Origin of the sequence: Streptomyces sp. NRRL F-6492 (assembly GCF_001280125.1) — a bacterium.
Classification (GTDB): Bacteria; Actinomycetota; Actinomycetes; order Streptomycetales; family Streptomycetaceae; genus Streptomyces.
Genome location: NZ_LGEG01000213.1, coordinates 1 through 57,671, shown reverse-complemented (window position 1 = coordinate 57,671; position 57,671 = coordinate 1). Strand labels below are relative to the sequence as shown.

The window sequence follows — 57,671 nt, the reverse complement described above, 5'->3', positions numbered from 1 at the left end:
CCCAGCGTGTCGTCGATCCACTTGTTGACGCCGGCCACGTAGTCGCGGATGTCCTCGTGCGCCTGCGCGCCCCTGGGGCCCGAGGCGCGCACGCGCTCCAGCTGGGCGGCGAGGTCGGCCTCGGTGTACGGGGCGACCGCCCACAGGCTCTGCTCCAGGGCGCGGTTGCCCGCGGCGCCGCCCGCGAACGACGACAGCTCACCGCGTCCCACGTGCCGCAGGACGTCCATCAGCCACAGCTTGTCCTCGCCGGCCGCGTACCCGGCGCCGAACTCGGTCCCCGCCCGGGTCGTCCCCTTGATGTGCGGGGTGCCGGTCGTCTTGTCACGGGTGATCGTGACGTCCGCGCGCGGTGACGTGACGCTCTCCACCTGCCCGGCCGGCACGCCCAGGGAGGCGTCGTTGAAGTAGGCGGCGAGCTGGTCGGCCGTCAGGCCGGAGTACTCGTGGAGCAGGTTGTCGTACGGCTCGATCTGGTCGGCGGAGTGCTTGGGGCGGGTGCCCACGGTCTGGTGCAGCAGGATCCCCGCCAGCGTGGCGTGGCCGTTCTGCCCGGCAGGGAGGATGTCCTGGCACTGCCCGAGGCAGGGGTCCCCGGCGACGGGGAGGGGATCGACCCCGGCGGCCGCCCGTGCCGGGGCGGCGACGGCCGGCGGGGCGAGGAGGGCGGCCGCCGCGAGCAGCGTGACGAGGGCCGTGCGGAGTCTCGGCCGGCGGCGCGGCGAGGAGGGGGCGGGGGCAGGGGGAGGGATCACCGTGGCCTCTTCAGCGAAGGGATACAGGAACGCATCGTGGGGGGCGCGCGGGAACAGTAGTGCCCCGCGCGTCCCACCAGGAGTCCCCGGACGGGGTTGGCCGTACGACTGCAACACGCCCGTCACATGAGGATCACGTGACCCCTGTCTCCTTGCCACGCAAGGGAAGTGACGTGGTGTCAGACCCGGAAGACCGACCCGACGAACTCCGCGAGGAGCCGCTCCTTCAGCGGCCCCGGCATCGCGTCGAGCAGGGCGAGCACCGGCGCCGTGCGGGAGGGCAGGCCCCCGTCGCCGTCGAGCCCCGCGAAGGCCAGCACGGCGGCTATCTCGTCCGGTCCGAGCGCCGCCGGATCGAGCCGCGCGGCGAAGCCGACGAGCGCCGGGTCGGCCGTCACGGGAGGCAGCGCGCGGGCGGAGCCGAGCGCCGTCCCCAGGTCCTCGACCAGGGCGTCCACCTGGCCGACGGTGGCCGGGGTCAGCGTGAGGTGGAGGTTGGGCGGCAGGCCGTCGAAGGAGAGCTGGGGCTGGAGGTACCAGCCGAGGATCCGCAGCTCGTCGGCCAGGTGCAGCAGCAGGCTCAGGTCCGGCTGGTCCGCGCCGTCCAGGACGGTGAAGGAGACGAGCCCGGCGGCCGGGTCGCCGAGGACCCGCACCCCCGGCACCGCCCGCAGACCGGCCAGGAGCCGGTCCGAGGCCTCGGCGACCCGCCCGGCCAGAGCCGTGTAGCCGTCCTCGCCGACGTACCGCAGGACGGCCCACGCCTGGGCCAGCAGACCGCCGGACTTGGTGCCCTGGACCGTGGGGTTGACCACCGGGTACCCGGGCCAGCCGGCGTGCGCGAAGTACTGGTGGCGCCGCAGCCCGGCGTCCCGGTACAGGACGACGGAGGCGCCCTTGTCGGCGTACCCGTACTTGTGCAGGTCGACGGAGAGCGAGGTCACCCCGGGCACCGACAGGTCGAAGGGCTCGACCTTCCGCCCGGCGCGCCGCAGGTGGGGGAGGAGCCAGCCGCCGATGCAGGCGTCGACGTGGCAGAGCACGCCCCGCCCGGCGGCGGCCGCCGCGATCTCCGCCACCGGGTCGATCACGCCGTGCGCGTACGAGGGGGCCGAGGCCACCACCAGCGCGGTGCGGTCCGTGACCGCCCCGGCGATCGCGCCGGCGTCGGCGCGGAAGGTGACCGGGTCGACGGGGACGACGACCGGCTCCAGGCCCAGGTAGTGCGCGGCCTTGTGGAACGCGGCGTGCGCGGTGGAGGGGAGCACGAGCTCGGGGGCCGTCACCCCGCGCTCCGCGCGCGCGTGGTCGCGGGCCGTCTTGACCGCGAGCAGGATGCTCTCCGTGCCGCCGCTGGTGAAGGTGCCCTGGGCGCCGGGCGCGCCGAGCAGCGCGGCGACGGCCCCCACCACGTCGTTCTCCAGGCGCGCCACGCTCGGGAAGACGGTCGGGTCGAGGCCGTTGACGGTGGCGAAGGCCGTGTACGCGGCGGCCGCCAGCTCGTCGAGGCCCTCGATCCCGGCGTCGTACACGTAGGCGAAGGTCCGTCCGCCCCGGGTGGGCGCGTCGGCCTCCCGGAGCCCGCGCAGCTCGGCGAGGACCTCGGCGGCGGAACGGGCGGGGACGACGGGGTCAGTCGGCACGACGGGCCTTCACTTCCTGCTGCGGGGCAGCCTGTTCGGGTACGGCGGGTACGGCTTCGGAGGGGGCCTCGCGGTAGCGGTGCAGCAGCCACAGGCTCGCGGCGGACAGGGCGGCGGGCAGCAGGCCCGTGCCGAGGGAGATGCCGGTGAGCGCCGCCTCCGGCTGGGCCACCCGGTGCTCCGCGTCGGACGAGCGGAACCCGGTCACGGCCAGGACGAGCGCGAACGCCCCCGCGCCCAGGGCGAAGGCCAGCGTCTCGGCGGCCGTCCACAGACCGGTGAAGGTCGCCGCACGCTGTCGGCCCGTGCGGACCGCGTCGGCGGCCAGGGTGTCCGCGAGCATGGTCAGCGGAAGGAGCTGGAGCCCCGCGTAGGCGACGCCGATGACGGCCACCGCGCCGTACCCGACGGCCGGCCCGGCCACCGGGGTGAGGGCGAGCAGCAGCGCGCCGCCGGTAAAGAGCAGCGACGCGCCCCACTGGGCCGTCCTCGCGCCGGAGCGGCGCGCGAGCCGGGTCCACAGCGGCGTGACGAGGACGAGCGGGCCGATCAGACCGGCGAAGAGCGGGGTGACGGCGGTCGGCGAGCCCAGGGTGTACGTGGCGAAGTACTGGACCCCGGCGAGCATCACGCCGACCGCGAGGGCCTGGAGCGTCCACATGCCCGCCAGGAAGAGGAACGGGCGGTTCGAGCGGGCGGCGGCCAGCTGCGCCCGCAGCGACGGCTCGGCCTCGCCGCGGGCCGCCACCGGCGCCCACCGGGTGGTGAACCACGCCCCGAACATGCCCACGGCGAGCAGGACGGCGACGGCGACCCCCATCAGCCGGTAGCCCGCCGGGCCGTCCCCGCCGGCGTGGGCGATCGCGGGGGCCAGCGCGCCGGAGAGCAGGATCGCGACGCCGAGGAACCCGACGCGCCAGCCGAGGACCCGGCCGCGCTCGGCGGGGTCCTCCGTCATCTCGGCGGGCATCGTCACGTACGGCACCTGGAAGACGGCGTACGCGGTGGCGGCGAGCAGGAACAGGACGGCCACGTACCCGGCGGCGGCCGCTCCCCGCAGCGCCGGCGCGGCGAAGACCAGCGCGAAGAGCGGCGGGAGCGTGCACGCCCCGAGGAGCAGGAACGGTCGGCGCGGTCCGCCGCGCAGCCGGCTGCGGTCGGAGAGGGCGCCGACGAACGGGTTGACGAGGACGTCCCACGCCTTGGGCAGGAACACCGCGAGACCGGCGACGGCGGCGGGCACGGCCAGGACGTCGGTCAGGTAGTACAGGAGGATCAGTCCGGGCACGGTGGCGAAGGTGCCGGTGCACAGGGAGCCGAGCCCGTACCCGACGCGCACCCGGCGCGGCAGGGGCGGGACCGGCCCGGGAGTGGCGCTGACGTCTGCTGGCATGGCGCAGATCATGAACGACCGTTCGAGCGGGCGGCAAGAGCCGGGTGTGACGTGGATGTGAACTCCGGGGCCGCGGATCCGGGGGTGAGCCGCGTCTCACCGGCCCCGGACGGCCTTGCTATGCAACTCGTTGCATAGCAAGATCGGGTGCATGGCGCTCGACCACGCGATCCTCGTGTCCCTGCTGGAGAAGCCCGGATCCGGCTACGAGCTGGCCCGGCGCTTCGAGCGGTCCATCGGGTACTTCTGGACCGCCACCCACCAGCAGATCTACCGCGTGCTCAAGCGCATGGAGAGCGACGGCTGGATCGACGTCCGGGACGTGCCGCAGCAGGGGCGCCCGGACAAGAAGGAGTACTCCGTCGCGGGGCCGGGCCGGGACGCGCTCTCCGCGTGGCTGGGCGAGCCGATCGAACCCGAGAGCGTGCGGCACGACCTCGCGGTGAAGATCCGGGGCGCCGCCTTCGACGACCCGGCCGCGCTGACCGGCGAGGTCGAGCGGCACCGGAAGGCGCACACGGACCGCCTCGCCCACTACCTCGCGGGCGAGACGCGCGACTTCGGGGAGCCGGGACGGACGGTCGACGGCCCGCTCGACGCGGAGCGCGAACTCCAGCACGTCGTGCTGCGGGGCGGCATCGCGTACGAGCGGATGATGATCGCCTGGCTCGACGACGTCCTCGCCACCCTCGCCCGCTTCGGGGCCGAACGCTGAACCCGGGGGCCGCCCCGCCCCCCGCACCTCCCACCACCACCCTCACCCGAGCCGGAAAGGCGGACGTCATGGCCGACCCGCTGCTGTTCAACCCGCACACCTACGACCCGGAGCACTTCGACCCGGAGACCCGCCGCCTCCTGCGCGCCACCGTCGACTGGTTCGAGGCGCGCGGCAAGCGCCGGCTCATCGAGGACTACCGGACCCGCGCCTGGCTCGGCGACTTCCTCGCCTTCGCCGCCGAGGAGGGCCTCTTCGCCACCTTCCTCACCCCGTCCTCCGCCGCGGGCGAGGACGAGGGCGACAAGCGCTGGGACACCGCCCGCATCGCCGCCCTCAACGAGATCCTCGGCTTCTACGGCCTCGACTACTGGTACGCCTGGCAGGTCACCATCCTCGGCCTGGGCCCGGTCTGGCAGAGCGACAACGCCGCCGCCCGCGCCCGCGCGGCCGAACTCCTCGCGCAGGGGGAGGTGTTCGCCTTCGGCCTCTCGGAGAGGACCCACGGCGCCGACATCTACTCCACGGACATGCTGCTCACGCCGGACGGAGAGGGAGGCTTCCGCGCCACCGGCTCCAAGTACTACATCGGCAACGGCAACGCCGCCGGGCTCGTCTCCGTCTTCGGCCGCCGCACCGACGTCGAGGGCCCCGACGGCTACGTCTTCTTCGCCGCCGACAGCCGCCACCCGGCGTACCACCTCGTGAAGAACGTCGTCGACTCCTCGAAGTACGTCAGCGAGTTCCGCCTGGAGGACTACCCGGTCGCCGCCGAGGACGTCCTGCACACCGGCCGCGCCGCCTTCGACGCCGCCCTCAACACGGTCAACGTCGGCAAGTTCAACCTGTGCACCGCCTCCATCGGCATCTGCGAGCACGCGATGTACGAGGCCGTCACCCACGCGCAGAACCGGATCCTGTACGGCCGCCCCGTCACCGCCTTCCCGCACGTGCGGCGCGAGCTGACCGACGCGTACGTCCGGCTCGTCGGCATGAAGCTGTTCAGCGACCGGGCCGTCGACTACTTCCGCACCGCCGGTCCCGAGGACCGCCGCTACCTCCTCTTCAACCCGATGACGAAGATGAAGGTGACCACGGAGGGCGAGAAGGTCATCGACCTGATGTGGGACGTCATCGCCGCCAAGGGCTTCGAGAAGGACACCTACTTCGCCGAGGCGGCCGTGGAGATCCGGGGCCTGCCGAAGCTGGAGGGCACCGTCCACGTCAACCTGGCGCTGATCCTCAAGTTCCTGCGCAACCACCTCCTCGACCCGGTCGCCCACGAGCCCGTCCCGACCCGTCTCGACGCGGCCGACGACGCCTTCCTCTTCCGCCAGGGCCCGGCCCGCGGCCTCGGCTCGGTCCGCTTCCACGACTGGCGCGCCGCCTACGACGCGTACGCCCACGTGTCCAACGTCGCCCGCTTCCGCGAACAGGCCGACGCACTCTGCGAGTTCGTCCTCAAGGCCGCCCCCGACGAGCAGCAGGGCCGCGACCTCGACCTGCTGCTCGCCGTCGGCCAGCTCTTCGCGCTCGTCGTCCACGGGCAGCTGGTCCTGGAGCAGGCCGCCCTGACCGGCCTCGACGAGGACGTCCTCGACGAGCTGTTCGCCGTCCTCGTCCGCGACTTCTCCGCGCACGCGGTCGAGCTGCACGGCAAGGACTCCGCGACCGAGCAGCAGCAGCTCTGGGCGCTCGGCGCGGTCCGGCGCCCCGTCGTCGACGAGGCGCGCTCGGGCCGCGTCTGGCAGCGCGTCGAGGCGCTGTCCGGCGCGTACGAGATGACGCCCTGACCCCGGCGGCCCCGCCCGCCGCGCGGAAGCCCGCACGACCGCCCTCCCCGGGTGGCCGTGCGGGCTTCCGCCGTTCGCGGGGTACGACCCAGGGGGTGTCCGGAAGGTCCCGCACGGCGCCCACGGAACCCGGCACGCACTCTCGCCCCACCGGGCGGAAGCCCGAGTACGTCCCCTACGAGCGCTTCCGCCCGGCGTGCCGACAGCACGCACCGGACATCCCCTAGTCGAACGGGTCGAGCGTCACGTACGCCTGCTGCGGGCTGCCGTCGTGCACCAGCGACTCGTGCGCGCCGACGTCGTCGAAGGCGAAGCCGTACGCCTTGCCGTCCACCATCCGCTCGTGGATCGCGCGGGAGTAGTGGTTGGTCACCGCGTCCTTGTAGAAGCCGGCCGAGGAGGCGTCCGGCTGGTTGGGGTTGGTGAGCAGGGTGGAGCGGTTGTAACCGGCGCAGAGCGTGCGGGAGATCGGGCCGCGCACCTGGTCGTTCGGGGCGTCCAGGTGCTTGTAGCAGCCGAAGACGCTGTCCGAGTCGGGCTTCTGGAACGAGGTGACGACCTGGCCCGACCCGTTGGTGAAGTTCATGACGTTGCCCGAGACCCGCCCGTAGTACTTCACGGAGGGCTGGTTCGCGAAGGGCGTCACGGTCAGGGTCGACGTGGAGTACTTGCTCCAGACGCGGTTGACGTAGTCGTTCATCGCCCCCGCCGGCAGTCCGCCCGCCTCGATGCCGTGGCCCGGCGCGAGCGCGCGCAGCACCGTGCCGTCGGAGCGGGTCTGGATCAGGCCGCCCCAGCCGCCGGGCTGGGCGCGCAGCGCGTCGAAGAAGCCCCGGTAGCCGCCGGGCTTGAGGCGTCCGGTGTTCGCGACGGAGCCGTTGGGGCGCTTGACGCCGACGGAGTACGGCGCCGAGACCATGTCGACCTGGGTGCTGTTGAGCCAGATGCCCGCGTCGTTGAGGGTGTACTCGGACCAGTTGAAGAGGATGTTCCGGTTGGGGTCGCTCGGGTTCTGGACGGCGGGCTGCACGAGCCCGCCCGTCGCCAGCTTGAAGTTCAGCTTCTGGCCGTAGCTGAAGTAGACGCGGCCCGAGAACTTCGGCAGCCGGATCGTCATCGACCGCCCGTTGGCCGGACCGGCGATGGACGCGTCGGGCGCGGGGACGGGGACGGAGCCCCCGGCCGGCCAGGGGTGGAAGGTTCCGTTCGCGTCCGCCCATCCCTGCCGGCCCGTCGAGAGCTCGGTGCCGAGGTTGTAGACGTACACCTGCTCTCCGCGACCGGAGTTGTTCGTGAAGGTGAGCGGGATGGTCGCGGGGACGGCGGCCTCGACGGGGTCGGAGGAGACGGCGACGGTGACGCCGGTGCCTGTCAGGGCGGCGGCGACCAGGAGGGGGACGAGTCGGACGCGTGTGCGCCTGTGACGTGCGGACACGGGGGGCTCCTCGGAGGTGGGGGGACTCCGTGTGGGGGGAATCCAGGGGGGATCACGCTCGTGGAAGTGCGCTTGAGAGCGCTCTCAAGGATGGGAGGGTGGAGTGAACCTGTCAATGGCCGCGGCGGATCCGACGGTGCTCGGCGGGGCGCCCTCCTCCGGTGCCCCGATGATCGGGCGACAGAATTTGATCGGTTTATTGCATTTCAGGTACGGCCGCCGGTCGCTTTATGTGACCGGAATGACCGGTGGAGGTCCTCCTTTCGCCGCGGGCACACGGCGAACCCGAACTGACTATGCTCACCGGTGTGTTGCGCTGCGCTCACAGCGAGTCATGAACGCCGTGAGCGCGCGGACGGAGCAAGGCCGCGAAGGAAAGCGCCCGACGGCGCGATTTCCGGAGCGACCCCCGGGTTTCCGCCCGTCGGGTTTTCATCGGAGCACGCGTACACATGCCCGAATGAAGTCCGAATTCGTCCCCTTCGGCGCACCGCATCCCCACGGTCCGCTCATTCCAGACTTCTTAGGGACCCTCCTGATGGTTCGTGCAGGTTCGATTTCCAGAGCCCGGCCGACTCCGGTCGTCCGGGAATGGCTCCTCCCCCCGGGAGTTCTGGCGGGAGCCTCGGTGGCGGCGCTCCTCCTTTCCCCTGCACAGATACGGACACCGGTCGCCTGGTGCGGTCTCGCCGCGGTCCTCCTGACGTCCCTCGCCTCGGCCGGGACCGCGCGCCGGCTGCGCGCGGCGGAGGCCGCCCGCCACAAACGGGCGAGCGCCGAGGCCGCGAAGTACTACGAGCAGCGCGAGGCCGCCCTGCTCGGCCGGCTCGCCGACCAGCGGGCCACCACCGTCTGGCTCGCCGAGGAGCTCCTGCCCGCGGCCGTCGCCCGGCTGAAGAGGGGCGACCCCGCCTCGGAGATCCTGCGCGCCGTCGACTTCGGGAAGCACCTCGACAAGGAGTTCACCGAAGCGCTCAAGGGGGCCCTGCGGACCCTCCTGGAGGCGGTGGAGGCCGAGGAGCACACCCGGGACGCCTCCCAGCGGGCGCTCGTGGCGGTCGCGCGCCGCGTCCAGGCGATCGTGCACCAGCTCGCCAAGGACCTGCACGCCATGCAGATCCTCCACGGCAACGACATCGTGGTCTCCCGGGGCCTCCAGGACGTCGACCACCGCAACGCCCTGATCGGCCGCCTCGCGGCCAGCATCGCCGTCCTGGGCGACGCCCGCCCCGGACGCCAGTGGTCGAAGTCGATCCCGCTCTACGACATCCTGCGCGGCGCCATGTCGCGCATCGTGGACTACCCCCGCGTCAAGCTGCAGGCGGTGGCGGAGGTGGCCGTGGTCGGCCCCGGCTCCGAGCCGCTGATGCACCTGCTCGCCGAACTGCTCGACAACGCCACGTCGTTCTCGCCCCCGCACGCCCCGGTGGAGGTCACCGCGAACGAGGTGCCCTCCGGCGTCGCGATCGAGATCGAGGACCGGGGCGTCGGCCTCACCGAGGAGGTCCGCCAGCGCGTCGAGCGCGTCATGGCGCAGTCGCAGCGGACCATCCAGCTGGCGAGCCTGGGCGAGGTGACGCAGCTCGGCCTGCCCGTCGTCAGCCGCCTCGCCCGCGAGCACGGCTGCGAGGTCCACCTGCGCACCTCCGCCTACGGAGGCGTACGGGCCGTGGTGCTCGTCCCCAGGCGGCTGATCACCACCATGCCCCAGCCCCCCGCGCGGCACAACGACTTCGCCCGGAGGCGCGCGGCCGGACCGGGCCGGACCATGGGCGGCCAGGTCCGCCCCGCGGGCGGCCCGACCAGGACCGCGCCGGTGCCCGCCCCGACGCCCCCGCCCGCGCCCGCGCCGATGCCCGCGCCGACGCCCGCGCCCGCCCTGGAGAACGGCGAGGTCAGGAAGGCCCCCAACGGCCTCCCGCAGCGGCGGCGCGAGTCGCCCGTCCCGATCCCGGTCGTGGTGACGGGCCCCACGCCCCCCGCCACGCCGGCCTCCTCCCGACCCTCCCCCCAGCCGGGCCTGATGTGGGAGGCGTTCAACGGCGAGAAGAGAGCGGCCGCCGACCCTTCCCCCTTCCCCAGCGAGCCTTCAGATGAGGTCGAGTAACATGCAGCCACTGCCCAATATGGACTGGATGCTCACGGAGCTCGTCAGCAGCGTTCCCTTCGTGCGCCACGTGGTCGTCCTCTCGGCGGACGGCCTGAGCATCGGCCAGGCGAACACGGCGCCCGACACCGCCGACGCCATCGCCGCCGCCTGCTCCGGCATCCAGAGCCTGGCCCGGGCCATCGCGCAGATGTTCCCGCACGGCGACGGCTCGACGCGGATGGTCGGCATCGAGGCCGACGGCGGGTACTTCTCCCTGATGGCGGCCGGCCCCGGCGCCTACCTCGCGGTCCTCGCCGACCAGGAGGTGGACGCCGGACTGCTCGGCGACCGCATGCGGACGCTGGTGGCGCGGATCGGCCAGCACATGACCAGCCCGCCCCGGCAGGACGTCAGGCAGGCGATGTGACATCGGAGAACCCGGACCCCTGGAATGAAGGCAACCCCGTTCCGCTCTACGTCATCACCGGCGGCTCCGGTTCCTCGGCCAAGGGCTTCAACCTGGTCACCCTCATCGTGGCGAGGGACACGCCCGACCCCTCGATGCAACCCGAGCAGGCGTCCATCCTCACCATGTGCGCCTACCCGCTCTCGGTGGCCGAGGTCTCGGCGTACCTCAGCCTTCCGTTCAGCGTCGTCACCGTGCTGCTCTCCAAGCTCGTCGAGAACGAGCGGGTCGAGGCCATCGCGCCCGTGCCGGTGGCGGCCTATCCCGAACGCGGCCTACTGGAGGCGGTGATCCATGGACTACGCAAGCTCTGACACCCTCGTTCCCGGCCCGCGCGGCACCGACGTGCTGCTGCCGCACAGCGCCAGGGGCGTCAAGGTCGTGATCGTCGGCGGCTTCGGCGTCGGCAAGACGACCATGGTCGGGGCGGTGAGCGAGATCCCGCCCCTGACCACCGAGGAGACCATGACGCAGGCGGGCGTCGGGATCGACCACAATCCCGGCGCCGAGGGCAAGAACACCACGACCGTCGCGCTGGACTTCGGACGGATCAGCATCAACCAGGAGCTGGTCCTCTACCTGTTCGGCACCCCCGGGCAGGAGCGCTTCTGGTTCCTGTGGAACGGCATCTTCGAAGGGGCGCTCGGCGCCGTGGTCCTCGTCGACACGCGCAGGATCGAGGTGTGCTTCGAGGTCATCACCCGCCTGGAGGACCGCCGCGTCCCCTTCGTCGTCGCCGTCAACACCTTCCCGGAAGCCCCGCAGTACCCCGTGGAGGAGCTGCGCGCCGCCCTGGCCCTCGGCGAATCCGTGCCCCTCGTCGCCTGCGACGCACGGGACCGGGCGTCCTGCCGCGACGCCCTGCTCTCGCTGATGGACTACCTGCACACCCTCGTCGCCGCCCAGGAGACCGCATGACCTTCCCACCCGCCGAACAGGCCACCGCGCAGGCGGGCCGGATCCCGCCCCCCGGCTGCCCGGCCCACGCCGCCACCGGAACCGACGGAACGACCCGGCTCTACGGCGAGGCGGCGGCGACGGACCCCATGGGCCTGTACGAGGAACTGCGGGCCGCCCACGGCCCGGTGGCGCCCGTCCTGCTCGACGGGGACGTGCGCGCCTGGCTCGTCCTGGGGTACCTGGAGAACCGCGACGTGGCCAGCCGCCCGACCCAGTTCTCCCGCGACCCCCGCGTCTGGCACGGCTGGCGCAGCGGGGAGATCGACCCCGCCACCTCGCCGCTCATGCCGATGATCGGCTGGCGCCCCGACTGCGTCTGCGCGGACGGCGAGGAGCACCAGCGGCTGCGCGGCGCGGTCACGGCCGGCCTCAGCCAGTTCGACCACCGGGGGGTGCGCCGCCACATCACCCGCTTCGCCCACCAGGTGATCGACGGGTTCTGCGAGAAGGGGGAGGCGGAGCTGGTCGGGCAGTTCACCGAGCACCTGCCCATGCTCACCCTCATCCACCTCCTCGGCATGTCGGACGAGGAGGCGCCCGCACTCGTGCACGCCGCCCGGGACCTCTTCAAGGCCACCGAGACGTCGCTCGCCAGCAACGCCTTCGTCCTGGAGAGCCTCGAACGGCTCGTCACCGCCAAGCGCGCCCACCCGGGGCACGACATCGCCTCCGCGCTGATGGCCCACCCCGCCGGCCTCACGGACGAGGAGGTCCAGCACCACCTGCGCCTCATCCTGCTCGCCGGGTACGAGACGACCGCCAACCTCATGTCCAACGTCCTGCGGATGGTCCTCACCGACCCCCGGTTCCGCGGTTCGCTGGCCGGCGGCCAGATGACCCTGCCCGAGGCGGTGGAGCAGGTCCTCTGGGACGAGCCGCCGCTGATGGTCTGCCCGGGGCGCTGGGCCAACAGCGACACCACCCTCGGCGGACGGGAGATCAAGGCGGGGGACATGCTCCTCCTCGGCCTGGCCGCCGGGAACGTCGACCAGGCCATCCGCCCGGACCCCTCGGCCCCCGTGCACCACAACCGGGCGCACCTGTCCTTCAGCGCCGGTACGCACGAGTGCCCCGGCCAGGACATCGGCCGCATCATCGCCGACGCCGGCATCGACATCCTGCTCACCCGGCTGCCCGACGTCGTCCTGTCGGTCCCGGAGGAGAGCCTCACCTGGCGCTCCAGCACCTGGGCCCGGCACCTGACGGCGCTGCCCGTGAGCTTCTCCCCGCGCCTTCCCCGGGCCCACGACGACCCGGCTCCGCTCCCGCCCCCGCCCGTCCAGAGCGACGGGGTGCCGCCGGTGCCGCCGGTGCCGGCGGTGCCGGCGAGCGTGCCCGGGGCGACGCACCGGCCCGGGGCCCGCGCCTCGTGGTGGACGCGCGTGAAGCGCCTGCTGCGCAAGGGGTAGGCCCGCCCGCCCCGGTGACGGCGGCGGGGGGCGTACCCCCGCCGCCGTCACTCCGGGAACGAAACGTCCGAGGAGGTGTAGCGGGGCGCGCCGGTGTACCAGGCGTGGATCCCGGAGAGGAACCCGCAGGCCCCCCGGAGCCACGCCTCCAGCCCGGCCCGCTCGTCCGGGTCGAGCCCGGCGCGCCGCACGAGCAGCGGCACCTCGCTCTGCCTGAGGTGCTCGAAGTCCCGCAGCCGGGCGTTCACCAGGTTCAGGGCGGCGGGCACGGCGTCGTGGAGGGCGATGCCGAGGGACGTCCCGACGACCACGACCAGGTTGTTGACGTCGTTCTCCTCGTGGACCTCCCGCTCGTAGGAGGCGATGTCGTTCGCGAGCCCCATGAAGTCCATGAAGGCGTCGAGGAGCGCGCGGACGGTCCGGCTGTGCCGGATCTGCTCGGGTACGCGCGCGCCGGTCGCCAGCTCGACGGAGTAGGGGGCGGTGTGGGCGGCGAAGCTCTCCCGCCGGAACGGGGCGTAGTCGATCAGGTGGGGGACGCGGCCGCTGCGGCTGTTGGCCAGCTCCTCGACCCCCGCGTCCACGTACCTCGCCAGGGCCCGGTTGAAGTCGTGCCGCCAGTGCGCCAGCCCCGGCGGGAAGAGGTGCTGCTGCAGATCGGCGATGCCCCGCTCGACGGCGTTCACCGGCTCCGGCAGCCGGGCGTCGGGCTCGGGCCGCAGGAAGGCGTGCAGCCGGGTGGTGAAGAGCCGGGCGCCGGGCAGGTCACCGGTCTGCTTGAACGCGGAGGCGAAGTGGTCGTCCCAGGCCAGCGCCCATATGTTGAACCGGTGGTTGAGCCGGAGGGCGGGCAGCGAGGCGTCGGGGAGGGTCCAGGCGGTCAACTGGTCGACGGTCATGGCGTGGAACTTGGCCCGGGACCATATGGGCCGCTGGCCGGGCAGCTCTCCGTACCCCTCCAGCATGCCCATCTCGCGCGCCCAGGTCTCGCTCTCCTCGTGCAGGTTCGACAGGTACGGGTTCACCCGCAGCGGGTGGGGCATCCAGAGTCGCGGGAGTTCGACGGTGCGCACGGTCACGGGGACCGACCTCCTTCTCTCCTCGGCCCGCCACGGCGTGCGGACCACCATGCGGGCGGCCTGCCTGAAGGAAGCGGTGCGCCGCGCGCGCCCGTGCGTGAAGACGACCGCCCCGGCGGCGGGGCGGGACAGTGCCCGCCCCGCAACTCTCCAAACCTGCCCGCCGCGAACGGCCGGCAATCACCCAACAGTTGCTGACCATCCATCAGAACAGGTTCCCTCCCGGAACGGAACGGTCCTTCCCGTGCACATTCCATGAACCGCGAGCGGAAACGATCGCTCCACCGCCCCTCACGTGGCATCCACGGAGGCGACCGCTCTCCTCCCGCCCGCACCGGACGCCACCTCTCACCGGGCCGTCGAGGCCGGGGAACGCGCACCCGCGAAGCCCCCGGCGACCGCCGGCGCCCAGCGCTTTTCGGCTACGCGCCGTGGCGCGTGCGGAGGGCTACTGGATGCTCCAGCGGTGCGGGTGGCCGGGGTCCCCGGGGCAGGCGAACACGTTGAGCTCGCCCCAGCGGCCCACGGTCACCCGGGTGGGAGTGGCGTCACCGTGCGGGGGACGGTCCTCGTCCTCCAGCGGCCTCCAGCTGCCGCTGCCGCCGTCCCACTCCGAGCTGTCGACGGTCAGCAGCAGGCGCATCGGCGTCGCGCAGGCCGCGCAGTCCACGGGATACGGGTCGGTCGCGTGCCAGGAGGCGAAGCCGCCCGCGCGCCAGCCGGGCGGGACGGACAGGTCGTACTGGTAGCCGGGCGGGGCCTCCGCGCCGTCGTCCTCCGCCTCCTCTTCGCGGGCTTCGTCCCAGGCGTCGATCCGGGCGCACAGGTCCTCGGGCAGAAGGCCCGCGAACGGATACGTGACCACCTGCTCCGGGTGCAGTACGCAGGGCTCGGGCACGAAGCCCTCGGACCCGACGACCAGGGGCTGCGGCGGCGCGGTCAGGACCTCGCCGACCTCCCACGACCGCCGCCAGCGCAGGTGCAGCCCCAGGCCGTGGCGGCTCGGGCCGTGCGCGTCGAAGGGGCACCAGAAGACCTGGAGCAGATCGCAGTCGCGCGGCCCCGCCGGCAGGTCGGGGACGTCCCGCCGGTACAACTGCGCCAGGCCGATCAGCGGCAGCGGATCGGTCTCGGACGCCCCGGGGATCCGGTGCCTCCGGCCCAGCTCGTCCAGGAGTTCGCGTTCCTCGTCCGTCGGGCCGGAAGCCGGGTCGCGGGCCCACGCGGCGTCCAGGACCCGCCGGTGGCGGCGGATGTCGGCCGGGCGCCGCCCGCGCCCGCGGCCGTGCGCCTCGTCGCACACCGGCCACGGCTCGTCCGCGGGCCACAGCAGGGGACCGCCCACCGAGCTGACCGAGGGGTCCGGGGTGCCCGGCCGCGGGTGGAGCCGGGTCGTCGTCCCCCGGAAGGCGGCCAGTTCCGGGAAGAGCGCCTCGACGTCGAGGGGACGCGGGGGTGTGGTCCTCGTCATGGACGTGACTCTAGGCGCTCGACGGTCACGGCCGCCGAGCGCCTCCGGCGGGGCCGGCCGCGACCGGGGGCCCGGTTCGCGCCGGTCACTCCACCGTCCCCCACCACGCCCCCGTCCGCCCCGCCCCCGGCGCCGGAGGGTCGGGCAGGCGGGTGTCCAGGGCCAGGCGGGAGACGATGCGGTAGCGGTCGCCCCGGTAGAGGGAGCGGACGTACTCGACGGGGCGGCCGGTCGTGTCCGAGGTGGTCCGGTCGAAGAGCAGGGCGGGGGAGAGGACCGGGACGTCGAGGAGGGCGGCCTCCTCCTCGCTCAGGACGGTCGGCTCGATGGACTGGACCGCGTGGGCCGTGCGGATGCCGCGCCGCTCGCGCAGATGGGCGTAGAACCCGCCCTCCATGTCGGCGGCCGTGAGGCCGGGGACCAGGTCGGCGGGGACGTACAGGTGCTCCAGGGCGATCGGGGCGCCGTCGACGTGCCGGAGGCGGGTCACGTGCACCAGCTCCGCCGCCGGGGAGACCGCGAGCCTCCGGCCGATCCGGGCCCCGGCCCGTACCGTGCGCAGGTCGAGCACCGTGCTCGTCCAGTCGCCCCGGCTCCGGGGCGCGCCCGCCGTCCGGTCCTCGGCGACCAGCTCCTGGGTGACCTTGTCGGGCGCGACGAACATCCCCCGGCCGTGCTCCCGCACCAGCAGGCCCGTCGCCACCAGCTCGTCGACGGCCGCGCGGAGCGTGGGCCGCGAGACGCCCAGGGCGGCGCAGAGGGTGCGCTCCGAGGGGATGGCGTCGCCGGGGCGGCGGCCGTCGATCACGGTCAGCAGGTGCTCCCGTACCCGTTCCCGCTTGAGCTCCACGCCCGCCCCTCCCCGCCGTGCCGTCCGTCGCGGGTCAGTATGCATCCCCCTCGGTGGAGGAGGTCACGACGCCGTCGCGGGTGAAGTCGAGGCGGGAGACGATGCGGTAGCGGTCGCCCCGGTAGACCGAGTGGACGTACTCGACGGGCCGACCGGCCGTGTCGAGGGTGAGGCGCTCGATCAGGAGCGCGGGGGAGAGGACGGGGACGTCCAGGAGCGCGGCCTCGTCCTCGCTGACGACGGTCGGCTCGATCGACTGGGTCGCCTCCTTGACCCGGACCCGGTGGTGCTCCCGCAGGTGGTCGTAGAGGTCGCCCGCCTCCAGCTCCTCCGGGGTGAGCGCGGCGCCGACGAGGTCCGCCGGGATGTGCAGGTGCTCGATGGCCATGGGCGAGCCGTCGACGAGCCGGAGCCGGGCGACGTAGAGCAGCTCGGCGGCGGGGGAGAGGCGGAGGCGGCGGCCGATGCGGGCGCCGGCCCGGATCGTGGCGGACTCCAGGACGGTGCTGGACCAGGTGCCCGACGCCCGGGGGACCGCGAAGGCCGCCTCGTCCGGGGCGAGTTGCTGCACGATCTTGGCGGGGGCGACGAACATGCCGCGGCCGTGCTCCCGTACGAGCGCGCCCGTGGCGACGAGCTCGTCGACGGCCGCGCGCAGGGTGGGCCGTGAGACGCCGAGGGCGGCGCAGAGGGTGCGCTCCGACGGGATGGGATCGCCCGGTCCGCCCGCCTCGATCAGGCCGAGGAGGTGCTCCCGCACCCGCTCCCGCTTCAGCACTCCGCTGGAGGAGCCGTCCTTCATGCCGCTCTCCCTGACACGCCGTTCTCCCTGACCGCTCGACCGACCCCGGCTGATCCGCTGACTCCGGCTGATCCACTGATCCTGACTGGTCAACTGGTAAGACCGATGGTAACCCGACGAGTTGACCTGTCGTCGAGTGAACGGCACATGTTTTCCGGGGGATTGACGGCCAGAACGGTCCGTGCCACCTTCTGCTCACACACCTGACCACTTGACCAATTGGTCAACCACGCAGCGAGGTGCCCGTGAAGATCCGTCCCCTCAGCAGAACCACCGCCCTCGCGGTGGCCGTCGCGCTCGCCGCCACGGCCTGTAGCGGCTCGGACGACCCGAAGGCCGTCGGAGGGCCGGAGAAGGTCACCGTCTGGATCATGAAGGACAGCGTCACCGATGCCTTCCTCGACCGCTTCCGCGCCGGCTTCGAGGCGGAGCACGAGGACATCGACCTCGACATCCAGATCCAGGAGTGGGACGGCATCGGCGAGAAGGTCACGGCCGCCCTCGCCAGCAAGGACGCCCCCGACGTCATCGAGGTCGGCAACACCCAGGTCGCCCAGTACGCCGCCAGCGGCGGTGTGCGCGACCTCAGCGACAAGGTCGCCGAACTGGGCGGCGCCGACTGGCTGCCCGGACTCGCCGAGCCCGGGAAGATCGACGGCAAGCAGTACGGCGTCCCCTGGTACGGGGCCAGCCGCGTCGTGATCTACCACAAGGACCTCTTCGCCGCGGCCGGCGTCACCCCGCCGAAGACCCAGGACGAATGGCTCGCCGCCACCGCGAAGCTCAACAAGGGCGGGACCCAGGGCATCTACCTCCCCGGCCAGAACTGGTACACCCTCTCCGGCTTCGTCTGGGAGGCCGGCGGCGACCTCGCCGTCCGGGACGGCGACAAGTGGAAGGGCGCGCTCGACACCCCGCAGGCCCTCGCCGGCATGGACTTCTACCGGAAGCTCCAGGCCCTCGGCAAGGGACCCAAGGACGCCGACGAGTCCAAGCCCCCGCAGGCCGAGGTCTTCGCCAAGGGCGACGTCGCCCAGATCGTCGCCGTCCCCGGCGGCGCGAAGATCGTCGAGGAGATCAACCCCGCCCTCAAGGGCAAGCTGGCCTTCTTCCCCATCCCCGGCCGCACGGCCGGCAAGCCCGGCGCGGTCTTCACCGGCGGCTCCGACTTCATCGTCCCCGAGGCCTCCACCCACCCCGACGCCGCCTACCGGGTGGTCAAGGCGCTGGCGGGCGAGAAGTGGCAGACGGACATGGCCAGGACGATGAGCTACGTCCCCAACCGCACCTCCCTCGCCCGGGTCGTCCAGGACGACGAGGGCACGGCCGTCATGGCCGCCGGCTCCGCACAGGGCCGGGCGACCCCCAACTCCCCGCAGTGGGCGGCCGTCGAGGCCACCAACCCGATCAAGCAGTACATGACCGCCGTCCTCACCGGCACCGACCCCGCCGCCGCGGCGCGCACCGCGTCCGAGAGCATCACGAGGACCCTCGGCCCGTGAGACGCCCCCGCGGGCCGGCCCTGTGGCCCTACCTCCTCGTCGCCCCGACCGTCCTCGGCGGAGCGCTCCTCCTCGGCTACCCCCTCGTCCGCAACCTGCTGATCTCCTTCCAGGAGTACGGCATGGGGGAACTCATCCGCGGCGGCGCCGGGTTCACGGGGCTCGACAACTACCGGACCGTCCTGGCCGACCCCGTGTTCTGGGAGGTCGTTCGGCGCACCCTCTGGTGGACCCTGGTCAACGTCGTCCTGATCATGGTGATCGGCACCCTGGTCGCCCTGATGATGCAGCGGCTCGGCCGGCTCATGCGGATCCTGGTGACCAGCGGCCTCGTCCTCGCCTGGGCCAGCCCGGTCATCGCCACCACGACCGTCTTCCAGTGGCTCTTCGCCTCCCGCCTGGGCGTGGTCAACTGGGTGCTCGTCCGGCTCGGGTTCGAGTCCTTCGAGGGCTACTCGTGGCTGGCCGACGGCCCCGCCGCCTTCACCGTCCTGGTCCTGCTCGTGGTCTGGCAGTCGGTCCCCTTCGTCGCCATCACCCTGCACTCGGCGCTCCTGACCGTCCCCGCCGAGCTGTACGAGTCGGCCCGGCTCGACGGGGCCGGCGCCGGACGGATCTTCCGCTCGGTCACCCTGCCCATCCTGCGGCCGGTCTTCGGCCTGGTCCTCTGCCTCGAAGTCATCTGGGTCTTCCGCTGCTTCGCCCAGATCTGGGCCGTCACCAAGGGTGGCCCCGGCGAGGCGACGACCACCCTGCCGGTCTACGCCTACCGGGTGGCGCAGTCCCTGCACCGCTACGACCTCGGGGCGGCCGTCTCCACCCTCACCGTCCTCATCCTCGTGACCGTCCTGATCGCCTACTTCCGCCAGCTGCTCCGACAGGAGGCCGACCGGTGACCCCCGCACGCCCCGCTCCGGGGGGACACCGGCCGGCGGCCCCGCGCGCCCTGCGGCGGCTCCCCCTGAACACCGCCGCCGTGATCGTCTTCCTCCTGGCCGTCTTCCCGGTGTACTGGATGGTCCTCACCGCCTTCCGGCCCACCCGCGACATCCAGTCCGAGACCCCCGGCTTCCTGCCCGTCTCCGTCACCCTGGAGCACTTCGAACACGCCGTCGCGGCGGACGGCTTCTGGATCTTCTGGCGCAACAGCCTCCTCGTGACCGCCGGTTGCGTCCTGCTCGCCCTGGTCGTGGCCCTCGCCGCCGCCTTCGCCGTCGCCCGGATGCGCTGGCGCGGCCGACGCGCCTTCCTCCTCATGGTGTTCATCGCCCAGATGGCCCCCTGGGAGGCGCTGCTGATCCCGATGTACGTCATCGCCCGGGACGCCGGCCTGCTCGACCGGCTCGTGACCCTCAGCCTGATCTACTTCATGATCACCCTGCCCTTCACCGTCGTCACCCTCCGCTCCTTCCTGGCCGCCGTCCCGGCCGAGCTGGAGGAGGCCGCGCAGGTCGACGGCTGCACCCGGGCCGCCGCCTTCCGCCGGGTGACCCTCCCGCTGCTCGCCCCCGGCCTCCTCGCGACCTCGCTCTTCGGATTCATCACCGCCTGGAACGAGTTCGCCTTCGCCAACATGCTCATCATCAAGAACCAGGACGACCGCACCCTGCCCGTGTGGCTCTCCTCCTTCTCCAACGTCTTCGGCACCGACTGGGGCGCCACCATGGCCGCCTCCACGCTCTTCGCCCTGCCCGTCCTCGTCCTCTTCCTGGTCCTGCAGGGCCGGGTCGCCGCCGGAATGACCGGCGGAGCCGTGAAGGGATAACGCACCGCGATGCCCCCGCCCCGTCTCGTCCCCGAACCCACCCACCTCTCGCCGCTGCCCGGCCGCTTCACCTTCGACGCCGCGACCGCGCTCAGGGTCACCCCCGGCGCCGAGGGCGCCGCCCGGCTGCTGCGCACCCTGCTCGGCCCGGCCACCGGCCTGCCGCTGCCCGCCCGCCCGGACGGCGCCGTCGTCCTGGCCCTCGACCCCGCCCTCACCGGCCTCGGCGAGGAGGGCTACGGCCTCACCGTCGGCGCCGAGGGCGTCCTGCTCCGGGCCGCCCGCCCCCAGGGCCTCCTCGCCGGCGTCCAGACGCTCCGCCAGCTCCTGCCCGTCGAAGCGCTCGCCGGAGAACCCGTCGGCGGCGTCGCGTGGACCGTGCCCTGCGTGCAGATCACCGACACCCCCCGCTTCCCCTGGCGCGGCTCCATGCTCGACGTCGCCCGCCGCTTCCGCCCCGTCTCCTACCTGCGCCGGTACGTCGACCTCCTCGCCCTCCACAAGCTCAACGTCCTCCACCTCCACCTCACCGACGACCAGGGCTGGCGCATGCCGGTCGCCGCCCTGCCCCGCCTCACCGAGATCGGCGGAGCGCCCCACGGCGGCGCCTACACCCGCGCCGAACTCACCGGTCTGGTCGCGTACGCGGCGGAGCGCGGCATCACCGTCGTGCCCGAGATCGAGATGCCCGGCCACGTCCGCGCCGCCCTCGCCGCCCACCCCGAGCTCGGCAACACCCCGGGCCGCAGCTACGACGTGTGGGACCGGTGGGGCGTGTGCGACACCATCCTCGGCGTCCACGACACGGCCCTGGACTTCTGCCGCACGGTCCTGGACGAGGTGATGGACGTCTTCCCCTCCCCGTACGTCCACATCGGCGGCGAGGAGTGCCCCACCACCGAGTGGCACACCTCCCCGGACGCGCTCCGGCGGGTCGCCGAGGAGGGCCTCCCCGGACCCGACGCCCTGCACGGCTGGTTCATGGAGCAGGTCGGGAGCCACCTCCTGCGGGCCGGCCGCCGGCCGCTCAGCTGGACCGAGAACGGCGCCGACCTGCCCCCGTACTTCACCGTCATGCCCTGGCGCGACTCCGACCACGGCCGCACCGCCGTCCGCCGCGGCCACCAGGTCGTCATGGCGCCCCACCGCACCACCTACCTCGACTACCCCCAGTCCGCCAGCCCCGCCGAGCCGCCCGGCCAGGCCGGCGAGGTCGTCGACCTGCGGACCGTCCACGGCAACGACCCGGCCCCGGCCGACTGGAGCCCCGAGGAGGCCGCCCGGGTCCTCGGCTCCCAGGTCCAGCTGTGGACCGAGTACGTCCCCACCGCCGCGCACGCCGAGTACCTCACCTTCCCCCGGCTCTGCGCCCTCGCGGAGGTCGTCTGGACCGGCCGCCACGACTGGACCGGCTTCCAGGAGCGCCTGCGCCACCACAGGACCCGGCTCGACGCCCTCGGGGTGCCGCGCCGTCTCTCCACCGCAACCCCCGTCCCCCACCTCTGAGGAGAGGAACCCCATGAGCGACCAGACCAGGACGCGCACCACGCGCCTCCGTGCCGCGCTCGCCGTCGCCGCGGTGACCGGGCTCGGCGCCACCGCCCTCACCGTCCTCCCGGCGGCCGCCGCCGGCGAGGCCGTCACCGTCCAGTACCGCCAGAGCGCCACCGGCAGCGACCAGGTCGAGCCCTGGCTCAAGGTGGTCAACACCGGGACGACCGGCGTGCCGCTGAGCCAGGTCAAGGTGCGCTACTACTTCAAGGCCGACGCGGGAGCCTCGTACACCTACGCCTGCTCCTGGGCCGTGAAGGGCTGCGCGAACATCACCGGCACCTTCGGCACCCTGGCCCACCCCACCGCGACCGCCGACCGCTACCTGGAGGTCGGCTTCACCGCGGGCGCCGGCACCCTCGCCCCCGGCGCGGACACCGGCGACATGCAGCTGCGCTTCCACCGCTCCAACTGGCAGCCGCTGAACCAGGGCGACGACTACTCCTTCGGCCCGGCGCAGACCGCCTACGCCAACTGGGCCAAGGTCACCGCCACCGTCGGCGGCGTCCCGGTCTGGGGCACCGCCCCGGCCGGCAACGACCCCACCCCGACGCCCACGCCGACCGACCCGACCACCCCGCCGCCCACCGGGGCCGCCCTCTTCGACGACTTCGACTACACCGGGCACACCGACCCGGCGATCAACTCGCACGGCTGGAGCGTCCGCTCCAACTCCGGCGGCCCCGGCGTGCCCGGCGCCACCTGGGCCCCCGAGAACGTCACCTTCGCCAAGGAGGGCACGAACTCGATCATGAACCTGCGGTCCTCCACCGCCGGGACCGGCGAGTCCACCCGGCACACCGAGGTCCTGACGAAGGCGACGAAGTTCAAGAACGGCACCTACGCGGCCCGGGTCCGCTTCTCCGACGCCCCGGTGTCGGGCCCCGACGGCGACCGGGTCGTCCAGACCTTCTTCACCATCAACGACCTCAAGGCCCCGATGGCCGACGACTACGCCGAGTACGACTTCGAGTACCTGCCCAACGGCGGCTGGGGCGAGCCCGGCAACATCCTCTACACCACCTCGTGGGAGACCTACCGGCCCGACCCCTGGGAGGCCGTCAACCAGCACTCCGAGGTCCGGGCGAGCTACGCGGGCTGGCACGACCTCGTCCTGACCATCGACGCCAACACCATCGTCTACTACGTCGACGGCCAGGAGTTCGGCCGGCACGACGCCCGCTACCTGCCCGAGCGCCCGATGTCGATCAACTTCAACCAGTGGCTGATCGACCTGGCGGGCCAGACCTCCACGACGCCGCGCTCCTACGACCAGAAGGTCGACTACGTCCTGCACGTCAAGGACCAGGTCCTGACCCCGGCCCAGGTGGCCGCCAAGGTCGCCGCCTACCGCTCGGCGGGCACCGCCTTCGTGGACACCGTCCCCGCGTCGTAACCGGTACGCCCCCGTCCCCGCCCCGCCGCACGCGCGTGCGGCGGGGCGAGGACGTCCTCACCCGTACGGCCCCTTCCGTCTCGCCCGCCCCACCACCCCGCGGGAGGGTCGACACCGGGGCCGCGCCCGCGCGACCGCCCGCGCCGCGTCCGTCCACCGAGACCGGAGGTCAGTCCGTGCCGGCAACGAAGAACTCCAAGGTCCACCTGGTCGGCGGCGGCATCGCCTCGCTCGCCGCGGCCGCCTTCCTCGTCCGGGACGCGGGCGTGCCCGGCGAGAACGTGCGCGTCCTGGAGCAGCTGCCGGTCGCGGGCGGCTCGCTGGACGGCGCCCCCGCCCCGACGCGCGACGGCGGACACGTCACCCGGGGCGTCCGGATGTTCGACGACGAGCACTCCGTGTGCCTGTGGAACCTCCTGGAGACGATCCCGACCCTGGACGACCCGGCGGTCTCCGTCCGGCAGGAGACGCGCGCCTTCTCCGTCGAGCACCCCACGTACGCCAGGGCCCGGCTCATCAACGGCGACCGCACGATCGCCGACGCCTCGCGGCTCGGCCTCGACGCCCGCGACCGCGCCGACATGACCCGGCTGCTCGCCCTGCCCGAGCGGCTGATCGGGGCCCGGAGCATCGACGACTTCTTCCAGCCGCACTTCTTCACCACCCACTTCTGGTGCCTGTGGCGCACGACCTTCGCCTTCCAGGCCTGGCACTCGGCCGTCGAGCTCAAGCGGTACCTCCTCGCCTTCGTCCAGGAGTTCGACCGCCTCCCCACCCTGTCCGGGGTCCGGCGCAGCAGGTACAACCCGTACGACTCCGTCGTCCGCCCCCTCCAGGAGTGGCTCACCGCCCGGGGCGTGCGCACCGACTTCGGGGTCACCGTCGCCGACGCCGACTTCTCCGGGCCCGCCGCCCGCCGCCTCTCCCGCCTGCACCTGCGGCGCGGCGGCGCGGAGGCCGGGACGATCGAACTGGGCGAGGACGACTACGCCTTCCTCACCCTCGGCTCGACCACCGCCGACACCACCTACGGCGACGGCACCACCGTCCCCGAACTGGTCCGCGACAAGCGGGACGGCTCCTGGCGCCTGTGGGAGTCGATCGCCAAGAACGCCCCCGACTTCGGACGCCCCACCGCCTTCTGCGGGAACATCGACGAGACCAGGGGCGAGTCCTTCACCCTCACCACGACCGGCCGGACCCTCCTGGACCGCATCCAGGAGTACACCGGCAACGCCCCCGGCGAGGGCGCCCTGATGACCTGGAAGGACTCCCGCTGGCTCCTCTCGGTCGTGGTGCCGGCCCAGCCCCACTTCCGCGACCAGGCGGAGGACACGTACACGCTGTGGGGGTACGCGCTGTCCGGCGACGTCCCCGGCGACCACGTGCCGAAGAGGATGGACGACTGCACCGGCGCCGAGGTCCTCGACGAACTCCTCGGCCACCTCGGCTTCGACGACATCGCCGACGAGGTCCGGGAGACCACCCGGGTCACCACCGTCCGGATGCCCTACGCCGACGCCCAGTTCCAGCGCCGCGCCCCCTCCGACCGCCCCCTCGTCGTCCCGGACGGCGCACGGAACTTCGCCTTCCTCGGCCAGTTCGTCGAGATCCCCGAGGACGTCGTCTCCACCGCCGAGTACGCGGTCCGCTCCGCCATGCTCGCCGTCCACCACCACTTCGACGTAGACAGGGAGATCCCCCCGATGTACCACGGCCTCTCCGACCCGAAGGTCGCCTGGTCCGCGCTGCGAACCGTCCTGGCCTGACGTGCGCCCCGGACCGACACGGAGGAGGGACGCGTGAACGCGGACCCCGGACGGCCCGCCCGTCCCGGCACCCCGGACCAGTGGGACGAGGCGGTCCTGGACGCCATCTTCACCCAGTCCGACATCGGTCTCCACGTCCTCGACACGGAGCTGCGCGTCGTCCGCGTCAACACGGTCGCCGTCGGCGTCCGCGGCCTCCCGGCCGAGCGGATCGTCGGCCTGCCCGCCAGGGAGGCGTACGCCCCCCTCGGGGTGGACGTCGACGAGGAGATCCTGCGGGAGGTCCTCACCACCGGCCGCCCGAGGCTCGACCACCTCGTCAGGGGACACCCGTTCACCGACCCGCGCAGCGAGTACGTCTTCTCCCTCTCCACCCACCGTCTCCTGGACGACCGGGGAGGGGTCCTGGGCGTGGTCGTCACCAGCACGGACGTCACCGCACGCGAACGGGCACAGGCCCGCCTCCGGTTGCTGCACGACGCCCACGAACGGATCGGCTCCAGCCTGGACGTGGAGCGCACGGCCCGGGAACTGGTCGACGTCGCGGTGCCGCGGTTCGCCGACTCGGTGGTCGTCGCCCTCACCGACGCCGTACTGCGGGGGAGGGAGCCCGGCCTCCGGTCCCACGACCCGGCCCCCCTGCTGCGCTGCACCGCGACCGGCGGGCCGGAGACCGGCCCCCGCGTCCCGACGGCCGGCGCCCTCCTGCTCCCCGGGATCTTCGGAGAGGTGCTGCCGACCGAACCCCGCCTGTCTCCCCCCGAGGAGGGCGCCCCCGGCGGCACCCGGCTCGTGGCCCCGCTCCTCGTCCGGGGACAGGTCTTCGGGGCCGTCGTCTTCCAGCGCGCGGAAGGGGCCGCGCCGTACGAGGAGGACGACCTCGAACTGGCCGAGGGCATCGCCACCCGCACGGCCACCTGTCTGGAGAACGCCCTGCGGTTCACCCGCGAGCACATCGTCATGACGGCGCTCCAGAGCTGGCCGCTGCGCCAGGAGGAGGCCACCCAGAAGGCCGTCGACGTCGCCCGGCGCAACCAGCCCGACGGCAGCGGCGTCGGCTCCTGGTACGACGTCATCCCCCTGTCGGGTGCCCGGGTGGCGCTCGTCGTCGGCCAGGTCGACCGCGCCGGGCTCAGCGCCGTCGCCACCATGAGCCGGCTGCGGACCGCCGTCTACAGCCTGACCACCCTCGACCTCGACCCGCACGAACTGCTCGCCCGCCTCCACGCCACGACCCTCCGGCTCGCCGGGGAGCAGGAGAGCGGACCCGGCGGAGACGGCGCGACGGCGAGCTGCACGGTCGCCGTCCACGACCCGGTCGGCGGACGGCTCGACATCGCCCGCGCCGGCACCTCGCTGTTCGCCGTCGTCCGCCCCGACGGATCGGTCGAGACCCGGCCGGTCGACGACGGCCCGCTCCTCGGCGCGGAGGGTCCGCCCTTCGCCTGCGCCTCGCTGGTCCTCCCCGAGGGCAGCACCCTCTGCATGGCGCCGGGCCGGGGCGACACGCGGACCGAGGACCTGGTGAACGCCCTCGCGCACCCGGGGCGTTCCCCGGAGGCGATGGCGGACGACGTCGCCCGGCTCCTCGCCCCCGACCGCGTCCTGCTCCTCGTCCGCACCCGGTACCTGACGCCGAACGAACTGGCCGAGTGGAGCGTCCCCTTCGACTTCTCCGCCGTCGGCATCGCGCGCGGGCACGTCGAGGAACAGCTCCGCGACTGGAACCACCCCGCCGACCCGTTCACGGCGACGCTCGTCGTCAGCGAACTCGTCACCAACGCCATCCGCTACGGCGCCGCCCCGATCACCCTGCGGCTCCTCACCGACTCCACCACGCTGATCTGCGAGATCAGCGACGCCGGCCAGGCCGCCCCCCACCTGCGCCACGCCAAGGCCGTCGACGAGGGCGGCCGCGGACTGCTCATCTGCGCCACCCTCGCGGAGAACTGGGGCACCCGCTACACGGCCGAGGGCAAGACGGTGTGGGCCGAGATCGAGGCGGACGGCTGAGGAGGACCGGGCGACCCGACGGCACCGGGACGGACACGGAACGTCTCGTACCGGATCGGCTCGGGCAGGAAGGGGTGAAGGACACCGTTCCACCGCCCGCCTGGGACGACGAGCCCGCGATACGGGCCCTGCGCGACCGGCTCGTCCTCGACGGCCTCCTGGGCGACGGAGGGTGCCCCGCCGGTGTGCTCCGCCGGTCGCCGACCGTCCGGCGCGGACTGGCCGCCCGCAACCGCCACGACACCGTCGTGCGGCCATGGAGGGCTGTGACCGGGCGGCGCTCCCCGGACCTCTCCGGGAAGTCCGTTACGGGACAGGTCAGTTGCCGCCCGACGGCAGGTTCTCCTTGATCTTGGCGATGGCGAAGCCCCAGCCCTGGGAGACGGTCGGCTTGCCGGGGACGGCGACCTCCTCGGGATTGGTCAGGACATCGAGGAGGACCGGACCCGGGGTGTCGAAGGCCCGGCGCACGGCGTCGTCCAGGTCCGCCGGGTCGGTGACCCGGATGCCGGTCAGACCCACGGCCTCGGCAACGGCGGCGAAGTCGGGGTTGTCGAGGACGGTGCCGAACTCGGGCAGGCCCGCCTGCTCCTGTTCGAGCTTGACCATGCCGAGGCGGCGGTTGTCGAAGACGACGAGCTTGACCGGGAGCCGCTCGGAGCGGAGCGTCATGAGGTCGCCCAGGAGCATGCTCAGACCGCCGTCGCCGCAGAACGCCACGACCTGGCGGTCCCGGTCCCAGAGCTGGGCGCCGAGGGCCTGGGGCATGGCGTTGGCCATGGAGCCCAGGTTGTAGGAGCCGAGCAGCCGGCGGGTGCCCCGCATGCGCACGAAGCGCGAGAGCCAGACGGTGGCCATGCCGGTGTCGGAGGTGAAGACCGCGTCCTCGGCCGCGTGCCGGTCCACGGCCGCGGCGAGCGCCTCGGGCCGGATCTCGTGGTCCCGGTTGTCGAACATCGCCCGCACCCGCCCCACCAGCCGCTCGTCGTGGCCCGGGTGGGCGAGGGAGGCCTGCTCCTCCTCCCACTTCAGGAACCGCTCGCGGGCGTCGTCGAGGTGCGCGCGGTCCTCGACCGGCGCGAGCAGCGGCAGCAGGCCCCGCAGCGTGGCCCCGACGTCCCCGGCGAGCCCGACGTCCACCGGCACCCGGCGCCCCAGGCGCTCCTCCCGCAGGTCGATCTGCACGACCCGGCAGTCCTCCGGGTACCAGTCGCGGTACGGGAAGTCGGTGCCGAGCATGAGCAGGGTGTCGCAGGCGTCCAGGGCGTGGGCGGCGGCCGGGTTGCCGATCAGGCCCGTCTGGCCGACCTCGTAGGGGTTGTCCGCCTCGAAGCCCTCCTTGGCCTTGAGGGTGAGCACCATCGGGGCCGAGAGGTGTTCGGCGAGGCGCAGCACCTCCTCGCGGGCGCCCTGCGCGCCGCGTCCGACCAGCAGGGTGACCCGGGAGCCCTCGTCGATCAGCCCGGCGGCCTCGGCCAGGGCCGGGTCGTCGGGGCGGGTCACGGCCGGGCGGGGGAGCGCGAACCGTACGGGGCGGTCGTCCTCGACCTTCCGGTCCCCGAGGTCTCCCGGCACCGTGAGGACCGCCACGCCGCCGCGGGTCACGGCCGCCCGGACCGCGGACTCCAGGAGCCTCGGCATCTGCTCGGGGGAGGTGACGGTGGCCCGGTAGACGGCCACGTCACGGAACAGCAGGTCGTTGTCCACCTCCTGGAAGTAGTCGCCGCCGACCTCGGACAGCGGGACCTGGCCGCAGATCGCGAGGACCGGGGCACCGCTCTTGGCGGCGTCGTACAGCCCGTTGAGGAGGTGGACCGAGCCCGGTCCCACGGTGCCCATGCAGACGCCGAGCCGGCCCGACAGCTGGGCCCGCGCCCCGGCGGCGAAGGCGGCGGCCTCCTCGTGCCGGCAGCCGACCCAGTCGACGCCGTCCGTGGTGCGGATGGCGTCGGTGAGCGGGTTGAGGGCGTCACCGACCACGCCGAAGACGTGGCCGACACCGAGGTCGGCGAGGGCGTCGACGATCACCTTGGCGACGGTACGTGTCACGGGATGTCCTTTCGCGGGGGCAGGGGGTTCACCGTCCCGCCTGCCCGCGAGGACGCGACCGATGCGGGGGCCGTCCGGGAACGGTCCGTCCGCACCGTCGCGCGCCGGGGGCCGTCGGCGTCGCCGCCCGGCCCGGGTGGAGGACCCCGACCGACCCCGCCCCCCAAGCCCGGTGCCCTTCGACCCGTTTGGGGGGGCGAAGGCCCGGTAACGCGGAAGGGGAGAGAGCCGCGGCCCCGCCCTCCGCACCGCACCCGTGGCCGGCCCGCGGGGAGAAGAGCAGCAGGAGCAGCGGCGACGGGTCGCGCCGCCGCTGCTCCGACCCACCGGGAGGAGCAGCAATGAGCACGTACGTCTACGGAATCGCCCCCGCCGACCGGGAACTCCCCGACGCCATCGAGGGCATCGGGGACCCGCCGCTGCCCGTGCGCGCCGTGCGCGGCGGCGACCTGGTGGCCCTGTGCAGCGACGCCCCGCCGGAGCCGAAGGCGGAGCGCCGCGACCTCCTCGCGCACCAGCACGTCGTGATCGAGGCCGCCAAGGACGGCCCGGTCCTGCCCCTGCGGTTCGGCGGGATCTCCCCCGACGACGCGACGGTCGCCGCGATCCTGGAGCAGCACCACGACCTCTACGTGGAGCGGCTGGAGGCGCTGGCGGGCAAGGACGAGTTCAACCTCAAGGTGCACCACGACGAGGAGGCGGTGCTCCACGCGGTGCTCGCCGACGACCCGGAGCTGGTGGCCCGGCACGCCGCCGACCGCACACCGGACGAGGGGAGCCACGGGGAGCGGACCCCCTTCGGCGAGCTGGTCGCCCGGGCCGTCGCCGACCGCGAGAGGGCCGACGTCGCCCTCGTCGAGCGGACCCTCTCCCCCTACGCGGCGGCGACGGTGCACGGCCCGCGGGAGGCCGGCCGCCTCGCCAACCTGTCCTTCCTCGTGGAACGCGAGCGGCGGGACGAGTTCCTGGAGGCCGTACGCGCCCTCCACCGGGAACACGAGCACCTGCGGGAACAGGTGACCGGGCCGCTGCCCCCGTACAGCTTCGTCCAGGCGGGCTGATCCCGTGGGACCGCTCACCGGGACCCGACCGGGAGGACCCGCTCCCGGACCGTCCGGAGGAGAGGCGGGAGCCGTGGACGGCGAACCGCTGCTGTACGTGTACGCCGTCGTCCGGTCCGCCGACCTGGACGGGCCGCCCGTCGACCCCCCGCCCGACGTGACCCTGGGCGGGGGGCTCACGACCGTCGAGCACCGGGGCCTCACCGCCGTCGTCGAACCGGTCCCGGCGGCCGACTTCGCCGAGGCGCCGCTGCGCGAACGGCTGGAGGACCTGGACTGGCTCGCGGCCATGGCCAGGGCCCACCACGGCGTGGTGGCCGCGGCGGGCCGGCGGACCACCACCGTCCCCCTGGGGCTCGCGACCGTCCGCCGCGGCGTGCCGGGCGTGCGCCGCCTCCTCGAAGAGGGGGAGAGCGGCCTGTCGGAGGCCCTCGGCCGGCTGACGGGCGCCCACGAGTGGGGGATCGGGCTGTACGTGGACGAGACGCCCGGGAGGCCGGGGAGCGCCGGCGGCCCTCCCCCCGACGGCAGGGCCGACACGGCCTCCCGTATCGCCCGGGAGCTGCACGAGACGCTCGCTCGCGCGGCGGCGGAAGCGGTCCTGCGCCCGCCCCGGGGGACGCACCTGTCCCGGACGCCCGGCCGGAACGTGCTCAACGCCGTGTACCTCGTCCCCGACGGGGGGCAGCGGGACTTCCTCGACGCGGTCCCCGGACCCGACGAGGCCCCGGAGGGAATGCGCGTGGAGGTCTCCGGGCCCTGGCTGCCCTATTCCTTCGCCCGGACCGCACCCGACGGCAATCCGGAATGGTGAACGTCCGCCGGGAAAGGCCCTCGGACTCACGAACTCCCGCGAAGAAGGGTTTGTTCCGGCCAGGTCCGGCTACACGAAGCACATGAGCGCATCGGAGAACAACAACGAGAGCCGGTCCCGGTGGAGCGGTCCGCACACCGCTTCCGACGGCACCGGGAACGGCGGCGGGACGGGCCGCGGCCCGGCCGCGGCCGGGAAGGCGGCGAAGGGCTCCGGGGAGACCGGAGACGCGGTGGGCGGAACGCTGGCCATGCTGCCCGCGCCCCTCGCGGAGAAGACCCTCGCGGCCGTCCACGCCGTCCGGGGCACCGGCGGTCTCGTCTGGACCGCCGTGCGCACCCGCAAGGCGCTCGCGAGCGGCACCGCCGCCGTCGGCGCGGCCGCGCTCACCGGCGCGTACGCCCTGGGACGCCGGACGGGAACGCGCTCGCGCGGCCCGCTCACCCGGCTCACCGGCGGCCGCATCTGATGCGCGCCGAGGGACGACCCCGGGCCCCCCGGCCGTCCCTCCCCTCGACTTTTTGACAGCTTGTGCAACGCCCCGGATTCGATTTCCCGACCACCGGAAATGAAGATCCGAATTCCCCGGGAACGTGACGGGAAGTTCCACGGAACGGGAAATCGGGTGCGGGGTACATGATAATTCGGAGGTTGTAGAAATGGTTCCCCTTCTTCTGGTCCTGCTGCTCGCGCTGATCCTCTTCGGCGCCGGTTTCGCCGTGAAGGCCCTCTGGTGGGTGGCCGTGATCGTGCTCGTCCTGTGGCTGCTGGGCTTCGTGGCCCGCCCGAAGGGCGGCTCGGGCCGCTGGTACCGCTGGTAGTCCACGCCCACCGGCACCGACCGCGCCCGCCACCGACACCGGTGGCGGGCGCGGTCGCGTCACGTCCCCTCCGTACCCGGCCGGCGGGCTCCTCCGGCCGACCCCCGGACACGACAGAACCCGGCACGTCCCTCCAGAGGGAACGTGCCGGGTTCTGGCGTACGGAATCAGGCCATCAGGACCGAGTCGTCCTCGGGGCGCGCGCCGGGCAGGCGGTGACGCGCGGCGATCAGCGCCGTGTCCACGTCACGCGTGCCGGTGGAGACGCACAGCGTGTACGCGATGTCGTCCATCCGCCGGCGCACCTCGGGGCTTCCGTTCTCCGCGTGCAGCACCCTCAGCGTCTCGTACTGCTCGATCAGGTTGCTCAACACCGCGGGATGGGCCATCAACACAGTGGGTCTCCCCTCGCCGTCAGGGCGCGGACCGCCCGGTTCGATGCGCCGCTTACCCCGGCCCCCGCGTTGTATGCGGCGCACGGTGGCGAGTACAGGACACCCCGTGACCCGTACGCCCCTTCCGCGACGGTCCGTTCCGGCCGCTCGATCCCCCACCGCCCTCCTCGTGACGATCACGGGGGAGTAGGGTCGTCGTTTATTGTCGTATGACAACGGTCGAGGTCGGAGTCGTACCGGGAGAGCGGCGGCCCGCCCTGCGGCCGTGGCCGTGCTCAGGACCGCTGTGGTGCCTGGCGAGCGAACGAGGATGAGGCATGTCTGAGACGACGATCGAAGGCTCCTCGGCCGTACGGCGGCCGGGACCGGCCGCCGTGGGAGAGGCGGAGCTGCGCCAGCTCCTGGCCGGCCTCACCGCCGTGCGCGACGGAGACTTCGGCACCCGTCTGCCCGACGAGGCGGGCGGACTCATGGGCGAGATCTCCAGCGTCTTCAACGGCATGGTCGACCAGCTCTCCCTCTTCACCTCCGAGGTGACGCGCGTCGCCCGCGAGGTCGGCACGGAGGGCACCCTGGGAGGCCAGGCCGAGGTCCCCGGCGTCTCCGGCACCTGGGCCGACCTCACCGACTCCGTCAACGCGATGGCGGGCAACCTCACCACCCAGGTCCGTGACATCGCTCACGTCGCCACCGCCGTCGCCAAGGGCGACCTCTCCCAGAAGATCGACGTCGACGCCCGCGGCGAGATCCTGGAGCTCAAGAACACCATCAACACGATGGTCGACCAGCTCTCCTCCTTCGCCGACGAGGTCACCCGCATGGCCCGCGACGTCGGCACCGAGGGCATCCTCGGTGGCCAGGCGGACGTGAAGGGCGTCTCCGGCACCTGGCGCGACCTCACCGACTCCGTCAACTCCATGGCGTCCAACCTCACCGGTCAGGTGCGCTCCATCGCGCACGTCGCCACCGCCGTGGCCAGGGGCGACCTGTCGAAGAAGGTCGACGTCGACGCCCGCGGCGAGATCCGGGAGCTGAAGAACACCATCAACACGATGGTCGACCAGCTCTCGGCGTTCGCCGACGAGGTGACGCGCGTCGCCCGGGAGGTCGGCACCGAGGGCAACCTGGGCGGCCAGGCCACCGTGCGGGGCGCTTCGGGCACCTGGAAGGACCTCACCGACAACGTCAACGTGATGGCGTCCAACCTCACCGGCCAGGTGCGCTCCATCGCCCAGGTCGCCACCGCCGTGGCCCGCGGAGACCTCTCCCGCCGGATCACCGTGGAGGCCAAGGGCGAGGTCGCCGCGCTCGCCGACACCATCAACACCATGGTGGACACCCTGTCGGCGTTCGCCGACGAGGTGACGCGCGTCGCCCGCGAGGTCGGCACCGAGGGCCGCCTCGGCGGCCAGGCCCGGGTGCCGAACGTGGCCGGCACCTGGAAGGACCTCACCGACAACGTCAACTCGATGGCGAACAACCTCACCGGTCAGGTCCGCAACATCGCCCAGGTCACCACCGCCGTCGCCAACGGCGACCTGTCGAAGAAGATCGACGTCGACGCCCAGGGCGAGATCCTGGAGCTGAAGACCACCATCAACACCATGGTCGACCAGCTGTCCTCCTTCGCCGCCGAGGTCACCCGCGTCGCCCGCGAGGTCGGCAGCGAGGGCCGCCTCGGCGGCCAGGCCGAGGTCGAGGGCGTCTCCGGCACCTGGAAGCGCCTGACCGAGAACGTCAACGAGCTGGCCGGGAACCTCACCCGCCAGGTCCGCGCCATCGCCGAGGTGGCGAGCGCGGTCGCCGAGGGCGACCTGACCCGCTCCATCACCGTCGACGCCTCCGGCGAGGTGGCCGAGCTCAAGGACAACATCAACGCGATGGTCGGCTCGCTGCGCGAGACCACCCGCGCCAACCAGGAACAGGACTGGCTCAAGTCCAGCCTCGCCCGCATCTCCGAGCTGATGCAGGGCCACCGCGACCTCGCCGTCGTCGCCGAACTCGTCATGGACGAGCTCACCCCGCTCGTGGCCGCCCAGTACGGCGCGTTCTACCTCGCCGAGGACGGCACGCAGGGCGTCGAGCTCAAGCTCGTCGGCTCCTACGGGCGCCCCGCCGACAGCCGCGAGCGCTTCCGCCTCGGCGAGTCCCTCGTCGGACAGGCCGCCCGCAGCCGCCGCACCATCGCCGCCGAGAACGTGCCCGGCGACTACGTGTACATCTCCTCCGGCCTCGGCCAGGCCTCGGGAGGCAGCCTGATCGTGCTGCCGATCGTCGTCGAGGACCAGGTCCTCGGCGTCATCGAACTGGTCTCCTTCACCCCCTTCACCTCCGTGCACCGGGACTTCCTGGAGCAGCTCATGGAGACGGTGGGCGTCAACCTCAGCACGATCGTCGCCAACGCCCGCACCGACGAACTCCTGGAGGAGTCCCAGCGGCTCGCCGACGAACTGCGGGCCCGCTCCGAGGAGCTCCAGGTCCAGCAGGAGGAGCTCCAGCGCTCCAACGCCGAACTGGAGGAGAAGGCGGCCCTGCTCGCCTCGCAGAACCGCGACATCGAGGCCAAGAACCTCCAGATCGAGCAGGCCCGGCAGGAGCTGGAGGACCGCGCCCAGCAGCTCTCGCTCGCCTCCAAGTACAAGTCCGAGTTCCTGGCCAACATGAGCCACGAGCTGCGCACCCCGCTCAACAGCCTGCTCATCCTCGCCCAGCTCCTCGCCCAGAACCCGACCCGCAACCTCACGGCCAAGCAGGTCGAGTACGCCGGCATCATCCACTCCGCCGGATCCGACCTGCTCCAGCTGATCAACGACATCCTCGACCTGTCCAAGGTGGAGGCCGGGAAGATGGACCTCAACCCGGAGCGGGTGGCGCTGCGCCGCCTCCTCGACTACGTCGAGGCGACGTTCCGGCCGCTCACCACGCAGAAGAGCCTCACCTTCACCGTCGCCACCGCCGCGGGCGTGCCCGTGGACCTCGTCACCGACGACTCCCGGCTGCGGCAGGTGCTGCGCAACCTGCTCTCCAACGCCGTCAAGTTCACCGAGCGCGGCAGCGTCGAGCTGTGCATCGAGCCGGCCGCGGACGACGAACTGCCCGGCACGGTCCACCGCGGCGGCCCCGTCGTCGCCTTCCGGGTCAAGGACACCGGCATCGGCATCGCCGCCCAGCACCTGGACGCCATCTTCGGCGCCTTCCAGCAGGCGGACGGCACGACCAACCGGAAGTACGGCGGCACCGGCCTCGGCCTGTCCATCAGCCGCGAGATCGCCTACCTGCTCGGCGGCGCCCTCACGGTCGCCAGCCGGCCCGGCGAGGGCAGCACCTTCACCCTCTACCTGCCCGTCGCCCGGGCCGACTTCAAGGAGCAGTCCGCCCACGTCCCGGCCCTCCGGCCCGAGGAGCGCGAGGAGACCGCGGAGCTCTCCGACGCCCCCGTACCCCGCCCGGCCCTGCCCGCCGCCCCGCCGGCCCGGCAGACCCGGCGCCTCCTCGTGATCGAGGAGCGCCCGCGCGGGCTGCTCTCGCTCGTCGCCGAGAACGCCGTCGTGGAGCTGGCCGACGGCCGCGACCGCGCCGACCGGGAGGACATCGAGCTGATCACGGCCGTGGGCCCCCAGGAGGCCGCGACCGCCCTCGCCACCCAGCCGTTCCACTGCGTCGTCCTCGAAGTCGACATGGCCGACGGCGAGGCCCTGCAGTTCCTGGACGCCATGGACGGCGACGAGGCCCTGCGCACCGTCCCCGTCCTCGCCCACAACAACCGCAGGCTCACCGCCGAGCACGAGCGGGCCCTCCAGACCCGCGCCCGGCTGCGCCCGCTGGAGCTGCTCTCCAGCCTCGACGAACTGCGCGAGCGGATCGCCCTGCACCTGTCCGCGGACCAGCCGGGCGACGTCGTGCCCCTGATGCGCGGCGAGCACCGGCCCCCGGCGCCGCAGACCATCGACGCCACCCTGCACGGCCGCACGGTCCTGGTGGTCGACGACGACGCCCGCAACCTCTACGCCCTGAGCGGCATCCTGGAGCTGCACGGCATCAAGGTCCTGCACGCCGAGAACGGCCGCAAGGGGATCGAGGCGCTCGCCGCGCACCCCGACATCGACCTGGTCCTGATGGACGTCATGATGCCCGAGATGGACGGCTACACCGCCACCTCCAAGATCCGGCAGATGCCCGCCCACGCCGCGCTGCCCGTCATCGCGGTCACCGCCAAGGCCATGCCGGGGGACCGCGAGAAGAGCCTCGCCTCGGGCGCCAGCGACTACGTGACCAAGCCGGTCGACGCCGACGACCTCATCACCTGCATCCGCCGGTGGCTGAACGACGGATAGACCACGGGCCCCGGCCCTCCCCCTCCGGCACCTCTTTCCGTACGTTCCGTTCCGTCCGTCCGCGGCCCCGGCCGCCGTCCCCGAGGAGTCCGCGTCATGAGTGCTCCCCACCGCCACGGCGGATACCCCGCCGTCGGTCCCCAAGGGGACGGCGCTCCGACACCGGCCGGCCCCGTCGTGCCCGCTCCCTCCCCGGAGGAGGAGCGGCACCGGCCGGACGACCGCTCCACCGTGGGCCGGCTGGCCGAGACGGTGGAGCGGCTGCGCGGGGAGGTGCGCGCCGCGCACGCCGCGGCCGAGGGACGCGCCCTGATCGAGCTCGCCAAGGGCGTCATCGTCGAGCGGCTCGGCTGCGGCCCGGCCCAGGCCGCGAAGCAGCTCGCCGAACTGGCCGGCCAGGCCGGGCTCTCCCAGCTGGAACTGGCCGCGGACATCATCAACCAGGCCGCCCACGACCAGGTCGCCGAGGTCGCCGACGACTTCGTCAGGACCGTACGGCGGCCGGACGGCCCGAAGCCGGACGCCGGGGCCGGCGGGGCGGACGCCGAGGCCGGCGGGGCGGACTTCGGGGCCGGCGGGTCGGTCGCCGTACGCCTGCGCACGGCCGAGAGCGCCGCGCTCAACGCCGGGGACAGCCAGGCCGTCGCCGAGTCCCTCCTCGAACACGCCCTCGCCCCCCTGGGCGCCGTCGCCGTCGCCATCTGGACCACCGGCCCCGACGCCTCCCTGACCCTCTGCGGCCACGCGGGCTTCGGCGCCGACGAGCCCGCCCGCTGGCGCTACGTGCCGCCCGGCGTGGCCACCGTGGCCCGGGAGGCCCTCACCGCCCGCCGGACCGTCCGGTTCCCCACGCTCGGATCCGTCGGCATCCCCTCGATCGGCCACGCGCGCCACCCCGACGGCGGCCGGGTGGCGGTGCCCGCCGGCACCGGCGGACGGATCCACGGCGTCCTGGAGATCTGCTGGCCCCGGCCGCTGGAACCCCAGCCGCAGGCGGTGGAGCGCCAGATCGAGGCCCTGGCCGAACTGTGCGCCCACACCCTGGAGACCCTCCCCGTGCAGCCGGTGCGGACGCGGGCGCTCTCGGACGGGGCCGCCGGGGCGTCGGAGCTCGTGGAGCTCGCCGACGGCCTCTACGACCCCGCCCTGGTCCTGACCCCCCACCTGGACGACGAGGGGCGCCTGCGGGACTTCCGCATCCGCCACGCCAACGAGCACTTCCAGGACCCGGCGGGCCGCTCGCGCGGCGCCGTCGACGGAGCCCTGCTCCTGGAGGCGTACCCCGCGACGGCCGGCGAGAGCGAACTCTTCGAGCGGATCGAGCGGGTCTACGCCACCGGGGAGCCCTTCCGCGCCCGGCGGACCCGGCTGACCGCCCTCGTGGACCAGGTGCCGCTCGCCTCCGTCGCCGACCTCAGCATCAGCCGGCACGGCGACGGCGTGCTCCTCATCTGGCGCATCGAGGACGAGACCGCCCGGCTCGCCAGCCTCCTCCAGCACGCCCAGCGCCTCGGCCGCATCGGCGGCTTCGAGGAGGACGTCCTGACCGGAGAGATCACCTGGAACGGGCAGCTCTTCGACCTCTTCGGGCGGGACATCACCGAGGGGACGGTCTCCCTGCGCGACCTCACCGCCCACGCCCACCCCGACGACGAGGTCGCCATCGGCCGCTTCCTCCATGCCGTGCTGCACCAGCGGCGGGCGAGCTCGACGGCCTTCCGCATGCTGCGCCGGGACGGTGTGACCCGCCACATCCGGGTGATCGCCGAGCCCTCCCTCGACGCCGACGAGCGGCTCCTCGCCGTGCGGGGCGCCTACCAGGACATCTCCGCCCAGCACTGGACCGAGGTCGCCCTGGCGGCCACCCGCGACCAACTCGCCGTGACCGAACAGGAGTCGGCGGAACGCAATCGGCTGGCCCTCCAGCTCCAGCACGCCATCATGCCGCCGACCAGGGCCCCGCTCGACGCCCAGGGCCTCGACGTCGCCGTCCGCTACCGGCCGGCCGAGACCGAGTCCCTGGTCGGCGGCGACTGGTACGACGCCGTCGTCCTGCCGTCCAAGAAGATCCTGCTGTGCGTCGGGGACATCGCCGGGCACGGCATCGAGGCCGCCACCGGCATGGTCGTCCTGCGCAACGCCCTGCGCGGCCTCGCCGTGACCGGGGCGGGCCCGGGACAGCTGCTGTCCTGGCTGAACAACGTGGCCCACCACCTCACCGCCCAGGTCACGGCCACCGCCGTCTGCGGCGTCTTCGACCCCGCGAACCGCACCCTGCGCTGGGCCAGGGCGGGACACCTCCCGCCCGTGCTCGTGCGGGGCGACCGGGCCAGCACGCTGCCGCTGCTCCAGGGACTGCTGCTCGGGGCCCTCGCCGAGGCCGAGTACGAGGAGGCGGAGATCCAGCTGGAGGCCGAGGACACCGTCCTGATGTACACCGACGGCCTCGTCGAGCGGCGGGACACCTCCGTGCACGACTCCCTGGACCAGCTGCTCGCCGCGGCCCGGACCCCGGCCGACGGCCTCGAACGGCGCCTCGACCTGCTGCTCACGCACAGCAAGTCCGACACCGACGACGACACGTGCCTGATCGGTGTGCGCGTCACCTGACCGCACGCCCGACCGACCATCACCCCATCCGTGGAAAGCAGGGAGCATGCCCGAGCGAGAAGTGAACCTGGACATCGAAGTGGAGATCCGCGACGCCGACACGGCGGTCGTCACCGTGGGGGGCGAGCTCGACATCGAGACGGCCACCCTGCTCCACCACCACCTGGCCAACCAGTTCCTGCACGGCCGCCGCCACCTCGTCCTGGACCTCTCCGCCCTGGACTTCATGGACTCGTCCGGCCTGAACGTCCTGATCAGGGCGGGACGGGACGCGCGGGAGTCCGGGGGCGACCTCCACCTCGCCGCGCCGACCCCGGCCGTGCGCCGCATCCTGGAGATCACGGGCCTGACGATGACGACGCCCCTGCACACCGACGTGGCGGACGCGCTCGTCGCGGCCGGGCACGAGAACTAGAGAGCCGGACGAAGGACGGTGCGGACCCCGCGGGAGCGGAACCGCGCCCGGGCGGAGACGAGAAGGAGAAGCCGGAACACGTGGACGAGATCACCGGTGTCGAACAGGCACTGCGCCGGGCCGCCCCGCACCTGCTGGTGGGCGTCGTGGCGGACGCCCTGCGCAAGCAGTGCGGAGCGCTGCGGGTGGAGCTCCGGCTCGCCGACTACGCGCTGCGGTCGCTCCAACTCGTCGAGCGCGTGCCCCACACGACCCCGCCGGTCCTCATCCACGACAGCCCGCAGGGACGCGCCTTCGGCGCCCAGGAGCCGTACGTCACCCATGACGCCGACGCCGTCTCCGTCCACCAGCCGGTCACCATCCGGGGGGACCGGATGGGCGTCCTCACCGTCGCCCTGCCGGCGGGCATCGACCTCGTGCCCCTGCTGCCCGAGCTGCGGCACGTCTGCGAGGCGCTCGGCCACGAGATCCTGGTGGCGGAGCGGGACACGGACCTGTACGACCTCGCGCGGCGGGCCAGCCGGCTGACGCTGGCGGCCGAGATGCAGTGGCACCTCCTGCCGGGCCGCTCCTGCGTCCGTTCCGAGTTCGCCCTCGGCGCGCACCTGGAACCGGCCTACGCGATCTTCGGGGACAACTACGACTGGTCGGCCTCCGCCGACCACCTGACCCTGACGGTCACCAACGGCATGGGGGAGGGCATCGAGGCCGCCCTCCTGACGAACCTCGCCCTCAACGCGCTCCGCAACGCCCGCCGCGCCGGCCTCGGCCTCGTGGACCAGGCGGCCCTGGCGGACCAGGCCGTGTACGCGCAGTACCACGGCGACGCCTTCGTCTCGGTGCTCCTGCTGCGTTTCGACCTCGCCACGGGCGAGGTGGAGGCCGTGGACGCCGGATCGCCCCGCCTGTGGCGCCTGCGGGACCGCTCCGTCGAACCCGTCTCGTTCGAGGCCCAGCTGCCCCTGGGCATGTTCGAGGACACCGTCTACACCCCGCAGCGCCTCACGGTCCGCCCGGGGGACCGACTGCTGTTCGGCAGCGACGGGGTGTACGACGCGGCCTCCCCCGACGGGGAGAGCTACGGCGACCGGGCGCTGGCCCGCGCGCTCATCGCCACGAAGCTGCTCCCGCCCGCCCAGGTCCCGGGCGCGGTCCTGCGGGAACTCGCCGCGTACCACGGCGACGCACCCCTGGAGGACGACGCGCTCGTCGTCTGCCTCGACTGGTACGGACGGCAGGGCGGGCACGAGTCGGGGCCCGGTCCCGGTCTCTCCGCCCCCGGCCTCCCCGGGCCCGGCTCGTAGCGGCCCGGGGCTCCGGGAGCCGCCGGCGCCCGGCCCGTCCCCGCGCACTCGTCCGTATGCCCGGTGTCAACAGTTGCCGTGCGGCAACTGTATCCTTGGGGCAATACCTGGCTCGTGTCCGGGAGGGACACGTCGTATGCGGGCAGAGGGTGACAAGTGGGACATGGGGCACGTGACCGGACGGCGCGCACGCCGCGCGGGGGTCAGGCGGACCGGACGTCCTTGAGCGGCGCGCCCCGGCGCACCGGGGGCGCCGAAGGTCTCTCCTTGTCCAGCGCGTCCTGGAAGCCCGTCAGGCCCCGCAGCAGCGCCTTGCGGCTCGTCGGGGTCATGTCGGAGATGACGGCGAGCAGGGCCTCCTCCCGCTGGACCCGCAGGTCCCGCAGATACGCCTTGCCGCGGACGGTCAGGTGCAGTTCGAGCTGCCGGCGGCTGACGGGGCTGGGCAGCCGCTGCACGAATCCCAGCGCCTCCAGGCGGTCGCACATACGGCTCACCGAGGGCGGCGCGGAACCGAGCAGTTCCCCCAGGGCCCGGAGGTTGATGCCCTCCTCGCGGTCGAGGCTGTAGAGCACGCGGAGCTGAGTCGCCGACACCGGTGTCGGCGACACCATGTCCCGGCCGCGCTCCCACAGCACCTCCAGAAGCTCGATGAGCTCCCGGGCGGCCTGTGCCGTCTCCTGCGGCTCCCGAGGGGACGGGGCGGGGTTCGTGTCCATGGCTACCGACACTCCTCATGCGTCCGGGGCCGAAGGCGTCGGCCTCGCGACGCGCCGGTCATCTCCACATCTCTCCAGAAGGCGGTACGGGCTCGGTGGACCGACACGTGACAGTGGAACGCGCTCTGCGCGGGGCGCCGCCACACAGCCTCCTGGACTCCCTCCGTGTCGATCTGGCACGGCGGTTCGCCGTGCTCTCCGCCGACCTCCTGCTCGTCGACTACGGGCTCACGTCGCTGCGTCCCGTCGAGCCCGTGCAGGCGCCGGCCGTGGTGCGGCACGTGGCCGTGGGGTCGGGGCCCGCGGGTCGAGCTCTTTCCACACAGCAACCATATCTTTTCGGTGGTGACGGGCCCACGGCGACCGCTTGCCTTCCTGTGACGGTTCGTGGCGAACGGTGTGGCGTCCTGGTGGTGGTCCTGCCCCCGGACCTGGCCACTCCCGCGGTGACCGAGGAACTCGCCGACATCGCCGAGACACTGGGACACGCCCTGCGCGTCGCCGACCGCCACACCGACCTGTACCGCCGGACGCGCAGGGCGCACCCCCTCAGCGTCCCGGCGGAGATGCAGTGGGGCGTGCTCCCCGGGCAGGCGTGCACGGGCGCGGAGTTCGACCTGCACGCCTACTGGGAGCCCTCCTACACCTCGGGCGGACACGTCCTGGACTGGTGCGTGACCGAGGAGGAGCTCACCCTGGTCGTCGCCAACGGCACCGGACCCGACGCCCCGTCCGCCCTGCTGAGCAACCTCGCCCTGAACGCCATCCGCAACGCCCGGCGCGCCGGGCTCGACCTGGTCGGCCAGGCCAGCCTCACCGACCAGGCGCTCTACGGACAGCACCGGGGCGAGCGGTCCCTCTCCGCCCTCCTGCTGAGCTTCGCCCGCGCCACCGGCGAGGTGCGGGTCGTCGACGCGGGCTCGCCCACGGTCTGGCGGGGCCGCGGCGCGGTGACCGAGCGGATCCACCTGGAGCGCCAGCTCCCCCTCGGCATGTTCGAGGACACCGTCTACGCCACCCAGCGCCTCCGCGTCCTCCCCGGCGACCGCCTGGTCTTCGTCGCCTGCGACCGGGGCGACCCCCCGCCGGGCGCCGGCGACGCGGCCCTCGACCGCCCGGTGGGCCGCGCGATCGAGCGGACCCGCGGCACGACCTGCGCGGACACCCCCCGGGCCGTCGTCCGGACGCTGCGCGAAGAGGCCCCCGGGGGAGTGCCGGACGACGTTCTCGTACTCTGTCTGGACTGGCACGGCCGCCACCCCGTGGAGCGGCGCCCGGCCACCGGCGAGGACCACGCGGGCCTTCCCGGCCCTCCCGCCGCGTGAACGCGGTCGTCTCCGTGTTCTCGGATGCGGACGGTGTGGAAATCGCAAAGGAGGGAAGGTGCGCAGGATGAGGTACGGAGCACGGCACCGAGCCGTGTGAGGGGAGGCAGGTCGATGACGGACGCGATCGCCGCGGAGCGTGTGACACAAAGGCCCTTGTCGTACGCGAGTGTCGACTACGACGGTACGGACGCCGACGACGGCATGGTCGCGTCCGCCCGCGACTTCACCGCCGACTTCCTCACCGCGTCCCCGGCCGCGGGACGGCGGCCGGTCGCCCGCGAGCGCGTCGACCTCGCGCGCCTGGTGGTCAGCGAGCTGGTGACCAACGCCGTGCGCCACGCGCCCGGCCCCTGCCGCCTGTTGCTCGAACTGTTCGAGGACGCTCTGGAGATCTCGGTGTTCGACTCGCTGGAGGCCTCTCCCGTCCCCCGGGGCCACGATCCCGGCCGCATCGGCCAGCACGGCGTCGAGATCGTCGTGGCCGTCTGCGAGAGCGTCGGCGTGGAGCCGCACCCCTCCGGCAAGCGGGTCAGGGCACGCCTCTCCCTCGTCTGAGGCCACCCGGACGAGGGCCTCGCACACCGCGAGAACAATTTTTTTGAAAACGTGCGCATGCTCCGTGGGAGTGGGGGTATGCGGGCCGTCCGGGGGAAGACGGGTTGTCTACTAAAGAGGGGGTCATCGGAGTGGCTACCACCATGCTGACCGATACGAAGACCGGCGTTGAGAGGACCATGGGGGGTCTTCCCGTACTCGAGGCCCCCGACAAGGTGGCGCCGAAGGACGCGCGTGAACTGTCGAAGGTGTTCTTCGACCGGATGGCGGTGCTGGAGGAGGGGACTCCCGAGTACCAGTACGCCCGCAACACGCTGATCGAGATGAACATGTCCCTCGTGCGCTACGCGGCCGGCCGCTTCCGGGCCCGCGGCGACGACATGGAGGACATCGTCCAGGTCGGCACCATCGGACTGATCAAGGCCATCGACCGCTTCGACATCTCCCGCGAGGTGGAGTTCACCACCTTCGCGGTCCCCTGCATCGTGGGGGAGATCAAGCGGTTCTTCCGTGACACCTCCTGGGCCGTCCACGTTCCCCGCCGTCTCCAGGAAGCGCGCGTGGAGCTCGCCAAGGCGACGGAGGAGCTCAGCTCCCGCCTCGGGCGCTCGCCGAGCGTGGCGGAGCTCTCGGCCCTGATGAACCTCTCCGAGGACGAGGTCATCGAGGCGCGGATCGCCTCCAACGGCTACAACTCCACCTCGCTCGACGCCACGGTCGGCGGCGAGGGCGAGGAGGGCGGCGCCATGCTCTCCGACCTGATAGGAGAAGAGGACCCGGCGCTCGGACTCTTCGAGGACTTCCACGCCCTCGCCCCCCTCGTCGCCGAACTCGGCGAGCGGGACCGCCTGCTGATCCACCTCCGGTTCGTCGAGGAACTGACGCAGTCGGAGATCGGCAAGAGGCTCGGCATCTCCCAGATGCAGGTCTCCCGGCTGCTCTCCCGCAACCTGGCCCGTCTCCGCAAGGGCATGCTCGCCCCCATGGAGTGACCCCTCCCGCTTCCCCACGGGAACCGAACGGCCTCACCGACCCCCCTTCCGGTGAGGCCGTTCCCCGTGTCACCGTCCCGGGGCGCCGCCGGGTCCGCCCGGACGCGGGAGGGCTCCGGGGCGGCCGACCTCTTGCCAGGGCCGTGAGCGGGCGAGCTATTTTGGGCCGCATGCAGCCAGAGCAGCCTTACGCCGCCCCCGCGCCCGTGGTCTCCGAGCAACCCCGCAACCGCACCAGAACCGTGGCCCTCTCCCTCATAGCCGGGCTCCTGCTCGGTGTCGCGGGGACGGGCGCCGTCTGGATGCTGAGCGGGGGCACCGCCTCCGCCGGAGAAGGCGCGGCCGCGGACGCGCACGCCGCGTGCCGGGCACTCGAAGGATTCGACCCGGCGAAGGCCACCGAGAACGGCGCCCCCGGCGAGATCGCCCTCAACCGCTACGCGGCGGCGAGCGCCCTCTCCACGGCGGCCTCGGCGGGGGACGCGCGGTACAAGCCGCTCGCCGAGGCCGTCCGCAGTTCCCGGGAACGGTTCTCCACCACCTTCGAGTTCAACGCGGAGGTGAAGAAGGAGCTGGACCGGGCCCGCGCCCTCTGCCAGGACCTGTAGCCCGGCCGGGGAAGAGCGTCATAGCGTGCCCGGGGCCGCCGCGCCCCGGTACCGGACGGTAGCCCCCTGTTCGGGGAAAGGGCCCGGAGTCGCGGACCCCGCGGACTATCGTGCCTTCCATGAGCCCGGACGAGATCGACCCCGGCCACGAGTGGCCCCTGCCTCCGCCCTGGATGTGGGACTGCGACGAGTGCGCCGGCCTCTACCGAACCATGCGGAGCGTCGGCGACCGGATCGCCGAACTCCGCCTCACCGGCGAACGGGGCGTCGACTGGGACCCGTTCGACAGCACCGTCACCACCCAGATCGCCCTCGGCACGCACCTCGCCGCCCACCACCGCGACCTCCTGCCCGACTGGGACCCCACCTGCGAGACCTGCGCCCGCCACCAGGAGCGGATCGCCCGCGAGCGGGAACCGGGCCCGCAGCGGGACCTCGTCGTCCGCTGCGGCGGCGAGCACCTCGCCCGCCACGTCTACGCCCCGCCCCGGACCGTCGGACTGCTCTGAAGCGGGCCGCTCAGGACACCGGTCCCGGCCCCTCCAGCTCCGCCAGCCGCACGGTGCACAGGCCCCCGCGCTCGGCCTCCACCTCCGTCACCTCCAGCCGGGTGCCCGGCGTGAGGATGTACTCCTCCTCGCCGGTGAACGCGGAGAACCGCCGGATCCCCACCGCCCGCGCCGGCGTCACCTCGAACAGGGTCCGCCTGCCCCGGCTTCCGAGGAACCCCCGGGCCACGGCCCGCTCGGACGTGCACGAGGACACGCCCCACCAGGTCACCGTCCGCCCCACCGGGTACTGGGACCGCAGGTCCAGCGCCACACCGCGCCACAGGGGCTGCTTCCGCGCCGGCAGCTCCGCCACCGCCGAGAACAGCAGCCGCAGGTACGGCAGGTACGGCACCAGCCGCTCCCGGTCGGGCGAACGCAGCACGGCGTTGATCTCGCGGTAGAACGCCGACTCGCACGTGTACAGGTGGAGGGCCGAGATCGCGTCGGCGGACAGCCCGCCGGCGTCCTCCGTCGACGCGGCCCTGGCCTCACCGAACAGGCCCGACCGCTCGATGTGCCCCTCCAGGTTCCGGAGCACCCGGGACACCGGCTCGACGGCCTTCCGGAAGTCCATCAGCGGAGTGTCGAACACGCCGGTGATCGGCGGCAGGACGAGGCCCTCGTCCTTGACGCTCGTGAGCCGCTCCAGATACAGCTGGTGCAGCTCCATCGTCGACGCGATGAACGCCCCCATCCGCTCCGCGACACCACCGCCCGCCGGCCCGCCGGCCCCCGCCGCCTCCCGGTCCCAGCCCTTCCGCGGCAGCCAGTCGACCGGCTCGGCCCCCACCGCCGCCAGCGCGTCGTTCACCCGGGAGAAGTGGTCGCCCTCGCAGAAGACGTCCCCCTGCGCCGCCGGATTCACGTGGTCCAGGTGCCGGACCTCGACCCCCGGGTACTTCTTCTCCAGCCGCTGGACGACCCGCTTCAGGCTCCGGGCGTGCGCGCCCCACCAGGCGAACACCACCCCCCGGTCCTCCTCCGCCGCCTCCTGCTTGGCCCGGAGGATCTCCTCGACGATCTGCTCGGCCACGGGCCGCCAGAACGCGGTGTGCCGGTCGGTCGGCACCGCCCCGTCCACGCTCGCCGTGAGGGACGCGTTCAGCAGCAGCACGCCCTGGGTGAGCATCGCCTGGAACCATTCCGGCGGCCGGACCGTGTCCTCCTTCTCCAACAGGGCCCGGACGTCGGCGATCGGCGTCTTCTTGACGATGCCGTACTTCCACATCGCGGCGGCCTTGATGAGGCAGCGGATGCTGACCACCCGGCCGAACTGGCTGTCCTTCCAGTCGCCGAAGGTGTTGTCGAACATCGCGATGCCGGTCGCGCTCTCCGCCCGCGGGTACGGATTCTGGCCGAAGGCGACCACCTTCCACTTGTGCGGCGGATGCGGCTTCAGCGCCTGGAACGTCAACTCCCGCACCGGCACCACCTCCGGGCTCCGCCCCGGGCCGATGAAGTCGGCGGCCCCCGGCCGCGCCGCGATCACCGGCCCGAGCAGCGGGAGCCACGGCTCGCCGCCGTCGGTGAACAGCTCGGCCAGCTTCAGCGGATCACCCGCGGCGGAGACGTCGGCGTCACTCATGAGGGCGGAACTCCCGGGATTCGGTACGGAGACGGGGGCGGACTGCGGAGCCCGCGAGCCCTGCGGGGCCTGCGGGTCAGCGGCGAAAGGAGGGCCGCCGCGGCACGTCGATCCGGACCCGCCGCGCGGACCCCGCTCCCCGGATGTCGTCGAGCTGCCCCAGTACCGCGGCCCTCAACTCGTCGTAGTCCGCGAACCCGTGGTCGTGGAACAGGGTGTAGCCCGTCCACATCAGATTGGCGCACACCTGCGCGGGCACCCGCCCCGTCTGCGCGCCGAGGCCCACCAGCGCCACCGACCGGATGCTGCCGGGCTCGACCCGGTTCCGCAGGTGCACCGCCTGGAACGCGGCCGCGCACGCCAGGGCCACGTTCATGGTCTCGCCGACGTCCTGCGAGGACTGGCGCATGGTCGGCGTCGAGATCAGGTACCGGGGCACGGCGGCCCCGGACGGGACGCACACCGCGCTGCCCACCGGCAGGCTCCCGTCGAACCGCTCGCGGATCGCCCGCTGCACCCGCACCTGGATGCCGGCGCCGAGGTGCCGCTTGACGACGGCGTCGACACCGCCGTCCATCCGGCCCTTCGCGTTGGTGGGGGACACCCACGCGTCGACGTCGGCGTCGAGGAGGGAGCCCCGCCGGATCTCGACCTCGGGCGTGTCCGCGAACGCGGACCGCCAGGCCGTCACCACCTCGGCGTTCACATCGACCAGTACGACCCTCAACGCATGCCGGACACCCACGAGTCCGCCCCTCTCGCACAGCTTCTCGAACAAGTCCCAAGCTATAGGCGCCCACTGACAACGCCCCGGCCGTCGAGCAGAGGGAGAGGGGGGAGGGGAAGGGAGAGGGAGGGAGAAGAGAGGGGAACGACGAAGGCGAGGAGATCGCTCTCCTCGCCTTGTTCAACTTATAGCGCACCGGGGGGCTTGCGGCAAGGCCCCGGTCGTGGCGCAGAATCGTCGGCCTCAGCCATGACCTGCGGAAAAGAGGGGCGCGATGAACGCGCGGTACGTGTGGGACCTTCGGGAGATCGACGAGACGCAGGTCGCGGTCGTCGGGGGCAAGGGCGCGCACCTGGGCGCGCTGTCGCGGATCGACGGCGTCCGCGTACCGGCCGGTTTCTGCGTGACGACGGACGCCTTCCGGCTGGCCGTGGAGGGGACGCCGTCGATCGGCGGTCTGCTCGACCGGCTGTCCCGTCTGGAGCCGGACGACCGGGAGGCGACCCGCGCGCTCGCCGCGGAGATCCGCCGGGCCGTCGAGGCGGCCGCCGTCCCGGACGACGTCGCGGAGGCGATCACGGGCGCGCTGGTCCGGTTCGGCGAGCACGAGGCCTACGCCGTCCGCTCCAGCGCCACGGCGGAGGACCTGCCGACGGCCTCCTTCGCCGGGCAGCAGGACAGCCATCTGAACGTCGTGGGGACGGCGGAGGTCCTCCGGCACGTCAGCCGCTGCTGGGCCTCGCTGTTCACCGAGCGGGCCGTGGCCTACCGCCGGCGCCACGGCATCGACCACCGCACGGTCCGCATGGCCGTGGTCGTCCAGCGGATGGCCTTCCCCCACGCGGCCGGCGTCCTGTTCACGGCCGACCCCGTCACGGGCGACCGGAAGGCCGCCACGGTGGACGCCGGTCTCGGGCTCGGCGAGGCCCTGGTCTCCGGCCTGGTGAACCCGGACGTCTTCACCGTGCGGGACGACGAGGTCGTCGCCGCGACGATCGCCGTCAAACGCAGTGCCGTCCAGCCCCTCCCCGGCGGCGGCACGCGCGAGGTGGAGGTCGACGCGGTGCGGCGGGAGCAGCCGGCGCTGACCCACGCGCAGGTCCTGCGGCTCGTACGGCTCGGGCGGCGGATCGAGGCGCACTTCGGCCGTCCGCAGGACATCGAGTGGTGCCTGGTCGACGACGACTTCCGGATCGTCCAGAGCCGGCCGATCACGACGCTGTTCCCCGTTCCCGAGAGCGGCGACCGGGACAACCACGTCTACGTCTCGGTCGGTCACCAGCAGATGATGACCGACGCCATGAAGCCCCTGGGGTACTCCCTGTGGCAGCTGACGGCCATGGTGCCGATGCACGAGGCCGGCGGGAGGCTGTTCGTCGACGTCACCCGGCGCCTGGCCTCGCCCGCGAGCCGCGCCGGCCTCCTGGAGGTCATCGGGAGGGGCGACCCCCTGATCAGGGACGCCCTGGAGACCGTCCTCGGCCGCGACGGCTTCGTCCCGTCGCTGCCGGACGCCGGTCCCGGCGCGCCCGCGGCCGGCGGGGCGCCCGCCCCCGTCGAGACCGATCCGGCGATCGTCACCGGACTGATCGGGCGCAGCCGGGCGTCCGTCGCCGCCCTGGAGCGCGACATCCGGACGAAGAGCGGACCGGAGCTGTTCGACTTCCTCCTCGAAGCCTTCGAGGAGCACAAGCGGGTCCTCGGCGACCCGCTGAGCTTCCAGGTGCTCACGGCGGGCATGGAGGCCACCTGGTGGCTCAACGACAAGCTGCTGGAGTGGCTGGGCGAGAAGAACGCGGCCGACGCGCTGACGCTGTCCGCCCCCGGCAACGTCACGTCGGAGATGGGCCTCGCCCTGCTCGACGTCGCCGACGCGATCCGTCCCCACCCGGAGGTCGTGGAGTTCCTGGGCCGCGTCGAGGACGACGACTTCCTGGACGGGCTGCCGAAGCTGCCGGGCGGGGCCGGGGCGCGCGACGCCGTCGAGGCCTACCTCGACCGGTACGGCATGCGCTGCGTCGGCGAGATCGACATCACCCGGCCGCGCTGGCGCGAGCGCCCCGCCGCGCTCGTGCCAGCGATCCTCGACAACGTCAGGAACTTCGGGCCGGGCGCCGCCGAGCGGCGCTTCGAGCAGGGACTGCGGACGGCGCGGGAGAAGGAGCGGGACGTGCTGACCCGCCTGCGGGCCCTGCCCGACGGGGAGCGGAAGGCCGAGGAGACCCAGCGGATGATCGACCGGGTCCGGGCCTTCGTCGGATACCGCGAATATCCGAAGTACGGCATCGTCAGCCGCTCCTTCGTCTACAAGCGGGCCCTGATGGAGGAGGCGGAGCGGCTCGTGCGGGCCGGGGTCCTCGCCGACGCGGAGGACGTCTTCTACCTCACGTTCCAGGAGTTCCACGAGGCCGTGCGGACGCGGCGGGTGGACGAGGGGCTCGTCCGGCGGCGGGAGGAGGCGTTCCGGGCGTACCGGGCGCTCACCCCGCCCCGGGTGCTGACCTCGGACGGCGAGGCCCTCAACGGGTCCTACCGGCGGGACGACGTCCCGGCCGGCGCCCTCGTCGGCCTGCCGGTCTCCGCCGGCACCGTCGAGGGCCGGGCCCGCGTCGTCCTCGACATGGAGGAGGCCGACCTGGAGGCGGGCGACATCCTGGTCACGGCCTTCACGGACCCCAGCTGGTCAACCGTGTTCGTCGGCGTCGCCGGCCTGGTGACGGAGGTGGGCGGCCTGATGACCCACGGCGCGGTGATCGCCCGGGAGTACGGCCTGCCGGCCGTCGTGGGCCTGGACGGGGCCACCCGGCTGATCGCGGACGGGCAGCGGATCCGCGTCCACGGGACCGACGGGTACGTCGAGATCCTGTCGTGAGGCCCGCACCGCCCCCGTCACCGCGTCCGCGTCACCGCCCCTCCGCCGCCCCGTCCCCGTCACCGCGTCCCGTCCGCACCGGCCGCCGCAGCAGATAGGCGGCCGCGCAGGCGACGAGCAGCAGCATGCAGCCGGTGAACACCAGGCCCGCCCGCTCCAGACCGAGCGGGCCGGTCAGGAGGCCGACGCCGATCACGGGGAGGGAGATGCCCGTGTACGCGACCAGGAACAGGGTCGAGATCACCGCCGCGCGCCGTTCCTCCGGCGCGGCCCCGGCGACGGCGGACAGGGCCGCGCGGAAGGTCAGGCCCTGTCCGGTGCCGCCGACGACGGCGGCCAGGACGACCAGGACGAGCAGGTCGGCGGCGAGCGCGCCCGCCAGGAGGGCCAGACCGGCGAAGAGCACGGCGCAGCCCAGGGGCAGGGACCGGGGCACCCCGACCCGGTCGACGGCGAGCTGCCCGGCGGTGGAGGAGAAGAAGGCGAGGGCCACGACCAGGCCGGTCACGGCGTGGTTGTCCACGTGCAGGAAGCGGGCGAGGAAGGCGGGGCTGACCGAGGTGAACACCCCGAACAGGGCGAAGCCCACGAAGGAGGCGAGCGCCGCCGGCACGAACACCGGGCGGACCGGCGCGGGCAGGGCGGGCCACCGGGGCCGTACGGCGGACAGGGGCCGGCGCTCCCGTACGGTCTCCGGCAGCCGCAGGACGACCGCGGCCGAGAGGACCGCCAGGGCGAGGTGCACGGCGAACGGCAGCAGCAGCGGCTCGGGGGCGTACTGCGCGAGCAGCCCGGCGAGCAGGGGGCCGCAGCCGAGACCGCCCATGTTGGCGGCCGTCGCCACGAGCGTCGCCCGGGGCGCGCCGCCCGGCGGGGCCAGGTCCATGACGTAGGCGGTGGCGGCGCCCGTGAACAGGCCCGCCGAGAGGCCCGAGAGCAGCCGGCCCGCGTACAGCCACCCCAGGCCGTCGGCGCACAGGAAGCAGACGGCGCTCGCCACCGCGAAGCCGAGGCCCCACAGCAGCGTCGGCCGTCTGCCGACCGTGTCCGAGACGTTGCCCGCGAGCAGCAGCACGCCGATGACCCCGAAGGCGTACACGGCGTACACCACGGTCACCGTCAGCTCGGAGAAACCGAACTCCTCCTGGTAGAGCGGGTAGAGGGGCGTCGGCAGCGTGGTGCCCGCCATCCCCACGACGAACACGGCCCCGCCGAGCAGGCACCGGAGCCACCCTTGACGATCACCAACCATGCCGCCGACCGTAACCCCGGTGCCGGACCCGGCGCGGGACCCCGGGTCAGCGCGCGCCGAAGACCTGGGTCCAGTAGGGGCCGCCGTCGCCCGTGTGCAGGCCGACGCCCAGCTCCTTGAACGAGCAGTTCAGTATGTTCGCGCGGTGGCCGGGGCTGTTCATCCAGGCCTCCATCACCTGCTCCGCCGTCTGCTGGCCCATCGCGATGTTCTCGCCGTACGTGGACCAGCCGTATCCGGTGGCCGTGACGCGCTCGCCGGGTCCCGCGCCGTCCGGGTTGGTGTGGTCGAAGAAGTCCCGCGCGGCCATGTCGTCGGAGTGGCCCTGGGCGGCCTTGGCCAGGAGGGAGTTCCCGGTGACGGCGCCGCAGCCCTCCTTGGCCCGCTCGGCGTTGACCAGGGCGATCACCTGCTCCTCGACGGAGGTGTGGCCGGAGTCCTGCTTCGTGGCCGTGGGGCGGCTCGGGGTCGTCGGCTCCTTCGTGACGGGCGCCTGGGTGGGCCTGCGGGTCGGCTTGTCCGCGGTCGGCCGCGGGGTCTGCGGGGCGGCGGCCGTCGTGGTGGCCGGGGCCGGGGCCGAGGCCGACGGCGTGACCTTGGGCTTGGTGGAGACGCTCTTGCTGGGGCGCGGCGAGCCCGAGGGCGTGGCCGTCGGCGTGACCGCGGCCGAGGCGGTGGCCGTCGTGGGGGACGAGGCCGGTGCCGACGCGGAGATCGTGAGGTCCACGGTCGAGGCGCGCGGCGCGTCCAGGGCCGTCAGGTCGTCCTCGTCGGGGCCGTTGACCAGGGTGAAGGCACCGCCGGTGACGGCGGCCACCGCCATGCTCGCGGCGATGGCCACGCGCCGGCGGCCGCGCTGCTGCTCCTGTCGCCTGCGGCGCCGCGCGTTGCGGGCGCCGCGGGCGCCGAGGGCGGGGGAGGGGCTCGGCCCGGACGCTCCCGCCGACTCGTACCCGGCCGGCTCCGCCGGTTCGTGGGCGTACGCGGCCGTCTCCGTCGGCTCGTGGGCGTACCCGGGCGTCTCCACCGTTTCGTACGCGTACGCGGGGGATTCCGTCGATTCGTAGCCGGACGGGCCCGCCGGTGCGTACCCGGTCGGCCCGGCCGTCTCGTAACCGGTCGTTCCCGGCTGCTGGTACCCGTCCTGGTACCCGGCCGGGTGGCCGGTCTCGTATCCGGTCCCGTATCCGGCGGCCTGGTGACCGGCCGTCCCCGCCGGCTCGTACGAGGCGTACGCGGGCGCGCCGGCCGGGGCGGTCGCGTACGCGAGGTCGAAGCCCGCCCGCTCGCGGAGGGTCGCGAGCAGCAGCCCGGCCGGGGGGACGAGCAGCAGTCCCGCGAGCAGGCCCTCGGCCGGGTAGAGGCCGTGGGACAGGCCGGCGCAGTGCACGCACGCGCGGGCGTGCCTGGCTATTCGCTTGCGCCAGAGCCCGGAGGGGCGGCCGTCCCATCCGCCGAGCTCGTACCTCAGGTCGGGGCACAGCGGGTTCTCCGTGAGCGCCCGCACGACGACGCGGGCGGCGTCCAGCTGCGTCTTCATGCGCTGGACGCGCACCGCCGTGTGCTCCGGGGACAGCTGGAGGGCCGAGGCCACCTCGTAGCGGGTCAGGTCGCCCGTGCACTCCAGCCACCACAGGGACAGCAGGGCCCTGTCGTCCGGCTCCAGCCAGCGGGTCGCCTCGGCGGTCTCGCGCCGCTGGCCGGACAGGTTCAGCCGGACCACGGTCAGGCCGACGAAGTCGGCGCCCGGCTGGGGCAGGTCGCGGGCGTCGTCGAGGCCGCCCGCGACGAAGGAGTGCTGCTGCCGGTGCCAGTGGCCGCGGACGACGTTCATGGCGATGGCCACCAGCCAGGACCTGAAGCTGTCCGGGGCGCGCAGGCCGCCGAGCCCGCCGAGCGCCCGCAGCATCGTCTCCTGCACGACGTCGTCCACGTCGTGGTGACCGTTCATCGCCCGGCCCACGATGTTGTAGACCAGCGGCAGGTGGTGGGCGAGGAGCTGGTCCTGGGCCTGCGGATCCCCGCTCTGCGCCGCCCTGACCAGCTCCGTGAGCTGCTGTGTACTCATGCTCGAATCACCCTGCCTGTTCCGGTCGTCCTCGGGGGCCAACACATGGGAGACCACCGGGCGCCGGGCCGATAACAGAAACCCCCCGGCTTTCCGGAACGCATTCGGGAAGCGGGGGTCGGCCGGGCCTGTCCGGTGGTCCTTCGGGGCGGTAGTGGAACGCCGTGGTCCGTGGGCACGCCGGAGAGGAGGACGGGGGACACGCGGACCTCCTCGGCGTGCGGACGGAGCGCCCGGACGCGGCCGGCCCGGGCGGGAAGCGCGCACCACGGTAGCGGACGGTCCGCGGGCGCGGGCCGCCGGGCGCCGGACAGGCGTCGGCCCCGTCCTCGTCGAGAGCGAGGGCGGGGCCGTGTGCGGGGCCCTTCGGCGGGCCGTGCGCGCGTCGTGCGAGAGCCGTGCGCGGATCGGTGCGTGGGGCCGGGTGACCTGGCCTCACGTCCTTACGCGTGGCGTCGCGAGTTGCCGGTGACGAGACGGTAGACGAGCAGCAGGATCACCGAGCCGATGACGGCCGCGATCCAGGTCGACAGCTCGAAGAAGCCGTCGACGGAGTCGACCCCGAAGATCACCTTGCCGAGCCAGCCGCCGAGGAGACCGCCCGCGATGCCGAGCAGCGTGGTGATGATGAACCCGCCCGGGTCGCGGCCCGGGGTCAGGGCCTTCGCGATGAGGCCGGCCAGCAGTCCGATGATGATCCAGGCGATGATTCCCATGATTCCCGTCTCCTTCGCGTGTGCCGTTCGGCTCGTTCCGTGCTTATCGAACGCTTACATCGAACGCATGCGCGGAATCGGCGGATCCAAACGCCCCCGGCGTCATCACGTGTCGGTGGGGGAGGACGGCCGCGCCGTCGACAGGGGCTCCGCGATGTCCTCCAGGGAGCGCCGCTCGGCGTTGACCGCCAGGAAGGCGGCGACGAGACCGGCCGCGCACATCAGCCCGGCGCCGATCTGGAAGGCGAGGACCGTGTCGCCGACGACGCCGGACTCGGTGAGCTCCGCGAAGATCAGCGGCCCGCTGATGCCGCCGGCCGCCGTGCCGAGGGCGTAGAAGAAGGCGATGGCCATCGCGCGGGTCTCCATGGGGAAGATCTCGGAGACGGTCAGGTACGCGCTGGAGGCGCCCGCCGACGCGAAGAACAGCACCACGCACCAGCAGGCGGTCAGCGTGGTGGCGCTCAGCGAGCCGCTGTCGAAGAGCCAGGCGGTGCCGAACAGCAGGATGCCGGAGAGCAGGTACGTCGAGGAGATCATGATCCGGCGGCCGACCGTGTCGAAGAGCTTGCCGAGGAGCAGCGGCCCCATGAAGTTGCCCGCGGCGATCACGGCGAAGTAGTAGCCGGTGCTGCCCGTGGGCACGTCGAAGAACGTGATCAGGATGGTGCCGAAGCCGAAGGTGATGGCGTTGTAGAGGAACGCCTGCCCGATGAAGAGCGACAGCCCGAGGACCGCCCGGCGCGGATACGTGTGGAACACCGTCTTGGCGATCAGGCCGAAGCCGATGCTCTTGCGCTGGTGGATGGTGATCTCGCGGTCCGGCGGGGGCAGCGGGACGCCCTTCTCCTCCTCGATCTCCTTCTCCACCGAGCCGACGAGTCTCTCCGCCTCGTCGCCGTAGCCGTGGATGAACTGCCACCGCGGGCTCTCCGGGACGTGCCGGCGCACCAGCAGGATGACCAGGCCGAGGACGACGCCGAGGGCGAAGCTGAGCCGCCAGCCGAGGTCCTTCGGGAAGATGTCGGTGTCCAGCATCACGACGGACAGCAGGGAACCGCCGATCGCGCCCAGCCAGTAGCTTCCGTTGATGATGAGGTCGACCCGGCCGCGGTAGTGCGAGGGGATCAGCTCGTCGATGGCGGAGTTGATCGCCGCGTACTCGCCGCCGATGCCGAAGCCGGTGAGGAACCGGAAGAGGAAGAACCACCAGGACTCGAACGACAGCGCCGTCATCGCGGTCGCCGCCAGATAGACGACCAGCGTCACCATGAAGAGCCGTTTGCGGCCGTAGCGGTCGGTGAGCCAGCCGAAGAACAGCGCGCCGGAGCAGGCTCCGGCCACGTACAGGGCCGCGGCGACGCCGGTGATCTGCGCGGCGGTGATGTCGAGGCCGCTGCCGTCCTCGGCGATGCGGCCGGCGACGTTGCCGACGATCGTGACCTCCAGGCCGTCCAGGATCCAGACGGTGCCGAGACCGATCACGATCATCCAGTGCCATCGCGACCACGGGAGCCGGTCGAGGCGGGCCGGTACGGCGGTGGTGACCGTCGATTCCCCGGGGCCTGGTGAGGAGGCCTGTGACACTTCAGAAGCCATGGTTCTCTCTCCGTCGCGTGCCCCCCGGCGACCCCCTCAGGCCGAGTTCCCTGAACCGGTCGTTCCATGCGGCCGCGCGACCCACCGGGGCCGGACGGTCACGGAGAGGCGCGGTCCGCCGGGTCGACGAGCAGGGCCAGGGCGGCGGCGTGCCCCTCGAACGGGGGCAGGTCGACGAGACGGAGGCCCGGGACCGGGGCCGGCCGGTCTGCGGCGCCCACGTACGGGTCGGCGGCGCCCCGCGCCAGGCCCACCCCCGAGACCTTGAGCGCGGCTTCCTTCCGGGCCCAGCAACGGGCGAACGCGGCCGGCCGGACGGCGGCCGGGAGACCGTCCAGCTCCGCCCGCTCGCGCGGATGCAGGGCGCTCGTCATGTCCCGGACCAGACTGTCCGCCGGGACCGTCTCGACGTCCACGCCGACCGGCACCGGCGCGACCGCCACCAGGACCCGGTCACCCGAGTGGGAGAGCGAGAAGTGCACGTCGTGTCCCCGGAGGTACGGCTTGCCGTGCGGGCCGCCGCAGCCGGCGCACGGCTGCCGGAGGAAGACGAGGCGTTCCGGGGGCTCGCCCACGTGACGGCCCAGGACGAGCCGGAGCAGCACGTGGGCGACCCGGTAGCGGTCGGTGTCGACCGGGAACAGGAAGCGGGCGGCCCGGGCGCGCTCCTCGTCGTCGAGCACGGACGCGAGCGCGCGGGCCGGTGCCGCGGCCTCCGACACGGTGGCCGCCACCACCCCCGGGTGGCCCGGGACTTCCTCGTAGAGCATGACGGGTCAGAATACCCGCTCGGTGGTCGTGACGACGGCGCAGCGGCCCGCCGCCCACTCCAGGGCCATCCGGTGCTCGCGCTCGGAGAAGTCGGCCACGGCGTCCGCGACGACGAAGGCCTGGACGTCGCTCATCCACGCGTCGCAGGCCGTCATCAGGACCCCGATGTGCGCGTACACGCCGGTGACCACGAGCTGGTCGCGGCCCTGCTCGCGCAGGAGCTCCAGGAGGTCGGTGCGGACGAAGGCGCTGTACTTCCACTTGGTGAGGCGGATGTCGCCGGGCTCGGGCGCGACGGCGTCCGCGATCGCCACGGCGCGCGGGTCGTCCGGGACGCCGGGACCCCAGAAGTCCTGCTGGAGGCCGCGCTGCTCGGGCGTCTGGCCGCCGGGCTGGGCGGTGTAGACGACGGGCACGCCGAGCCGGGCGGCCTCCTCGCGGAGCCGGTTCAGGTTGGCGAGCAGCGCGGTGAGCGGCTCGGCGCCGTCGTCGAACGGGGCCAGGAAGTGGTTCTGGAGGTCGTGCACGAGGAGCACGGCGCGGTCCGGGTCGACGGTCCAGTCCACCCGGTTGGCCGGCAGGTCGCCGGGGCGGGGCATCGGGTAGGGCGGGACGGCGGGGAGGCTCATGACGGTCCGTTTCGGAGGGATGGGGAGGTGAGGGCGGGGT

47 protein-coding genes (1 of these 47 running past the window's edge) are annotated in these 57,671 nt (G+C 73.1%); 28 read left to right on the top strand and 19 right to left on the bottom strand.

The genetic code is table 11. From position 1 onward, the window contains the following. The 3 genes from ADL08_RS17395 to ADL08_RS17385 all read right to left on the bottom strand — a co-directional run. Nucleotides 1-755, bottom strand: partial view of a penicillin acylase family protein gene (locus ADL08_RS17395; RefSeq protein ID WP_234352166.1) — the 5' end (the start) only. Its footprint begins 2,464 nt before the window's first position; the window shows 755 of its 3,219 coding nt (coding positions 1-755); it begins with the start codon at nt 753-755; its stop codon lies off the left edge, out of view. Nucleotides 756-934: 179 nt separating this feature from the next. Beyond that, nucleotides 935-2,398 (bottom strand): pyridoxal phosphate-dependent decarboxylase family protein, encoded by a 1,464-nt coding sequence (locus tag ADL08_RS17390; RefSeq protein WP_053643912.1) that lies wholly within the window; start codon nt 2,396-2,398, stop codon nt 935-937. Then, nucleotides 2,388-3,791, bottom strand: coding sequence for an MFS transporter (locus tag ADL08_RS17385; protein WP_053643929.1), 1,404 nt, complete (start codon nt 3,789-3,791; stop codon nt 2,388-2,390). The genes ADL08_RS17390 and ADL08_RS17385 overlap by 11 nt, the downstream gene beginning before the upstream one ends. 151 nt (nt 3,792-3,942) lie before the next feature. Here ADL08_RS17385 and ADL08_RS17380 point away from each other — a divergent pair, with 151 nt between their 5' ends. Continuing rightward, a complete protein-coding gene (locus tag ADL08_RS17380; protein ID WP_053643910.1) occupies nt 3,943-4,506 on the top strand; it encodes a PadR family transcriptional regulator in 564 nt (187 codons plus the stop codon). A 68-nt stretch (nt 4,507-4,574) separates the two neighbouring features. Then, nucleotides 4,575-6,299 (top strand): acyl-CoA dehydrogenase family protein, encoded by a 1,725-nt coding sequence (locus ADL08_RS17375; RefSeq protein ID WP_053643908.1) that lies wholly within the window; start codon nt 4,575-4,577, stop codon nt 6,297-6,299. Between the two features lie 223 nt (nt 6,300-6,522). Here ADL08_RS17375 and ADL08_RS17370 read toward each other — a convergent pair whose 3' ends face one another. Further along, entirely contained in the window at nt 6,523-7,689 is a 1,167-nt protein-coding gene (locus tag ADL08_RS17370) for a glycoside hydrolase family 64 protein (RefSeq protein WP_420709624.1), read from the bottom strand. A gap of 673 nt (nt 7,690-8,362) precedes the next feature. On the opposite strand from ADL08_RS17370, the gene ADL08_RS17365 reads away from it, so the two are divergent. The 5 genes from ADL08_RS17365 to ADL08_RS17345 are packed head-to-tail and all read left to right on the top strand — an operon-like array spanning nt 8,363 to nt 12,658. Further along, a complete protein-coding gene (locus ADL08_RS17365) occupies nt 8,363-9,841 on the top strand; it encodes a sensor histidine kinase (RefSeq protein WP_063885308.1) in 1,479 nt (492 codons plus the stop codon). Between the two features lies 1 nt (nt 9,842). After that, nucleotides 9,843-10,250: a roadblock/LC7 domain-containing protein gene (locus ADL08_RS17360; protein ID WP_234352165.1), complete on the top strand. Its 408-nt coding sequence runs from the start codon at nt 9,843-9,845 to the stop codon at nt 10,248-10,250. Then, nucleotides 10,247-10,603: a DUF742 domain-containing protein gene (locus tag ADL08_RS17355; RefSeq protein WP_053643902.1), complete on the top strand. Its 357-nt coding sequence runs from the start codon at nt 10,247-10,249 to the stop codon at nt 10,601-10,603. The genes ADL08_RS17360 and ADL08_RS17355 overlap by 4 nt, the downstream gene beginning before the upstream one ends. Further along, nucleotides 10,584-11,207: a GTP-binding protein gene (locus tag ADL08_RS17350; protein ID WP_053643900.1), complete on the top strand. Its 624-nt coding sequence runs from the start codon at nt 10,584-10,586 to the stop codon at nt 11,205-11,207. The genes ADL08_RS17355 and ADL08_RS17350 overlap by 20 nt, the downstream gene beginning before the upstream one ends. Beyond that, the gene (locus ADL08_RS17345; RefSeq protein ID WP_053643898.1) at nt 11,204-12,658 is read left to right on the top strand and encodes a cytochrome P450; all 1,455 of its coding nucleotides are present in this window, start codon (nt 11,204-11,206) and stop codon (nt 12,656-12,658) included. The genes ADL08_RS17350 and ADL08_RS17345 overlap by 4 nt, the downstream gene beginning before the upstream one ends. Nucleotides 12,659-12,705: 47 nt before the next feature. On the opposite strand, the gene ADL08_RS17340 is transcribed toward ADL08_RS17345, so the two are convergent. The 4 genes from ADL08_RS17340 to ADL08_RS17325 all read right to left on the bottom strand — a co-directional run bounded on the left by ADL08_RS17340 (nt 12,706) and on the right by ADL08_RS17325 (nt 16,860). Then, nucleotides 12,706-13,737 carry a terpene synthase family protein gene (locus ADL08_RS17340; protein ID WP_053643896.1) on the bottom strand — a complete coding sequence of 344 codons (1,032 nt, stop codon included), beginning with the start codon at nt 13,735-13,737 and terminating at the stop codon, nt 12,706-12,708. 448 nt (nt 13,738-14,185) lie between these two features. Further along, a complete protein-coding gene (locus ADL08_RS17335; protein ID WP_053643895.1) occupies nt 14,186-15,208 on the bottom strand; it encodes a hypothetical protein in 1,023 nt (340 codons plus the stop codon). Nucleotides 15,209-15,293: 85 nt separating this feature from the next. After that, nucleotides 15,294-16,103 (bottom strand): GntR family transcriptional regulator, encoded by an 810-nt coding sequence (locus tag ADL08_RS17330; protein WP_053643892.1) that lies wholly within the window; start codon nt 16,101-16,103, stop codon nt 15,294-15,296. Further along, nucleotides 16,093-16,860, bottom strand: coding sequence for a GntR family transcriptional regulator (locus ADL08_RS17325; protein WP_053643890.1), 768 nt, complete (start codon nt 16,858-16,860; stop codon nt 16,093-16,095). The genes ADL08_RS17330 and ADL08_RS17325 overlap by 11 nt, the downstream gene beginning before the upstream one ends. Before the next feature lie 245 nt (nt 16,861-17,105). Here ADL08_RS17325 and ADL08_RS17320 point away from each other — a divergent pair, with 245 nt between their 5' ends. From ADL08_RS17320 to ADL08_RS17290, 7 genes are all read left to right on the top strand, one after another. Beyond that, a complete protein-coding gene (locus ADL08_RS17320; protein WP_053643888.1) occupies nt 17,106-18,362 on the top strand; it encodes an extracellular solute-binding protein in 1,257 nt (418 codons plus the stop codon). Then, complete coding sequence (locus ADL08_RS17315; protein WP_234352164.1) at nt 18,359-19,258, top strand: carbohydrate ABC transporter permease; 900 nt, start codon at nt 18,359-18,361, stop codon at nt 19,256-19,258. Before ADL08_RS17320 ends, ADL08_RS17315 begins: the two co-directional genes overlap by 4 nt. A gap of 119 nt (nt 19,259-19,377) precedes the next feature. Then, the gene (locus tag ADL08_RS17310; RefSeq protein WP_324610444.1) at nt 19,378-20,127 is read left to right on the top strand and encodes a carbohydrate ABC transporter permease; all 750 of its coding nucleotides are present in this window, start codon (nt 19,378-19,380) and stop codon (nt 20,125-20,127) included. Between the two features lie 9 nt (nt 20,128-20,136). Continuing rightward, nucleotides 20,137-21,633, top strand: coding sequence for a beta-N-acetylhexosaminidase (locus tag ADL08_RS17305; RefSeq protein ID WP_053643884.1), 1,497 nt, complete (start codon nt 20,137-20,139; stop codon nt 21,631-21,633). 13 nt (nt 21,634-21,646) lie between these two features. Continuing rightward, nucleotides 21,647-23,074 carry a cellulose binding domain-containing protein gene (locus ADL08_RS17300; RefSeq protein WP_053643882.1) on the top strand — a complete coding sequence of 476 codons (1,428 nt, stop codon included), beginning with the start codon at nt 21,647-21,649 and terminating at the stop codon, nt 23,072-23,074. 176 nt (nt 23,075-23,250) lie between these two features. After that, nucleotides 23,251-24,843, top strand: a complete 1,593-nt coding sequence (locus tag ADL08_RS17295; RefSeq protein WP_053643880.1) for an oleate hydratase — start codon at nt 23,251-23,253, stop codon at nt 24,841-24,843. A 33-nt stretch (nt 24,844-24,876) separates the two neighbouring features. Then, nucleotides 24,877-26,856 carry a SpoIIE family protein phosphatase gene (locus tag ADL08_RS17290; protein WP_053643878.1) on the top strand — a complete coding sequence of 660 codons (1,980 nt, stop codon included), beginning with the start codon at nt 24,877-24,879 and terminating at the stop codon, nt 26,854-26,856. 318 nt (nt 26,857-27,174) lie between these two features. Here the strand turns inward: ADL08_RS17290 and ADL08_RS17285 are convergent, their stop codons facing one another. Continuing rightward, nucleotides 27,175-28,905, bottom strand: coding sequence for a thiamine pyrophosphate-dependent enzyme (locus ADL08_RS17285; RefSeq protein ID WP_053643876.1), 1,731 nt, complete (start codon nt 28,903-28,905; stop codon nt 27,175-27,177). A gap of 341 nt (nt 28,906-29,246) precedes the next feature. Here ADL08_RS17285 and ADL08_RS17280 point away from each other — a divergent pair, with 341 nt between their 5' ends. The 4 genes from ADL08_RS17280 (at nt 29,247) to ADL08_RS17265 (ending at nt 31,601) form a co-directional block, all read left to right on the top strand. Further along, nucleotides 29,247-29,966 (top strand): GvpL/GvpF family gas vesicle protein, encoded by a 720-nt coding sequence (locus ADL08_RS17280; RefSeq protein WP_053643874.1) that lies wholly within the window; start codon nt 29,247-29,249, stop codon nt 29,964-29,966. Between the two features lie 73 nt (nt 29,967-30,039). Beyond that, nucleotides 30,040-30,780, top strand: coding sequence for a GvpL/GvpF family gas vesicle protein (locus tag ADL08_RS17275; protein ID WP_053643872.1), 741 nt, complete (start codon nt 30,040-30,042; stop codon nt 30,778-30,780). Between the two features lie 82 nt (nt 30,781-30,862). Then, nucleotides 30,863-31,249, top strand: a complete 387-nt coding sequence (locus ADL08_RS17270) for a hypothetical protein (RefSeq protein WP_053643870.1) — start codon at nt 30,863-30,865, stop codon at nt 31,247-31,249. A gap of 190 nt (nt 31,250-31,439) precedes the next feature. Continuing rightward, nucleotides 31,440-31,601, top strand: a complete 162-nt coding sequence (locus ADL08_RS17265; protein WP_053643868.1) for a DUF5670 family protein — start codon at nt 31,440-31,442, stop codon at nt 31,599-31,601. Between the two features lie 167 nt (nt 31,602-31,768). Here ADL08_RS17265 and ADL08_RS17260 read toward each other — a convergent pair whose 3' ends face one another. After that, entirely contained in the window at nt 31,769-31,996 is a 228-nt protein-coding gene (locus ADL08_RS17260) for a DUF5133 domain-containing protein (protein WP_053643866.1), read from the bottom strand. A 317-nt stretch (nt 31,997-32,313) separates the two neighbouring features. On the opposite strand from ADL08_RS17260, the gene ADL08_RS17255 reads away from it, so the two are divergent. The 4 genes from ADL08_RS17255 to ADL08_RS17240 all read left to right on the top strand — a co-directional run bounded on the left by ADL08_RS17255 (nt 32,314) and on the right by ADL08_RS17240 (nt 40,659). Continuing rightward, nucleotides 32,314-36,330, top strand: coding sequence for a HAMP domain-containing protein (locus ADL08_RS17255; RefSeq protein ID WP_053643864.1), 4,017 nt, complete (start codon nt 32,314-32,316; stop codon nt 36,328-36,330). A 96-nt stretch (nt 36,331-36,426) separates the two neighbouring features. Continuing rightward, the gene (locus ADL08_RS17250; RefSeq protein WP_078968285.1) at nt 36,427-38,940 is read left to right on the top strand and encodes a SpoIIE family protein phosphatase; all 2,514 of its coding nucleotides are present in this window, start codon (nt 36,427-36,429) and stop codon (nt 38,938-38,940) included. Between the two features lie 46 nt (nt 38,941-38,986). Continuing rightward, nucleotides 38,987-39,355: an STAS domain-containing protein gene (locus ADL08_RS17245; RefSeq protein WP_053643860.1), complete on the top strand. Its 369-nt coding sequence runs from the start codon at nt 38,987-38,989 to the stop codon at nt 39,353-39,355. A gap of 80 nt (nt 39,356-39,435) precedes the next feature. Beyond that, on the top strand, nt 39,436-40,659 hold the full coding sequence (locus ADL08_RS17240) for a PP2C family protein-serine/threonine phosphatase (RefSeq protein WP_053643858.1): 1,224 nt from the start codon (nt 39,436-39,438) through the stop codon (nt 40,657-40,659). Nucleotides 40,660-40,862: 203 nt separating this feature from the next. Here ADL08_RS17240 and ADL08_RS17235 read toward each other — a convergent pair whose 3' ends face one another. Beyond that, nucleotides 40,863-41,378: a MarR family transcriptional regulator gene (locus ADL08_RS17235; RefSeq protein WP_053643856.1), complete on the bottom strand. Its 516-nt coding sequence runs from the start codon at nt 41,376-41,378 to the stop codon at nt 40,863-40,865. Between the two features lie 410 nt (nt 41,379-41,788). Here ADL08_RS17235 and ADL08_RS17225 point away from each other — a divergent pair, with 410 nt between their 5' ends. From ADL08_RS17225 to ADL08_RS17205, 5 genes are all read left to right on the top strand, one after another. Then, entirely contained in the window at nt 41,789-42,703 is a 915-nt protein-coding gene (locus ADL08_RS17225) for a PP2C family protein-serine/threonine phosphatase (RefSeq protein ID WP_053643852.1), read from the top strand. Nucleotides 42,704-42,859: 156 nt separating this feature from the next. Beyond that, on the top strand, nt 42,860-43,261 hold the full coding sequence (locus ADL08_RS17220; protein ID WP_234352163.1) for an ATP-binding protein: 402 nt from the start codon (nt 42,860-42,862) through the stop codon (nt 43,259-43,261). 179 nt (nt 43,262-43,440) lie between these two features. Continuing rightward, complete coding sequence (locus ADL08_RS17215; protein ID WP_234352167.1) at nt 43,441-44,253, top strand: RNA polymerase sigma factor SigF; 813 nt, start codon at nt 43,441-43,443, stop codon at nt 44,251-44,253. A gap of 170 nt (nt 44,254-44,423) precedes the next feature. Beyond that, nucleotides 44,424-44,861 (top strand): hypothetical protein, encoded by a 438-nt coding sequence (locus ADL08_RS17210; RefSeq protein ID WP_159043098.1) that lies wholly within the window; start codon nt 44,424-44,426, stop codon nt 44,859-44,861. A gap of 119 nt (nt 44,862-44,980) precedes the next feature. After that, nucleotides 44,981-45,370, top strand: a complete 390-nt coding sequence (locus ADL08_RS17205; protein ID WP_053643844.1) for a hypothetical protein — start codon at nt 44,981-44,983, stop codon at nt 45,368-45,370. A 10-nt stretch (nt 45,371-45,380) separates the two neighbouring features. Here ADL08_RS17205 and ADL08_RS17200 read toward each other — a convergent pair whose 3' ends face one another. Continuing rightward, a complete protein-coding gene (locus ADL08_RS17200; protein ID WP_053643842.1) occupies nt 45,381-46,997 on the bottom strand; it encodes an ADP-ribosyltransferase domain-containing protein in 1,617 nt (538 codons plus the stop codon). Nucleotides 46,998-47,073: 76 nt separating this feature from the next. Beyond that, nucleotides 47,074-47,742, bottom strand: a complete 669-nt coding sequence (locus ADL08_RS17195) for a macro domain-containing protein (protein WP_053643840.1) — start codon at nt 47,740-47,742, stop codon at nt 47,074-47,076. 256 nt (nt 47,743-47,998) lie between these two features. Here ADL08_RS17195 and rph point away from each other — a divergent pair, with 256 nt between their 5' ends. Further along, on the top strand, nt 47,999-50,596 hold the full coding sequence (gene rph / locus ADL08_RS17190) for a rifamycin-inactivating phosphotransferase (RefSeq protein WP_053643838.1): 2,598 nt from the start codon (nt 47,999-48,001) through the stop codon (nt 50,594-50,596). A 31-nt stretch (nt 50,597-50,627) separates the two neighbouring features. On the opposite strand, the gene ADL08_RS17185 is transcribed toward rph, so the two are convergent. The 6 genes from ADL08_RS17185 to ADL08_RS17160 all read right to left on the bottom strand — a co-directional run bounded on the left by ADL08_RS17185 (nt 50,628) and on the right by ADL08_RS17160 (nt 57,631). Continuing rightward, nucleotides 50,628-51,848 (bottom strand): MFS transporter, encoded by a 1,221-nt coding sequence (locus ADL08_RS17185; protein ID WP_053643836.1) that lies wholly within the window; start codon nt 51,846-51,848, stop codon nt 50,628-50,630. A gap of 46 nt (nt 51,849-51,894) precedes the next feature. After that, nucleotides 51,895-53,916: a sigma-70 family RNA polymerase sigma factor gene (locus ADL08_RS17180; RefSeq protein WP_053643834.1), complete on the bottom strand. Its 2,022-nt coding sequence runs from the start codon at nt 53,914-53,916 to the stop codon at nt 51,895-51,897. A gap of 443 nt (nt 53,917-54,359) precedes the next feature. After that, a complete protein-coding gene (locus tag ADL08_RS17175; protein ID WP_053643831.1) occupies nt 54,360-54,632 on the bottom strand; it encodes a GlsB/YeaQ/YmgE family stress response membrane protein in 273 nt (90 codons plus the stop codon). Between the two features lie 105 nt (nt 54,633-54,737). Further along, nucleotides 54,738-56,231 (bottom strand): MFS transporter, encoded by a 1,494-nt coding sequence (locus ADL08_RS17170; protein WP_053643829.1) that lies wholly within the window; start codon nt 56,229-56,231, stop codon nt 54,738-54,740. A 98-nt stretch (nt 56,232-56,329) separates the two neighbouring features. Next, entirely contained in the window at nt 56,330-57,001 is a 672-nt protein-coding gene (locus ADL08_RS17165; protein WP_053643827.1) for a 4'-phosphopantetheinyl transferase family protein, read from the bottom strand. Nucleotides 57,002-57,007: 6 nt separating this feature from the next. Beyond that, the gene (locus tag ADL08_RS17160) at nt 57,008-57,631 is read right to left on the bottom strand and encodes an isochorismatase family protein (RefSeq protein WP_053643824.1); all 624 of its coding nucleotides are present in this window, start codon (nt 57,629-57,631) and stop codon (nt 57,008-57,010) included. Nucleotides 57,632-57,671 lie beyond the last annotated feature (40 nt).

Excerpts from the sequence above, each read along its gene's own strand:
- ADL08_RS17350 (WP_053643900.1), top strand. The coding sequence starts at position 10,584 with ATGGACTACGCAAGCTCTGACACCCTCGTTCCCGGCCCGCGCGGCACC.
- ADL08_RS17165 (WP_053643827.1), bottom strand. The coding sequence starts at position 57,001 with ATGCTCTACGAGGAAGTCCCGGGCCACCCGGGGGTGGTGGCGGCCACC.
- ADL08_RS17250 (WP_078968285.1), top strand. The coding sequence starts at position 36,427 with ATGAGTGCTCCCCACCGCCACGGCGGATACCCCGCCGTCGGTCCCCAA.
- ADL08_RS17215 (WP_234352167.1), top strand. The coding sequence starts at position 43,441 with ATGGGGGGTCTTCCCGTACTCGAGGCCCCCGACAAGGTGGCGCCGAAG.
- rph (WP_053643838.1), top strand. The coding sequence starts at position 47,999 with ATGAACGCGCGGTACGTGTGGGACCTTCGGGAGATCGACGAGACGCAG.
- ADL08_RS17325 (WP_053643890.1), bottom strand. The coding sequence starts at position 16,860 with ATGAAGGACGGCTCCTCCAGCGGAGTGCTGAAGCGGGAGCGGGTGCGG.
- ADL08_RS17310 (WP_324610444.1), top strand. The coding sequence starts at position 19,378 with ATGGTCCTCACCGCCTTCCGGCCCACCCGCGACATCCAGTCCGAGACC.
- ADL08_RS17345 (WP_053643898.1), top strand. The coding sequence starts at position 11,204 with ATGACCTTCCCACCCGCCGAACAGGCCACCGCGCAGGCGGGCCGGATC.
- ADL08_RS17265 (WP_053643868.1), top strand. The coding sequence starts at position 31,440 with ATGGTTCCCCTTCTTCTGGTCCTGCTGCTCGCGCTGATCCTCTTCGGC.
- ADL08_RS17180 (WP_053643834.1), bottom strand. The coding sequence starts at position 53,916 with ATGAGTACACAGCAGCTCACGGAGCTGGTCAGGGCGGCGCAGAGCGGG.
- ADL08_RS17170 (WP_053643829.1), bottom strand. The coding sequence starts at position 56,231 with ATGGCTTCTGAAGTGTCACAGGCCTCCTCACCAGGCCCCGGGGAATCG.
- ADL08_RS17255 (WP_053643864.1), top strand. The coding sequence starts at position 32,314 with ATGTCTGAGACGACGATCGAAGGCTCCTCGGCCGTACGGCGGCCGGGA.
- ADL08_RS17385 (WP_053643929.1), bottom strand. The coding sequence starts at position 3,791 with ATGCCAGCAGACGTCAGCGCCACTCCCGGGCCGGTCCCGCCCCTGCCG.
- ADL08_RS17160 (WP_053643824.1), bottom strand. The coding sequence starts at position 57,631 with ATGAGCCTCCCCGCCGTCCCGCCCTACCCGATGCCCCGCCCCGGCGAC.
- ADL08_RS17185 (WP_053643836.1), bottom strand. The coding sequence starts at position 51,848 with ATGGTTGGTGATCGTCAAGGGTGGCTCCGGTGCCTGCTCGGCGGGGCC.
- ADL08_RS17360 (WP_234352165.1), top strand. The coding sequence starts at position 9,843 with ATGCAGCCACTGCCCAATATGGACTGGATGCTCACGGAGCTCGTCAGC.
- ADL08_RS17305 (WP_053643884.1), top strand. The coding sequence starts at position 20,137 with ATGCCCCCGCCCCGTCTCGTCCCCGAACCCACCCACCTCTCGCCGCTG.
- ADL08_RS17375 (WP_053643908.1), top strand. The coding sequence starts at position 4,575 with ATGGCCGACCCGCTGCTGTTCAACCCGCACACCTACGACCCGGAGCAC.
- ADL08_RS17235 (WP_053643856.1), bottom strand. The coding sequence starts at position 41,378 with ATGGACACGAACCCCGCCCCGTCCCCTCGGGAGCCGCAGGAGACGGCA.
- ADL08_RS17175 (WP_053643831.1), bottom strand. The coding sequence starts at position 54,632 with ATGGGAATCATCGCCTGGATCATCATCGGACTGCTGGCCGGCCTCATC.
- ADL08_RS17200 (WP_053643842.1), bottom strand. The coding sequence starts at position 46,997 with ATGAGTGACGCCGACGTCTCCGCCGCGGGTGATCCGCTGAAGCTGGCC.
- ADL08_RS17300 (WP_053643882.1), top strand. The coding sequence starts at position 21,647 with ATGAGCGACCAGACCAGGACGCGCACCACGCGCCTCCGTGCCGCGCTC.
- ADL08_RS17380 (WP_053643910.1), top strand. The coding sequence starts at position 3,943 with ATGGCGCTCGACCACGCGATCCTCGTGTCCCTGCTGGAGAAGCCCGGA.
- ADL08_RS17210 (WP_159043098.1), top strand. The coding sequence starts at position 44,424 with ATGCAGCCAGAGCAGCCTTACGCCGCCCCCGCGCCCGTGGTCTCCGAG.
- ADL08_RS17205 (WP_053643844.1), top strand. The coding sequence starts at position 44,981 with ATGAGCCCGGACGAGATCGACCCCGGCCACGAGTGGCCCCTGCCTCCG.
- ADL08_RS17245 (WP_053643860.1), top strand. The coding sequence starts at position 38,987 with ATGCCCGAGCGAGAAGTGAACCTGGACATCGAAGTGGAGATCCGCGAC.
- ADL08_RS17270 (WP_053643870.1), top strand. The coding sequence starts at position 30,863 with ATGAGCGCATCGGAGAACAACAACGAGAGCCGGTCCCGGTGGAGCGGT.
- ADL08_RS17280 (WP_053643874.1), top strand. The coding sequence starts at position 29,247 with ATGAGCACGTACGTCTACGGAATCGCCCCCGCCGACCGGGAACTCCCC.
- ADL08_RS17335 (WP_053643895.1), bottom strand. The coding sequence starts at position 15,208 with ATGACGAGGACCACACCCCCGCGTCCCCTCGACGTCGAGGCGCTCTTC.
- ADL08_RS17330 (WP_053643892.1), bottom strand. The coding sequence starts at position 16,103 with ATGCATACTGACCCGCGACGGACGGCACGGCGGGGAGGGGCGGGCGTG.